Raw genomic sequence first — 57,671 nt, 5'->3', positions numbered from 1 at the left:
AGCGGTCTACGCTTCGCTCCGCGAGACGGGCACCTGACCCAGGCTGGTGCCATTCACTCTCCAGCACCGCGGCACGCTGGGTTTCATCCCCAACCTCGTGGATGAGCTGACTCCTGCCTTCGTCCGCGAGTCCCGCGGCGGCTACCAGCAGCCCCGCCGTATCATCGTGGCGGCCCATGCGCTGCCGTTCGTGGAGGATGAAGAGGGCCTCGCCCTGGCGATTCGCTTCGTCCGAACCGTGGCGGAGCGCTGGTTCGACGCCTCCTCCGCAACGGGCGACCTGTCCGAGTCCCTGACAGGCGCTCTTCGCTACAGTCGTCCCATGAGCCAGCCCCTCCGTCGCAGAGACCAGCGCCCCCCTGCCGCCTGGTGGTCCGAAGGTGAGCAGGAATGGGTGGAGGGGCCACGTGACGCGGAGGGGCGCCTCCACGGCCGGATTCGCTACTGGGACGCCAAGGGCTGCTTCATCTCCGAGTGCGAGCACGTCCAGGGGCTGCCCCACGGCCGGGCGCAGCGCTTCTATGCCGATGGCTCGCTGGCCCAGGAGTGCACCTATGTCCAGGGCCGCATCGAGGGTGTACGCACCTGCTACCGGCCGGGCTCTCCGACCGTGGTGCCTCTGCGCCCGCTCGACAACGTCGCCCCCGTCATCGCGGTCTACGAGTGTGTCTACGAGCAGGGCAACCTCATGGCGACCCGCTTCCGCGATGAGGCCGGGGACGAGGTCAACGAAAGCGGCGTCCCCATTCCGCCCCGGCCGCCCGGGGTCTCGCCACTCGCGAGCCCGATGGCTGGCGGCGAGTGGGTGGAGATGTGCCGGCGGGGCGAGAACGGCGATGAGGTGCTCGGGATGCGCCTGTGGTACCGGAACGGCCAGCTTCGAGAGGAGAAGCGCGAGGATGGGTATTGCCGTTCGTTCCACCCCTCGGGCGCGCTGAGTGCCGAGGGCCAGCGGGTCCGCAAGGGCAAGTACAAACAACAGGACGGGGTGTGGCGCCATGGTGATGCCGCCGGCGTCGTGCGCCGTGAGTCCGTCTATGACATGGGCGTCGAGCTCATTCGGACCCTGCGCAGACCGCTGGACGAGGCGGGCCCCGGTGGTGCTGGCGGCGTCATGCGGACGGGGCCGGTCGGGCAGACGGGTGACAACGCGGGCGAATACGAGTGCGGGCGCTGGGAGCTGCGCGATGGCGACGGAGCGCTGCTACGGGTCGTCGACCTCGGCGAGCCCGTGGCGGATGACGCCCTGCTCGAGGACGCCGCGCTGTCCGATGCCGCCGATGATGCGGCCCTGGGGCGCCGCGTGGAAGAGGGAGCCCTTGGAGCGGGGGCGCGTATCGCCCGGCTCCGGCTCGCCGGACGGAGCGGCCGCGTCGAGGCGCTCCTGGCGCTCTCGGGGCCGGGCCCGGCCTGGCAGCACATCACCCGTGACGGCGAAGTCATTCCGCTCATCCACTGGCGCGCGCGGCTTGGCGAGCTGGTTCTCGCGATGGCGTGGGGCGTGCCCGCGAGCGAGGCGCTCGGAGAGCTGGCCGCGAGGCTGTTCCGCGTCGGCCGACCGCGAGCCGCCCTCGACCTCGTCGACGCGGCGAGGCTCACCTCGGACGCCCCGGCGCTCCGCGAGGCGCGTATCGCCTACCTGCGCGCGCTCGGCCGTGACGATGAGGCCCTCCGGGAGCTGGAGGCCGCCCATCCCGACAGGGTGGGCCCGCGAGAGGAGGCCCTGCTCCTCGGGCTCCGGGACGCTCCTGACGACAAGGGGAGGTGGCTGGCGTACGCCGAGGCGGTTGACGGGCCACGGCCGGCCCATGCCGCGCTCATCCGTTCTGCCTGTGGAACCACGGAGGCGGGCTGGCGGGACGCGCTCCTCACGGCGCAGCGCGACGCGCTGCCCGATGAGCTCGCGGAGACCGTCACGCTGCTGAGCCGCGGCAACACCGTCGCGTCCACGGTGTGGACTCCGGCCGAGCAGTTCCTGGCCCACCATGACGCCCTCTTCCGTGCCGCGCCGCTCGCCACGGGGCTCGTCCTCGAGGATGCGACGGACGCGATGGCCCGGCTCGCCACGCTGCCCGCGCTGCGGCGCTACACCGCGCTCTCGTTCACCGACACCCTGCTCTTCGATGGAGGCGCGGCCCAGCTCGCCCGCTCGCCGCACCTCGGACAGTTGGTGCACCTTGGCTTGACGGGCACCCACCTCCATGACGAGGACCTGGCGGCCATTCTCGGCTCGCTCGCGTTCCCCCGGCTGACGAGCCTCGACATCTCGAATGACCGCGATGGACAGAGCTACGGCCTCGACGGCCTTCGAGCCCTCACCCGGGCGGCGTTCGCGGGCACCCTCGAGGACTTCACCCTGGAGCGCCGGTGGCTCGGTGTCAGCGTCGTCCCTGTCCTCGCCGCGCTGCCACGCTTGCAGTCCCTCGGGCTCGAAGGCGGGGCGCTTGGCGACACAGGCGCGCTGGCCCTGGCGGACCTGCCCCGGCGGTGGACACGGCTCGACCTGAGGTGGAACGAGCTGAGCGCGCGTGGCGCCCGCGCCCTGGCGGACTCGGACATGGCAGGCAGCCTCGAAGAGCTCGACCTGTCGCGCAACGGGCTCGGGTGCGAAGGCATCAAGGCCCTGGCGGCGGCCCCGCTGGTCCGCCTGCGCCGGCTCGACCTGGGTGACAACGGGCTCGGCGACGAAGGGGCGCTCGCCCTGGCGCGCTCACCCCACCTCGCCGCGCTCGAGTGGCTCCAGTTGGGACGGGTCACCGTCTCACCGGGGACGCGAGAGGCCCTGAGCGCGCGCTTCGGGGCTCGCGTCAGGCTCGAAGAATAGATGCGGTGAGGAGAATCCCGGGGTCGTTCCGTTGGATGGGGACAGGGCAGCGATGCCCTCCCGAATCCACGGCCCGCCACCTGGCGGGAGGAGCTTCCCTTGAATCGCAAGTCTCTGAGCCGGCGCCCCTCGCGGGCGCTCCGGATGGGCGCCATGTTGCTCTCCGCCAGCGTCACCCTGGGTACCCCGCACACCGTCGGTGCCCAGGCCACCGTTCCCGGCAGCACCACTGCCGTGGACCCGGACGCCCCGCTGCGCCCGAAGCTCAGCCCCAGCGAGCGGGAGCGCCTCGAGCTCTCCCTCCCGGACCAGGCCGCCCAGGTGACGGCGGAGCTCAACGCCGCACGCACCCGCTTCGGCCTGGGGCCCGATGACGAGCTGCGCCTGGTACAGGCCCAGTTGGACTCCTACGGCACCGCCCACTTCCGCTTCCGCCAGTTCCACCGCGGCGCGCGCGTGATGGGCCGCGGCATCGTCGCTCACCGCGACGCCTCGGGCGCGTCGGAGACGCCCTACGTCGCCTCCTACATCACCGTGGACACCACTCCGGGCATCGACTCCGCTGAAGCGCAGCGCGTCGCGGAGGGTGTCCATGGCCCGGCCTCCGAGCCGCTGAGCACGCGCCTGGAGCTCGCCATCCAGCCCGTGGTGGAGGTGCGCTACACGCCGGACGCCACGGGCGCCGTGCGCAACAGCGAGCAGATGCACCGGGACGTCACCGGCTACCGCCTCGTGTACCTCGCGCAGGTGGCACCCGAGGAGGCGGACGAGCCGGAGACGGCGCCCGCGCCCGCCCCCGTGGGTGAGCCGCCGCCGGCGTCCCCGTCACGCGCGGGCTCCGCATACCCGCTGGACGAGGAGGAACCCGACGGCACCAGCAGCCGGCTCGCGCCCGAGAGCTCGAAGCTGGCCCAGGCGCCCCTGATGGTCGTCATCGACGCGGCGACGGGGCGCGTGCTGTCCCAGCGTCAGGACATCAGCCATGCGGACGACGCCGTCGAGAGCCTCGGCCACTCGCTCCAACACGGCGACGTCACGCTCAGCACCCGCTACAACGCGGGGGCCAACCGCCACGAAATGAAGGATCCGCACCGCGCCGGCAACGAGGTGCGCAACCTGAAGAACGGCACCAGCCACAAGGCGAGCAAGACCTCGCGCTACGTGGGCTCGGACAACGAGTGGGGCGACGGCTTCGAGTTCGAGGACGGCCAGGACACCTTCAGCACACGCGGTGAGACCGCGGCGGTGGACGTGGCCTACGGCCTCGAGCGGACCTGGGACATGCTCGCCAGGGTGTTCGGCCGCAAGGGCCTGGACAACAAGGGCAGCTCCATCAACCCCCGCGTCCACTACGGGCACGAGTACACGGACGCGCACTGGAGCAACCAGCACGAGATTCCGTTCTTCGGTGACGGCAACAAGTGCTGCACCGCGGGCGAGGACAACATCGCTCCGAAGACCAGCCTGGAGATTGTCGCGCACGAGCTGGGCCACGGCGTGTGGCAGTACGAGCTCGGCGCGACCGATGAGCAGGTCGCCTCGGGCCTCAACGAGGGCCATGGTGACGTGATGGGCTCGCTGGCCGAGTTCTACACGCTCGGCCACGACGGGCTCGGCTGGCACATCCCCGACACCCACGCCGGCTGGAACTTCCGCACGCGCATGGTCAACCCCGAGGGCTACCCGGAGAAGAACGGCAGCGGCGAGGTGCGCCACGGCCTGCGCTACTTCAGCGCGTTCATCCACAAGGAGCCGGTACACGTCATCGGCACGCTCTACGGGCACGCCTTCGTGCTGCTCGCGCACGGCGCGGTGAGCAACCCCGACAGCACGCGCTACAGCGGCTACCTGCCCAACGGCATGGCCGGCATCGGCGCGGACCGGGCCGGTGAGCTCTGGTACGTGGCCACCACCGCGTACCTGCCGGAGGAGCCGGACTTCAACCAGCTGCGCTCGGCCTACCTCTCCGCCGCGAAGCAGGTGTACGGCGAGGGCAGCCGCGTGCACAACGCCGTGAAGGACGCCTTCGGCGCCGTCGCGGTGGGACAGGTTGCGACGGACTCCACGCCCCCTGTCATCTGGGACACCCACGTGTCCGCGCTGGACGAGGGCGAGGGCTCGGTGTTCGTCGTCGCCTCCGCCGGGGACGACACGGGCGTGCTGCGCACCGAGTTCCGCACCGGCACGCAGCAGCGCAACTCCGACTTCGCGCCCTTCGAGGCCTACCTCGACGTCAGCACGCTGAGCCTCGGCTCCCACCCGGTGCGCGTGAAGGCCGTGGACCGCACGCTCAAGGAAACCGACCGGGAGCTCCCCATGGTTCTGGTGGGCGCGAACCAGTTGCTGGAGAACGGGAACTTCGAGGCCGGCACGGCCGGCTGGTTCGCCACCGCGGGCGTCATCGGCAAGTCGGGCGGCGGGCGCCCCCTGCCCTTCCTCGGCGCCTACAACGCGGTCTTCAGCGCGCTCGGGCAGGTGACCCAGGTGGTGAGCATCCCCGCGGACGCCACCTCCGCCACGTGGAGCTTCCGGGTGCGCGTCGAGAGGGACGCCCAGGAGGGCGGAGTGCTCGCGGCGTCCGTCCGGGACGAGAACACGGGGACCCTCACGACCCTGGCCACCTTCGACCGCGAGGACGTGAAGTACTTCACCGCAGGCCGCCACTACCGCCGCGCACAGCTCGACCTGCTGCCCTTCCGCGGCCGCACCCTCAAGCTGGGCTTCAGCACCAACACCCTGGTGGGTGACAAGGACTACGGCCTCGACAACGTCAGCGTGACCTACACGGCCCCGGTCAAGGTCAGCGCTCCGAAGCTGGTGCTGCGCGAGGACGAGCAGACCCTGCGCTTCGACTTCGTGGGCCTCAGCGGCTATGCACCGGAGCGCATCAAGAAGGTCGAGTACCTGGTGGGCGGAGTGGTGAAGGCCACGGGCCTGCAGGGCCCTGCGTTCCCGAGCCTCATCTCGACGAAGGGCTGGCCCACGGGCTCGTCCACCGTCGTGGCGCGCATCTACGACCACGCCAACGCGCTCGTCGCGCAGTCGGCCGGTACGACGCTCACGCTCAAGGGCGTGAAGCAGGCGCTGTCCAACGGGGACTTCGAGGACGGCACGGCCTCCTGGCTCTTCAGCGGCGCGGTCTCCGTGCCGGTCAACGACGAGAACGTCGCCCGGGCCTTCCTCGGCTCGAGGCACGCCCGGCTCGGAGGCAAGGGCGTGCAGCACGAGGGCTACCTCTCGCAGATTGTCGGCCTGCCCCAGGACCTCCTGACGGCGCAGCTCAGCTTCCGCCTGGCCATCGACACCCAGGAGGACAACGCTGGCACCACCGACTCGCTCCTGGTCGAAGCGCAGGTGCTCCCGGACGGTGCATGGCAGCCCCTGCAGACCGTCACGGCCAACACCGACCTGAGCGGGGAGGAGACCTTCCGCGGCTACCAGCGGCGTACGGTGAACCTCACGACCTTCAAGGGCAAGACGGTGCGGCTGCGCTTCAAGGTCCGCGAGGACGCCGGCCTGCCGACCACCTTCCGCATCGACAACGCCAGCGTCGTGTACACGCAGCTCGGGTTCGAAGCCTGAGTCCACCCGCGCTGAGCTGAGGCACCGGACGCCGTCGCTCCCCTACGCGGAGCGGCGGCGTTCGTGCGTGGGAGTCCGGATGACCTAGAGTGTGGCCGTGCTCCCCACGCCGGCCGCGAGTCTGGTTGCCGTCTTCACCCGCCACCTCCCGGAAGGTGTCGCTCCCACCGGTCCTTCCAGCGACTGGCTCGAGGCCCGGCTCCAGGCCCGCGTCTCAGAGGCGGCGGCGGCGTGGCCGGAGCTGGAGCTGGAGCTTTCCCTGGAGGACTTCGTCGCCTTCATGGCGGAGCGGCTCCTGCCCGGTGCCCCGGTGGAGCAGGGACTGGAGGCGCTCCACGTGGGGGACCTGCTGCTCGCCTTCGCGTGCTCGCGGAAGGAGCCGCTCGCGCTGCGTCACTTCGACGAGCAGGTCCTCGCCAGGGCCGTCAGGGCCGCGGAGCGGATGGACCCGTCGCCCGCGTTCCGCGAGGAGCTCGCCCAGCAACTGCGGCAGAAGCTGTTCGTGGGAGACGCGCCGCGCATCCTGGACTACTCGGGCCGCGGCCCGCTGGTGGGCTGGGTGCGGGCCGCGGTCATCCGCGATGCGTTGAATCTCCGGGGCGCCACCCGCCAGGACGAGGGTGACGACGCGCTGCTCGACCTCCCGTCGGACCGCGCGGACCCCGAACTCGACTACCTGCGCCGCCGCCACCAGCGCGAGTTCGCCGAGTGCTTCCGGGCCGCGCTGGAGGCGCTGGACCCCCAGGACAAGACGCTCTTGCGGCTCCACTTCGCGGACGGGGTGGGGGTGGAGCAGCTCGCGCGGCACTACCAGGTGCACCGCGCCACCCTGAGCCGCAGGCTCGGCAACGCCCGGGAGGCCATGGTGAAGCACACGCTGCGGCTGCTGAAGGAGCGCTACAAGCTGACCCCTGACGAGCTGCAGAGCATCATCCGCCTGCTGCGCAGCAACCTGGAGCTGCGCATCAGCCAGCTCTTCCAGAAATGAGCGCGCGCGAGCCCATGGGCTGCCTCGATGAGAACGCGCTGCTGGACTACGCGGGCGGCCACCTGCCAGAAGCCGTGCGCGCGGACGTCGACGCGCACGTCGCCGGTTGTGCCTCCTGCCGCGAGCTGCTGGCGCAGTGGCTCAATGCCGGCGCGGGTGACGGTGACGCGGATTACACGGGCGACCCGGAGCGCACGGTGCCGCTCTCTCCCGCGCGAGCGCGCCGGGGCCGGGCCGCTGCCGCGACCTCCAAGCCCACACAGCCCTCTGGGGAGGGACGACTCGCGCAGGGCACCCGGGTGGGCCGCTACGTCGTGCTGCGGCCGCTGGGCGAGGGCGGGATGGGCGTGGTGTACACCGCGTGGGACCCGGAGCTGGACCGCACGGTGTGCCTCAAGCTGCTGCGCAGCGAGCTCGTCGCGCTCCTGGGTGACGAGGCGCAGCCCCGGCTGCAGCGCGAGGCCCAGGCGATGGCCCGGCTCGCGCACCCTCACGTGGTGGGCATCCACGACGTCGGCACGTGGGACGGGGGCCTGTTCATCGCCATGGAGTACGTGCGCGGCGGCAACCTGCGCGAGTGGCTGCGCCAGGCGCCGCGCGGCTGGCGCGAGGTGGTGGACGTCTTCGTGCAGGTGGGCCGGGGGCTCGAGGCCGCGCACGCGCACGGGCTGATTCACCGCGACATCAAGCCGGACAACCTGCTGGTGGGCGAGGACGGCCGCGCGCGCGTCACCGACTTCGGGCTGGTGCTGCAGGCCTCGGACGCGCACCCCGTGCGCCCCGAGGTTGCCGGAGCAACGGCGGGCGCGCTGGACGTCAAGCTCACCCGTCCCGGGCGCGTCATGGGGACGCCGGCGTACATGCCTCCCGAGCAGCTCGCGGGCCGCACCGTGGACGCGCTCTCGGACCAGTTCAGCTTCTGCGCGTCGCTGTTCGAGGCCCTCTTCGACGAGCGCCCCTTCACCGGGGACAGCGTGGACGAGGTCTGCCGGAACATCACGCTCGGCCACGTCGCGCCCGTGCCGGCGGGCCGGGGGCGGAAGGTCCCCGGCTGGCTGAAGTCGGCGGTGCTGAAGGGGCTGGCCCCGGAGCCGGCCCACCGTCACCCGTCGATGCACGTGCTGCTGCGGCAGCTCTCCCGGGACGCGGGGCGCAGGCGGGCCATGCTCGCCGCCGCCGGGGTGGTGGCGCTCGGGGCGGCCACCGCCTTCGCGGCGCCGCAGTACGCGCAGCACAGCCGCCTGGCCGCGTGCGACTCGCAGCAGCAGGCGCTCGACGGAGTCTGGGACGCAGCGGCCCAGGGGGCCATCCACCAGGCCTTCGCGGGCACCCGACTGCCGCACGCGCAGACGGCGTGGGACGCGGCGCGCGGCGTGGTGGGCACCTATGCGGACCAGTGGCAGGGGATGCGCCGGGAGGTGTGCCGGGCCGCGGTGGTGCACCGGCTGCCGGAGGAGACGCTCTGGCTGCAGGACCGCTGCCTCGCGCGCGGCCTGCAGGCGCTGAAGTCCGTGTCCTCGCTGTACCGCGCGGCGGACCGGGACGTGGTGTCCCGCGCGCTGAACATGGCCCATGCGCTCCCGGAGCTGGCCTCGTGTGGCGAGGTGGCGGTGCTCACCGCCTCGCCCACGCCGCCTCCCTCGGACGCCGCGCTGAGGACGAAGGTGGAGGCGGTGCGCCTGGCCCTGGTGGACCTGCGCGCGCAGCGCGAGGCCGGCCGCTTCCGCCAGGTGATGGAGCCCGTCCAGGCGCTGCGCAAGGACGTCGAGGCCCTGGGCTACCGGCCGGTGGCGGCGGAGGTGCTGCACCTGCACGGGCTGGCGCAGCACGACTCCGGGCTCGTGCGCGACGCGCTGGAGACGCTGCGGCGCGCGGCGGTGGCGGCGGAGGCGGGGCGGCACGAGCTGCTCGCGGCGAGGGCGTGGACGGACTTCGTCTTCGCGGCGGGGCGGCGGCTCAAGCGCTTCGACGAGGCGCACCTGGGCGCGGAGCTCGCGGAGGCGGCGCTCGAGCGCGTGGGCGGCGAGCCGGTGCTGGCCGCGCGGCTGCTCACCAACCGCGCGGGGCTCGAGGCCGCGCAGGGGAACACGGAGGCCGCGGTGAAGCTCAACGCCGAGGCCGTCTCCGCCTACCGCCGGTTGCTGGGCGACGACCACCCGGACACGGTGCGGGCCCTCCTCAATTGGGGCACGCTCCTCTACGGCGCGAATCGCGACGCGGAGGCGAAGGAGGTCTTCCAGAAGGCGCTCTCCGCGACGGAGCACTCGCTGGGCCCCAAGCACCCCGCGGTGGTGGCCCTCGTCACCCACCTGGGCCGCATCGCCCGCAGGCAGGGTGACGCCGCGGGAGGCAGGGCGTACTACGACCGCGCGGTGCGGCTCCTGGAGGAACTGGACGGCCCCGAGCACCCGGACCTGGCCATCCCGTTGACCAGCCGGGCCATCCTGTTCCAGGAGCTGGGCCGGTTCGACGAGGCCCGACAGGACCTGCGCCGGGTGGTGGAGCTCGCGCGCCGGGGCTCTGGCGATGACAGCCTGGAGGTCGCGGAGGCCTACGGCGACCTGTCGCTGTGTGAGCTGCGCGGCCGCGACCATACCCAGGCGGTCGAGTACGCGAAGCGCGCGCTGGGCATGGCCCGCGCGAAGCTGCCCGCGGGACATGCGGACTTCTCCTTCTACGAGTCCACGCTCGCACACGCGTTGTCGGCGAGCGGGCGGTGGGCGGAGGCGCAGCGGCTGTTCGAGTCGGCGGCCCGGACGGAGCAGGCGGCGAACGCCACGGGCTCCGATGCGCTGGCGGACATCCTCACCGGGCTGGCGCTGACGCAGGTGGAGCAGGGCAGGGCCGCCGCGGCGGAAGAGGCCGCGAGGCGGGCCCTGGCGCTGCGGGCCACCCATGGCGCGGACCCCGCCAACGTGGGCGAGACGCGCTTCGTGCTGGCCCGCGCGCTGTGGCTCAACGGGAAGCAGCGCGCCGCGCTGGACGAAGCGCGCGGCGCGGCGGCGGACTACGGGCGCTCCACCCAGCGGCGGGATTGGGATGCCGCCGACGTGGCGAGGTGGCTGGCGGCGCGCATCCCGTCGCGCTGACCTACGAGTGCCTGACGGGCGCTTCGGGCTTCCCGTCGCCGTTGATGAGGCCGCCGGCGGGCGGCTCCTTGTCGGTACCCTTGACATGCGGGTCGACGACTCCCGAGGCCAGCGCCCCCACCTGGCCCAGAATCCGCTCGAAGTTGCGGGCCACGTCCTGGACGAACTCGTCGACGGTGGGCGGGGGAGGCTTGGGCTCCGGCCGCGCCGGGCTCAGGGCCGTCTGGGGCGCGGTGGGGGCATCAGGCCCCTTGAGCGTCGTGGGTTGGAACGGGCTGCTCTGCTGCGAAATCCGATTCGACATGGCGGCTTCCCCCTCGTGACACATCAACGGCCGAGACAGGTTAACGACTCCCGGCCCGAAAAGTCGATTCAGTGCGACGTCATTTCGCCTGCCTTTGTCATCCCTTCAGGAGGCAGAGACATGATGATTCGCGGATTCAAGCCTGGTGTCGTTCCGGTGCAGTCCACCCCGTTGCAGACCCCTTCCACGGTTGCCAGTCCGGGTGCCGTCAATCCAGGGCCGCGGGGCGGGCCGCCGTCGCGCTTCACGGACTCCTTCACGCCGTCCGTTCCCGCGCCGAAGGTGGTGGTGCAGCCCGCGGACGTCCAGCCGCCCCCGGGCCTCACGCGCCCCCGCAAGCCGCAGGGCGCCGAGAAGCCCGGCGGGCTCGAGCAGGCGCCCCGCTCCACGGACACCACCCCCGTCTTCTACGACCCGAACATCACCGCCACTCCCGACGTCGAGGCGCTCATCTCGAGGCTGTCCGACGTGCGGGCGCAGAACGGCCTGGAGCCCATCACCGAGGCCCAGCTGGCCGACATCCGCGGCCTGTCGGGGAACGAGTTGCTGATGTACGAGTTCTCGGTCGGCAAGCTGGAGCAGCTCGCCGCGGGGACGATTACGTCCGCGGACTACATGTTCTCCGTCCTGGACGAGGCGGCGCGCATCTCCGGAGACGACCCGCGCCTGTTCCGCCATCTCGTCACGTTCGCCTTCGCCAGCGAGCCGCCGGGCGCGGTCAGTTTCGAGAACTTCGCCGGACGCCACGGCCACATCGCCGGCTCCTCGCTCGAGGAGACGCACTACAAGCTGTGCGGGAAGCTGATGAACGCCGACCAGGGCTACAACCCCGCCGTCCTCGACAGCCTCTATACGAAGACCAGCAACGTGTCGCACCACTTCAGCGCCTTCGTGGAGCTTGCCCAGGGCCTGGGCGGCCCCTGGGGCATCCAGAACGCCCACGGCTCCCTGGGAGACGCCGACACCAATCCAGGAGACGTCCGCAATGGCAACTTTGGCGCCATGGTGGGCTTCGCCGTGCGCTGGAACGAAATGAGCCCCACGGACCTGGTGAGCCTCATCCGCTGGGCCTACTCGGCCACGCCGGATGCGCCCGCGCCCTGGGGCACGCCCGCCACGAACGCCGACGGCGCCTCCGTGCCCTTCGGCGATGACGCCTCGCACTTCAAGCTGGCGACGTGGGTGGCGCTCTACAACGAGGCCCACCCTGGCGCGCCCATCACCGAGCGCTAGCCCTCCGACATGACGACCTCCATGCACGAAAGCCCGAGTCCGATGCTCCACGTCCGCTCCACGAAACTGCAATCCCCGACGAAATTCGCCATCGCGCTCCTGCTGGTGCTCACCGCCTGCGGGCCCGACCTGGAGCACGCGGGCACGTGGGGGCAGGGCGCGCCATCGGCGCTCACCCTGGCCTCGATGTCCACGGCTCGCGAGAGACACACGGCGACACGGCTGCCTGACGGCCGGGTGCTCGTGGTGGGAGGTCATGTCAGCAGCTACGAGGGTCCATTTCCCTCCGCCCCCGTCCCCCTCGCCAGTGCGGAGCTGTATGACCCGGCGACCGGCACCTGGACGCCCACCGGCTCGCTCGCGCAGGCCCGCTTCGACCACGCGGCAACGCTGCTTCCCGACGGCCGGGTGCTCGTGATGGGTGGGCGGGAGCTGAGCGCCGAAGGCGTCTTCGCCAGCGCGGAGCTGTATGACCCGGCCACCGGGACGTGGTCCTCCACTGGCGCGCTCGCGACGGCGCGCTACTTCCACACGGCGACGCTGTTGAGCGACGGCAGGGTGTTGGTGGTGGGAGGCATGGGCGTCGGCGTCACGGGCTCGAACATCCTCGCCAGCGCGGAACTCTATGACCCGGCCACCGGCACCTGGGCGGCCACCGGCTCGATGCCGAACACCCGCTACAGTCACCAGGTGACGTTGCTGCTCAATGGCAAGGCGCTCCTCGTCGCGGGGCGCTCCTCGACGGCCAACTACTCCTCGTGCCTGCTCTACAATCCGGCGACCGGCACCTGGGCGGCGACGGGTGCGCTCTCCCAGGCTCGCGCCTACGCCGGCCAGACGCTCCTGCCGGATGGCCGGGTGCTGGTGACAGGTGGAAGCAGTGCGAATGTCAGCCTCGCCACGGCGGTGGTGTACAACCCGGCCACGGGCACCTGGGCCGCCGCGGCCTCGATGATGAAGGCGCGCGCCTTCCACTCCGCGACGCTGCTGCCCAATGGCAGGGTGCTCCTCGCGAGCGGTGGTACCTCCCCCGGGGACGTCGAGGTGTATGACCCGGCGACCGGTGGCTCCATCACCGGCACGCTCGCCCGGGCCCGCAGCGGCGCCACGGCGACGGCGCTGCTCGATGGCCGGGTGCTCCTCGCGGGCGGCAGCAGCACGAGCGGCTCGGTCGCGACCTCCGAGGTGTTCGACCCGACCACGGGCATGTGGGCTCCGGTACCGACGCTGGCCGAGGCCCGTCAGCTCCACACGGCGACGCCGCTGGACGACGGCCAGGTGCTCATCGTCGGCGGGCTCGGCCCCGATGGCGCTCTCTCCAGTGCCGAGCTCGCGGACCCCGCCACGGGCACCGTGTCCGCCACCAGCCCGCTCGCCCAGGCCCGCGACAGTCACACGGCGACGCGGCTGAGCGACGGCAGGGTGCTCGTCACGGGCGGCAAGGACGCCAGCGGCCCGCTTGCCACCTCCGAGCTCCATGACCCGGCCACCGGGACGTGGACGACGACGGGCTCGCTCGCGCAGCCGCGCCGCCTCCACACGGCAACCCTGTTGCCTGATGGAAGGGTGCTCATCACCGGCGGCCTGGGAGCCAGCGCGCCCCTGGCGACGTGCGAGGTCTTCGACCCGGCCACCGGCACCTGGACGACGACGGGCGCACTGGCGGCGGCGCGCTCCGGCCACAGCGCGACGCTGCTGAACAACGGCAAGGTGCTCGTCGCGGGAGGCCGGAGCGCCACCGCGCCGCTGGCCACCGCCCAGCTGTATGACCCGGCGACGGGCCTCTGGAGCAACACCGGCTCGCTGACGGCGCGCGCCAACCACACGGCGACGCTGCTGAACGACGGCCGGGTGCTCGTGGTGGGTGGAGACGGCGCCACCGCGGCCCTGGTCTCAGCCCAGCTGTACGCCCCGGCCACCGGCGCGTGGACCGCGGCGGCCTCGCTGACGGGGGGCCGCTCCAGCCACACGGCGACGCTGATGCCGGATGGACAGGTGCTCGTGGTGGGCGGCAAGGTCCCCGCGGGCTTCATCTCCAGCGCCGAGCTCTTCGCGCCGGACGCGGGCACCTGGCACACCGCCGCTGCCCTCGCGACGAGCCGGGCCTGGCACACGGCGGCGCTGCTCCCCAATGGCAGGGTGCTCGTGATGGGAGGGCTCGGCCCCAGCGGCCTCCTGCGCGGCATCCAGGAGTATGACCCGACAGTCGAGACCTGGAAGCCCACCGGCGCGCTCGCGCAGGCCCGCCGCTACCACACGGCGACGCGGCTGAACGACGGCCGGGTGCTCGTGGTGGGTGGGCAGGGGCCGGCAGGAGCCCTCGCGAGCGCGGAGCTCTATGACCCGGCGACCGGCACCTGGGCTCCCACGGGCGCGCTCACCCAGGCCCGCTATGCCCATACGGCGACGCTGCTGAATGACGGCCGGGTGCTCGTGGCGGGAGGCTATGCCACGGCGGGCCTCGCCACGGCGCAGGTGTATGACCCGGCCACGGGCCTCTGGACCGCGACGGGCTCGCTCGCGCAGGTCCGGTACTGGCACAGTGCGACGCGGCTCGCCAACGGCAAGGTGCTCGTGGCGGGTGGCTACAGCGGCACCGCGGCGTTGGCCACGGCCCAGCTGTATGACCCGGCAACGGGCGCGTGGACGAACACCGGCTCACTGGCGTCCGCCCGCTACAGCCACACGGCGACGCTGCTGCCCGCCGCGTCCTTTCCCAGCACGCAGGAGCAGGTCATCGTGGTGGGCGGGCAGAGCACCACCGCCATCACCTCGGCGCTCGCGACAGTCGAGCAATACAACGCGGCCACGGGGACGTGGACCACCGTGACCGCGCTGAGGCTCGCGCAGGCCCGCTCCTTCCACATCGCGACGCGGCTGAACACCGGCAGGGTGCTCGTGGCGGGCGGGACGGGCACCGCCGCCTCCCTCGCCACGGCCGAGCTGCTCAGTCCGCTTGACAGGGTCCCCAGCGTGGACACCACGGGCGGGCTCGCGCAGGCCCGCGCGCGCTTCACGGCGACGGCATTGCCCGATGGCCGGGTGCTCGTGGCGGGAGGGATGGGCACCACCATGCTCAACAGCGCCGAGGTGTATGTCCCGTCGCTCGACACGAACGTCACCGCCAGGTGGTCCACCACCGGCACGCTCATCCAGGCCCGCCGGGCGCACACGGCGACGCTGCTGAATGACGGCAGGGTGCTCGTGGTGGGCGGCGAGAACAGCACCGCCCTCCCGTACCTCGCGACGGCCGAGCTGTACTGACGTGGACGGGCGCTAATGGACGCGCCCATGGCAGGCAGCCTCGAAGAGCTCGACCTGTCGCGCAACGGGCTCGGCGACGAAGGGGCGCTCGCCCTGGCGCGCTCACCCCACCTCGCCGCGCTCGAGTGGCTCCAGCTGGGCTCCGCGGCGGCGGTAGTGGCGAGCACGGGATGGCCGAGCGACGCCACGCCCCGCAGGGCTCGGTGGATCATCCCCCCGTCCCACCGTCTGGAACGAAGAATCCCGGCGATTGCCGTTCTGCTCCGCAACAAGGAGCAGTCGAACATGGAGTTCTTCCGAAGCCGCCGCGCCTGTCCGTGGCATGTCTGGGGACTGGCGTGTGCGCTGGTCATGAGTGCCTGGGGCTGTACGGGCCTTCCCGAGCAGGATGCGTCGTCCGACCTGGAGACCACCGCGGTGGGGCAGCCGCTGGCCTTCTCCAATCCCATGGACTTCAGCGAGCTGCGCGGCCTGCCGCCCTCGCCCGTGGCGATGGACACCACCGTGCAGGAGCTGCTGCGCATCCTGCCCTCTCCGCGCTTCGATGACGTGCGCAACGGCCTGAGCAGGTACCCCGTCGCCGCCAAGGTGCGACTGCTGACGTCCTATGCGCGGGACTACCCCGTGTTCCTCATGGGCAACAAGGTCCTGATGCCCAACCACGATGGCGTCATCGCGACCCAGACGCCCGTCGTCACCGCGGCGACGGTGAGCGAGGCCGCGTGCAACAGCTCGCACGTCTGCGCCAACCTCTACGACCCCCAGTTGCTGACGCCGCAGTTCTATTCCGCCATCGTCATCGTGGCGCCCCGTGTCGAGCTCGCGGCCCCGGTGGAGACGGGCGGAACGTCGCTCATCATCGCCACGGGGGACTACGTCTCCCATGACTTCCCGGTGATCACCACCCCGGACCCTGGCACCCGTTCGGATGCCGGGACGCCGCACTCGGTCGACTCCAACGTCCCCGCGCCGTCAGGCCGGGATGGTCGCAACGCGGGCAGCTTCATCCTCTACGCCAACGTCCTCAAGGGCGTGAAGGCCCACACCGCGGGAGAGAAGGGCGAGCCCGGCACGGCCGGCAATCCCGCCCTGCTCAACACCGATGGCGGGACAACGAACAGCGTCACCGTCACCGTCACCGGCGACAACGGTCCCAATCCCACCATCACGTGCACCGTGAACACCATCTATCGGGAGGCGCAGAAGGGTGGCAACGGCGGCGACGCGGGCACCTCGGGCGACATCGTCATCCGCTATGCCTCGTCCATCGGCCCTGGCCTGGTGAACGAGCCGAACAAGGCCTCTCCCGTCACCTCCGAGCAGTGCTTCAACGACGATGAACTGCACTGCCAGAGCCTGCGCTGCCGGTGGAACCCCGCCATCGCCCTGTGCGACATGCTGACGGAAGCGGACAACGCGCAGTGCGCCGACGGCATCGACAACGACCACAACGGCTACACGGACTGTGACGACTACGGCTGCTCCAAGAACCCCCATGTGACGGTGTGTCCCGAGGCCTCCTGGTCTCCCCTGGCGAAGGAGTCCTCCGCCGACGCGTGCAGTGACGGCGTGGACAACGATGGCGATGGGAAGGTGGACTGCGCGGACACCCAGTGCCTCGCGCGCGGCATCTGCCAGAAGGGGCGTACCGCCGACAGCGAGTTCTCCGAGGCCGCCTGCGGCGACGGCCTCGACAACGACGGGGACGCCTACAACGACTGTGACGACTACGGCTGCCAGAACTACTCGACCGTCTGCGGGTCCAAGGGCGAGGGCGGCGAGGAGAAGTGCTCCGACCTGATCGACAACGATGGGGATGGACTGGGGGACTGTGAAGACCCGGGCTGCTCCGGGACCTCCGTGTGTAACCTGGGCCCCGCGCTGGCGCTCACCACCGGCATCGAGGAGTCCACCAACGCGGCCTGCTCGAATGGCTACGACGACGACCTGGATGGCGACACGGACTGCGCGGACCGGGAGTGCCAGGTCAATCCGCTCGTCACCGTGTGCGGCGCGGAGCGCACCCTGCAGAACTGCACCGACGGCATCGACAATGACGGCGACGGCAAGGTGGACTGCGCGGACCCCGGCTGTGACGACAACCCCTACGTCAAGCTGTGCGATGCCTCGTACTACCCCTTCCTGCAGGAGAGCAACGCTGCGACGTGCAGCGACGGCGTGGACAACGATGGGGACGGCTACAAGGACTGCGCCGACTACCAGTGTGTCAACAGCCCGCTGAGCGGCACGGTGTGCGGCGTGAACGAGAACACCGCGGCCCAGTGCTCGGACGGCGTGGACAACGACGGGAACGGCGCCACCGACTGCGCAGACAGCACCTGTCGCAACAACCCGTTCTATGGCGACCTGCTGTGCAAGAAGCAGGTGCAGACGTACCACTCGGTCTCCGTCTCGGGTCCCTACAACGGGCGCTACGTGTCGCTGGCCGCCGAGCTCGTCTCGCCGAATGTCGCGGCGGGCGCGAAGGGCTTCGCGGGCAAGCGCATCTCCAGGGAGGTCACCGTCACGGTGGTGGAGGCTCCGCCAGGCACCCCTTGCGAGTTCTATGACGACTACTGCACCCCCCACACCGAGACCCGGAGCTGCTACGTGGGCAAGACGGCCAGCGCGGGCTCCGCCGGTGCGACGGCCGTCCCGGCCAAGGTGAAGATGCTGCGCGTGGCCCGCCGTGACGTGGACATGCTGCGCGCGTTGCTCGCGCCCCACGTCTGGCGCGTGTCCGAGTCGCAGGCCAACGCCCTCTTCAAGCGGGGCGACCTGCAGAAGGCCTCGTTCTACTACACGCAGAACATCATGGAATTGGGGGGCATCCTCGCTCAGGCGAACCTCGAGTGCGACGTGCCGCCCGCCGCCGACAGGTCCTTCCCGGACAAGTACCTGTACGGGGCCCTGTGCCCGCTCATGTTCCACGACGTGACGAAGCTCAGCTACCTCCAGGGCCAGCGCAACTTCTACGGGCTGACCAAGGACATTCCGTTCAACCCGCACCTTCGCTACGAGGCTCTTCGCGCGGAGTTCACCACCCTCCATGGCGTGCTGAACACCTCCGTGCAGAACTGGCTGACGCTCTCCAATGGCACGCAGTTCTCCGCGTGGATGGCGGCGCACGCGAACGAGCTGAACGACGAGGTCACCGCGCTGACGCAGGAGGCGAGCGTCGCGGATCAACGCGTCGCCGTCGCCAACGCGGCGATGAACGCCCTGCTCACGTCCATGGACAACCGGAAGGCCGCCATCTCGCTGCTGACGGAGAACATCCAGGCGACCGATACCCGCATCACGAATCACTACAACACCTCTGGCAAGGGCTTCGGAGACTTCCTGGAGGACCTGGTGAAGTCGGTGGCCTCCGCCTATGGCGGTCAGGCCCTGACCGGGCTCGCCGGCAAGGCGGCGGAGGCGTTGTGGACCGACGTGAAGAAGACCTTCAAGTCGGAGACGAGCCCGACGCCGGTCGCGGGCTCCGGTCCGCCCGCCAGCGCCAGCAACTCGTTCGTGTCCGGCCTCTGGACCGCCCTGAAGGACAGCGCCACGGACGCGGCCAAGAGCAAGCCCTTCAAGGACAAGCTGTCGAGCGGCGCCACGGCGCTCTGGGACGTCGTGGGCGGCAACCAGAAGGCCCCGGCGCGCAGCATTCTGGCGGACGAGGTGAAGAAGGAGATCCTCAGCCAGTCCCAGGTGGAGATCGCCCTGGACCTGATGGACCTCCAGGCCCAGCTCACCAAGGCCCAGGCGGAGTACCAGCTCGCGCTGATGGAGCGGGACACGGTCCTGCTGCGCCAGCGCAACGCGGTGGCGGCGCGGGACGCGCTGCAGAACATCTACGCCTTCGGCGCCGGGACGGAACTGCGGCAGTTCGACCAGATCCTCATCGGGCAGCAGGTGTATGCGACGGCGCTGCGCACGCTGGACCAGCTCACGTCCCGGTACTGGGAGCTCATCCGCATCGCGGAGTACCAGTACCTGCCGTTCGACCCGAGCACCGGTGACAGTGCCATCCCCGCGACCTTCCGGGCCAACTACGACTTCAACCTGCTCAACTACCAGACGATGCTGACCCGGCTCGTGGACCTGGACAACCTGGCGACGCACTACGGGCTGAGCAATACGCAGTACTACCGCCGCCTGCCGGGCAGCAGCTTCCACGCGATGACGGCGGACGAGCTGGCGAAGATCAAGTCGCTGGGAGACGTGGCTACGGGCTCGACGACGTTCAAGGTCGCCCGCTTCCAGGTGACGGCCGATGACCTGGCGACCCGGCCGGAACTGGCCGCGCGCAATGGCCACCGCGTGCGCAACGTGCGCATCAACGTGGTGACGACCACCGGCTCGACGGCGTCGGTGCCGGCGGTGCTGGTGCGCGACACGGTGGATGCCTACAAGCTCGGCGGCTACGTGGCCGAGTTCGAGCTGATGGAGAAGGACCGGTACACCTCCGGAGGCACGCGGCAGGTGCTGCACTACATCCCCTTCACCGCCTGCATCTCCGCTCCGCCGTCCTGTGACGTGGCCCAGGCCTCCTGCAACACGGCCTTCCAGTCCTCCTCCGCCTTCCTCGACACGTGCAGCGTCGCGCCGGGCTCGGGCGGCTCCACGCCGGCCACCAACTCCTTCTACGACCGGAGCCTGTTGGGCGAGTGGACGCTGCTGGTGGACTCGGCCAGCTTCACCGGACTGGGCACAGTGAAGGCGGTGGAGGTCCTGTTCATGGTCCCGGGCACCATCATCTGATGCGCCCGTGACCCCCGGGGCAGGCACGCGTCACGGCGTGCCCGCCCCGGTCTTTTTCAAGCCCGGGGCTTGCGCTTCTCCAGCAGGCCCATGGAGACGTCCAGCGTCCCGCCGACGGCGCGGTTGACCCACCGGACCATTCCGTACGAGCCCGACACCGCCAGGTCATGCGCTGTCTGCACGGTGCGCACGGGCGCCTCGAGCGAGGGAATCTTCTGCAAGAGCTCGAAGGGCTTCGCGGCCGTGTCCCGGTGCACCTTCTTCCGGCGACATGTACGCGTGCTTGCCCGCCGGTGAGCGGCTACTCGCGCTCGAGAAACGCGTTGGCGGCGAGCCACGCGAGGGCCTCGTCACACAGCGCCGCGACCCGCGCCGCGTCCTCGGCGCGGGCCTCGCGGGCGCCCTCCTCCGTGGCGAACGCCAGGCGCCCCGCCAGAAACTCCGCGGTCACCGCGGCCACCAGCGCGCCGCGGTCGCGCGTGCCGTCGGCGAGCTGCATCAGGGCCGCGGTGACGGGGCCGAGCGCGTGGGACTGGTGGCGGTGGTTGGTCGCGCGCCCATCGTGCGCCGCCTGCTCGCGCGCGAGCTTCGAGACCGCGGGGCGCGCGGAGACCGTCACGGCGTACCGGCCCGGTGACGCGTGCACGTGGACGAGGCCCGCGAACACCTGGCGCAGGAGGTTGAGCCCGTCGACCAGCTGGGAGCGCACGGGCTCGCGCTCGCCCGCGCCCACGCGCTCCGCCGTCGCCGCGCAGAGAGCGTCGAAGGCCAGCGGCCGACCGTCCTGCTCTGCCAGCACCACCATCGCGGTCTTGGACACCGGCTCGCGAATCGAAAAAGCCGTTCCCTGGACGTCGAAGTGCACCGGCGCGTCGCCTCGCAGGACGGACGGGCCTGCCTCGCTCACCACCTCGACGCGGGTCGACAGGTGGAAGCGCTCGATGTCGCTCGTGGCAAGCGCGCGCCGCCTCACGTTGCCCGCGTGCACGAGGAGCGTGCAGCGAAAGCGGCGGTTCCGGATGAAGTCCATGTACTGCTCGGTCGCGACGATGTCGTCGACGGTGCGCAGCTTCGAGGACGTTGCGCGCGGAAGGTTCTCGATGAACATCGACGGCAGGTCGGTGTCCGCGAGGTAGTCCAGGCCGCGCGCCCGCGCGTCCGCGATGAAGTCCCGGAAATACACCGGGTGGTTCACCTCCTCGAGATACTCGTGGAAGAGGTAGTGGTCGGGCGCTTCCCGCAGCGAGGACAGCTCCGCGCGCAGCGTCTCTGCGTAGGGCGTGGCGCTGCCCTCGAGCGCCTGGAGCACGAACGGCAGCGCCTCGCGGGCCTCGGCGATCTGCTGCACCGGGTCCGCTGTGTCGCGCACGTGGAACGTCATCAGGTCGCGAATCGTGCGCACCGTGTTCCAGCCAGGCAGCGTGTTGTAGCTCACGTACGCGACGCCCGCGGGCGCGAGCCGCGCGCTGCACACCGCCAGGATGTGCTCGCGCACGGCGGCCGGCACCCACGAGTACACCCCGTGACAGAGCACGTAGTCGAACTGCCCCATCGCGGCATCGATATCGAGAATGGACATCTCGCGGAACGACACATTGGTCAGTCCCGCGCGCTCGGCGAGCGTCCGCGCCTCGGCGATCTGCCGCCCCGAGAGGTCGACGCCGACGAACTCGCTCCCGGGCAGGTCCGCGGCCATGGGAAGGAGGTTGCCGCCGCTGGCGCAGCCGAGCTCGAGCACCCTCGCCCGTTCGACGGGCGGCGCCGCGTGGCCGAAGAGGTCCGCGATGGCGAACAGATTCTCCGGGTGCGACTGGGCGAACGGATAGCTGCCGTAGGGCACGGCATCGTACGTGGTGGCGCTCATCGGGTCGCGGACCTTCCTTCTCAGCGCAAGGGGGCGAGGTCAAAGAGCTCGAGCACGTCCAGGAGGTGGTGCGCGCAGGCGAGGACGTCGTACCGCACGCCGGCGACGGTGACGCCGTGGACCTCACCGACGTGCATCCCGACGGCGACGCCGGAGTCTGCTTCAACCAGCAGCGCACCCGAGTCGCCGCTCCGGCTCACGCGTGTGCCCTCGAGCGGCGCGACCAGAATCTCGCGACGCGAGCCGTACCACCCCGACGCGTAGTCCGTCGCGACGATGACGCCCTCGAGGCCAGCGGCGTCGCGCAACACGAGCGTGACTCGCGCGCCGACCCGGGCGTGCGCGACGCGGGGTGCGGCCTCCGGGGTGGCGACATGCGCGCTCTCCGACGAGGGCTCCGGCGCGGCGATGCAGGCGTCGAGCGAGCGCACCCGGCCGCGCGGATCGCGCTGTCCCGCGGCGAGCACCGTGGCCACGACTCGGCCGCTCTCCGCGAGACAGAGTCGTGCGCCCTCCCCTTCGAGCGACCGCACCGGCGCGGCCCCGTCCGGCTCTACCTCCGGCCCCCGGCGCGACCACGCGCGCTCCGTGGGAGGCGCGGCCATGGCGCGGAGCGCGGGCGGCGTGAGCAGGTGCGCGCAGGTCAACAGCCGGGCCTCGCCCGTCGCGCGGTCCTGGAACCACCCGCCCGCGACGCCGACCTTGAAGCTCCCCGGCTCGCAGATGCGCTCGCCGGCGGGCACCAACGGGACGGCGGGCCTCACGGCGGCTGCCGGTGGGTCAGCCCGCGGAACGCGACGCCGGCCAGGTTGCCGTTGACCGTCGTGCAGTGGTTCGCACCGGCCTTACAGGCCGCCAGCTGCGTGTTGTAGTCGACGTCGGCGGCCAGGACGCGCGCGGCCTTCGCGAGCTTGTCGCCGTCGCAGAACTCCTTGCTCTTGGTGCCGCGAATCAGCGCGGTCGGGACCGTGTGGCCGTTGGGGCCAGGAAGCGCGCCGTTGGCCGGAGTGCGCGTGCCCTTGCGCGAGCCCGTCACCTTCCCGGTGAGGTCCACGGCGCACGCGCCCGCGTTGCCGGCCGCGACACGGTACGCGTTCTCGTTGCCGTGGAGGATGACGGCCGCGCCGTTCAGCGCCCCCTCCGCGGCGTTGGAGATCGTGATGTTCGCGCCCACCGCAAGGCCGTGGTTCGGGTGCAGTACCACGCGCTCGTTGATGGGCGCGCGAACCACGCGCACCACCGCGTTGCCCACGCGCGCCGTGGTGTCGCAGCTCGTGCGCCCGAGGCGCGTCGGGATGCCGAAGTGGTCCGCGTCGAGCCTCGTGACCTCGTGCAGGCCGTCGTTCGTGCCGGCCGCCGAGCCGCCCACGACGACCCGGTCGCCGTTGGCGTACCCGTGGTTCGCCCGGCGGACGAGCGCCTCGCCGAGGCCCGCTTGATAGAGCCGGACCTCCGAGGTCCCGCGTTGCTGTGCGCTGAACGCCGTGGCGTTCGCGGCGGCCAGGGTGATGGCGTAGTAGTCCGGGCTGAGGACGGTGATCGCGAACGACTGTCCCGCCAGCGCACCGTGGCGGAACGTGACCTGCGAGCCGTTGGCCCGGTTGTGGCCCACCTCGCGCACGATGGTGCGGGTCGCGTCGTTCTTCAGCACGACCGTCGCGTTGCCGTTGGCCAGGATCCCGCCGTGGAACATCACGCCTCCCTGCGAGACCACCGGGATCGAGTAGAAGTCCGCCGAGAGCTTGGTGACGGCCGCCGGGCGCGCGCCGACACAGCCCCCGGCGAACTGCACCACGGTCCCCGTGTTGAAGCCGTGGTTCGCGTGTCCAATCAGGATGGAGTCCGGCGCCGAGCGGAATGCGATGACGGGCTGGCCGCCGGCCGTGACTGTCGCGTCCGCGGAGTCGCCACCGGCGCCGAGCCCCGGGTACACGGCGTAGAGGTCCGCGGCGAGCTTCGTGATTGGCAGCGTCCGACCGCCCAGCGGGCCGTTCGCGAACGTGACGTTGGTGTTGTTCGCGTGGCCGTGATTGGCCTGGTGGATGAGGAAGGCGTTGTGCGCGGTCTTGAGCGCAACGACCGGGGCGAGGTTGGCCGTCACCGCGGCGTCCCTGAGGAATGTGGTCGGCGACTCGACCGGTACCGTGTAGTGGTCGGCGTCGACGACGGTGATGGCGTCGGTGCGGTTGTCGAGGTAGGCCCCCGCGAACGTGCGGTTGGCTGGATTGCCGTGGCCCGCCTGGCGCACCAGGACCCGGTCCTGCGCGACCGTGATGAGCTCGACGGGCGTCACGCCCGCCGTGCCCGAGTAGAGCCGGGAGGTCCGGGTGATGCCCTCCGCTATCGCGTAGTAGTCCGCGTTGATGGCGTACACGCGATAGGTCCTGCCCGCGAGCACGCCGGTGCGAATCGTCACGGAGGAGCCGTTCGCACGGTTGTGGCCGGGCTCACGCACGATCGTGCGATGGGCGGAGTTCTTGAGCACGACCGTCGGGTTTCCGTTGGCCGTAATCCCCGCGTCGAAGAGCCAGCCCGATTCGGGCACGAACGGGATGGAGTAGTAGTCCAGCGTCAGCACGGTGATGGGCGCGTCGCGCCCGCCCAGCCAACCGACGAATGTCAGGACGTCGCCTGTCGCGCGCCCGTGGCCCGCATCCCGGATGAGGTATGAGCCCGGCGCCGTGCGGAGCGCGATACAGGCGTGCGTGTTCGCGGTCACCGTCGCGTCGACGTAGTCCTCGTTGGAAGCGAGGGCCGTGATCACTGCGTAGTGGTCGGCGTCGATCACGGTGAGCTGCAGGGTCGCGCCGTTCAGCAGGCCGTTGGCGAACGTCACGTTGTTGCCCGTGACGTAGCCGTGATTCACATGACGGATGATGAAGTTGCCGGTAAAGGTCTTGAGCGTGACGACCGGGTTGAGGTCCGCCGTGACCGTCCCGTCGTAGATCCACCGCGCACTCGCCTCGACGGGCACCGTGTAGTGGTCGGCGTCCACGATGGTGACGGCCTCCGTGCGGCCGTTCAGGATGCCACCCGCGAACGTGCGGTTGGCTGGATTGCCGTGGCCTGCCTGCCGCACCAGGATGCGCCCCGCGGCGACCGTGATGAGCTCCGCGGAGCTGGCATCCGCGATGGCGGCGGTCCCCACGTGGTTCGCCTGCACGGCGGGGCCGGCGATCGAATAGTGGTTGACGTCGAGCTTCGTGATGGCCTGGACGCCGTTGCACGCCGGCAGGCCGGAGTCGCTGATGGTGACGTTGTTCCCTGTCACCTTGCCGTGGTTGCGGTGCGAGACGACGGCCTTGTTCGCCGCCGCGGAGTACAGAACGACCTGCGTCCCGCACTGGCAGGCCTCGAGGCCGACGTCCACCGCCCCGCGGGTGAAGCCCACCGTGTAGTGGTCCTCGTCGAGCACCGCGGCGACGTTCCGCGGGACGCCGAAGGCGTTGTTGAGGTTGTTCCAGGGCCCCGACGCGTCGACGAACGAGATCCTCGCGCCGTTGATGACGTGATGGAGGCGCTGCCGGACCATCGTCTGATTGGCGGCCGTGGTGATGACGGAGACTGGCGTGCCGCCGACGCTGACCTTGGTGACCGCAGTGGCCTGGACCGGCACCGGTAGGCGGTCGACCGCGTAGTGGTCGGCGTCGAGCTTGCGAATGCGCTGCGCGGCGGGCAGGCCGGCCCGACCGAGCTGGACCGTCGCGCCGTCGACCTGGCCGTGGTTCGGGTGCCAGACGATTTCGTGGTCCGGCGCCGTCTCGAGGATTGTCGCGGCCTTGGTCGCGACACGCGCGGCGCCGCCGATGAGTGCCGCGGCGCCGCCAGCGGCGATGTGATAGTGGTCCGCGTCGAGCTTGGTGATGGCATGCGAAGAGCCGTCGACCAGGCCGCCGGGGGCCTCGCCGAAGCTCACGACGTCGTTGGTGGCGAGCCCGTGCGCGGTGTGCAGCACCACGATCCGGTTCGCGGCGACGGCGACGATCTTCACGGGCTCGTTGTTGAACGCCGAGTTCTGCACGGCGTCCGGTACGCCGCGCGCGACGGTGGTGGGTGGGTTCGCGGCGTTATCCACCGGGTTGCCTACGACGGCCGCGGCGGGCACGAGCCCGAGCGCGCCCGGTCCGCAGAGCACCTGATGCGGCACCGGCAACCGCGGGGCCGTGAGCGCGACCTGCCGGGCCAGCCGCTGCGCTTCGTCGACCAGGACGTCGAGCACCGCGATCCGGTCGAGGAGTGAGTTCAGCAGCGCGGTCAGCGCCGGGATCTTGGTCAGCCACGCGGCGGCGAGGATGGGGCCAAAGGTGTACGCGTTCCGCACGGCCAGCGGCACGCCGCGCGCCACCGCGTACGGCGTATACGCGTTCTGCGCGGCGACGGAGTAGTTGTTGCCGGCGTTGGCGGCCGCGCGGAAGCCGATGGCCTCGCACTCATAGTCGCGCAAGGCCTCCGTGTATGCCGCGGAGTCGAGCAGCTCGAGGTACCGGGAGCGGGCCTGTCGCGCGGCGATGTCCTGCACGGAGCCCGGCGGGTGGGGCGCGCCCTGGAGGCGCGTGGCGAGGATGCTGGCGCGGTGATTGGCGTAGTGATTGGCCACGTCGCCCGTACGCGTCGCGGTGTTCAACCGGTGGTGGTAGCCGCGCCGGGCGTAGAGGTTGACGGCCAGCCGCCCAGGGTGACCGTACATGTTGAAGCTGTGGTACTGATGGACGTTGTCCGCGTTGTCGACACCGTACGTGTAGACGATTGCCGGCGGCATCCCGTTGAACAGCGGCGCGGGCTTCGGAATCGCGAAGAACGCCGCGGCGGCCTCCTGCCCTTGCATGTGGGTCTGCGCTCCGTGGTGCGACGCCAGGAGCGCGACGACCTTCCCGTCGAGGTCGCCCTCGCGGCACGACGGGATGTACGAGCACATCGCGTCGCCCGTCAGCACGACATAGCGCTCGTCGGGGAACAGCTCGGGCCGGGCGCCAGCGGCATCCAGCGCGCGGCGCTGTCCCACGGGCGGCGCGCGGTCATCGTCCTGGACGCGGGCCAGCACCGCCAGCCCCGAGTTGTTCTTCCAGTCGGTACCGACCGTCGCGCCATCGCACTTGACGATGAAGCCCCAGCTGTACTCCTCGAAGCGCATATGGGCGTGGTCCCACATGCGCCTGTGGCTCAGGCGGTTGGAAATCTTGGCGCGCCGGGTCCCCATGGCCTCACCGACCTTCGAGGGATACACCCAGGGCAGGTCGCACGCGGGCTCGAAGGTGACGGGGAGCTCGAAGTGGTCCTCGTCCCAGTGCGAGAGCACCACCGTGGGGTTGCCGCCCATGCAGGCAATCCGGGCGGGGTTCGGCGGGCGCTCGGGCGTCCACTTCGAGCGCCCGAGGTCGTGGTAGAGAAACGGCCGGCCGTCCGGCGAGAACAGCGCGTTCAGCCCGCCCTGCCCCACCGGCAGCGCGGCGACGTAGCCGACGACGGCGTTCGTGCTGCCGATCTGCGGCTCGACCGCGCCCGGCCGCTCGGCGAACTTCTCGAGCAGCGCGCCGTGGACCTTCGGGTCGAGCAGGTCGTCGAAATGCAGGATGTAGCAGCGCCGCGCGGGGTCGTCGGGCGCATAGAAGTCGTCGTACCACGCGGGGAGCGACGGCGAGTCGACCTCTTCGACGACGACGAGCAGTCGATACCAGGTGTCCTCGACGAGGGCCTTGCCGTGCTTGAGCGGCTTCAGGTCCACGGAGACGCTGTCGTCGCCCCAGACGCAGGGAAGCCCGGTCAGCTGGATTCGCGGCGCGGGGTAGTCGCCGTGCTGCTCCCAGAACTCCGCGGGGTCGACGTCCGCGTAGAGGTGGAACCACGGCATCGGGACGCATTCGAAGACGACGTCCGTCGTCGTCATGTCCGGGCCGGGCTCGAACTTCGTCAAGAAGGCGTAGAGCGGGTAGTACTGCAGCTTGCCGCGCCCCTTGACGGGGCTCTGCGGGGGCGGGTCCTTCCTGAGAGGACAGGGCGCGACCACGACCGGTGGCCCCTCGGTGAACGACTCCTTGATTTCTTCGACGAGCGGGTGCGGCTCTCGCTCCCCTCCGAAGGGAATCGCCCGCGGCGCCCGGAGCCTCTTGCGAGGTGGCTGCTTCTTCTCCAAAGCCGCATCGTCGCTCGGGCGCTTGAGCGACTTCTGCCGGTCGAGGATGGACACCGGGTCCTGGGTCGCTCGAAGCCGCTTCGCTCGCGGCGGAGCGCCATCACCGCCATCGGGGTTTCGTCCGGCCATCCGTCACGCTCCTGGCAGCGCAGCCGTTAGGAGTTGCTCGAGGGCACGCATCTTCTCCTCCGAAGAGAAGCGCGCGGACAGCAGGCCGTCGGGCGCGTCGAGCCGATGCCGCGTCACGAAGTCGGCGCCCAGCGCCCACGCGACGGCGGCATACATGCAGACCTGCTGCGGCGACGTGAAGCCGAGGCGCTCGGCGTCCTGCGACGCGCGCGCGACGAACAGGGCAAGCTCCTCGGGTGTTGCCGCCGCCGCCGTCGGGAACGCGCGGCGCAGCAGCTCGCCGACGCGCGCGTCCACGTTGTCGAGCGCAGCCTGTTCGAGCACAGCCATCTGAGAGCGGCGAATGACGAACATCGAGAGGTGCGCGCTCCTGCCCGCAGGTGACGCCCGGCGGCTCGCGACTACACCACGTGAGGGAAGAAATGGACACCGCGAATCTCGGGTTGCCCTTTTTCGCGGGTCTCCCGCTCGAGGTGTCCTTGGCAGGGCCCGACCCGCTCGCCGCCCCGATGCAGAACCTCACGCGTGGGACGGCGCCACGCACTTCGTGCGTCTCGCCTGTCCGCCTGCCGGAAACAACCGCAACGCAGTTTCCACTGTCTCACAGTCTCGAAATAACGGAGAGCACGGAGCAACCGGGCGTATGCGCCGAGGAGTATGAGCGCCCCTCCGCCAGTCGGCTGGCGAGACGGAGGCGTTCCATGCACGGTCGTACACAGCGAGTCCTACTGAGGAAGTGGCTCGGCGTTTCCACCCTGTGGCTGACGGCAGCCTGCGGTCCCGGCACCGTATCCGAGTCACCCGAGCCGGAAGCCCGGAGCGCGGCGCTCTTCGCGGGCGAGCCGCTCGTGAGTGCGGCGAGCGGCCGGTGTCTCGACGTGCAGGCGGAGAGCCGCACGCCTGGAGCAGGGCTGCAGCTCTACGGCTGCCACGGCCGCATCAACCAGGCCTTCACCTTCACCGCCGCGGGCGAGCTGCGTACCTACGACAACGCGCTGTGCGTGGACACGGCCTCGGGTCAGACGGCCCAGGGGACACGCGCGGTCATCGCCACGTGCACCGGCCTGCCGGCGCAGAAGTGGACGCTCAACGCGAACGGCGCCGTGGTCCACACGGCGAGCGGCCTGTGCCTGGATGTGGAGGGCGCGAAGACCGCGGACGGGACGCCGGTCATCGTCTGGGACTGCAATGGACAGACGAACCAGAAGTGGTCCCGGCCCGCGGCCCCGGACACGCAGGCGCCCACGCCGCCTGGCAACCTGGTGACGAGCAACCTCACCTGCAACTCGGTGACGCTGAGCTGGACGGGCTCGACGGACAACGTCGGCGTCGCCTTCTACGACATCTACCACGACGGGCAGCAGATGAAGTCCGTGGACGGCAGCGCGCGCTCGACGTCGCTCACCGTGGTTCCGGGTGCCACCTGGGGCCTGTACGTGAACGCGCGCGACGCCGCGGGCAATGTCTCACAGGCGAGCCCCACGCTGCCGTTGACGCCGCCGCAGTGCCAGGCGGACACCACGCCCCCGACGGCACCGACGCAGCTGACGGGCACCGCGTCTGGAACGAGCGTGACGCTGAGCTGGACGGGCTCGACGGACAATGTGGGTGTCACCGGCTACGACGTGCTCCGCAATGGCACCAAGGTGGGAACCGCGACGGGCACCACCTACGCGGACAGCGGGCTCGCGGCGAGCACGGCCTATACCTATACAGTCGTCGCCCGTGACGCCCAGGGCAATGTGTCCACTCCGAGCAACGCGCTCTCACTCACCACGGGCGCGGCCTGTGCGAACCCCATCTGCTCGGTGACGCAGGTCACCACGGACACGGACATCCCGTGGGGACTGGTTCCGCTCGCGGACGGGACGGTGCTCTACAGCCGCCGGGATGCGCAGGACATCGTGCGCTTGAATCCCGTGACGGGCGCGAAGACGACGCTCGGCACGGTGCCCAACGTGCAGAGCACGGACGGGGAAGGCGGCCTGCTCGGGCTCGCCGTCTCGCCGTCTTTCGCCACGGACCGCTGGCTGTACATCATGCACACGTCGCCCACGGACAACCGCATCGTGCGCATCCAGGTCACCGCGGGCTTCACGCTCGACCTCGCGAGCGAGCAGGTGCTGGTGCAGGGATTGCTGCGCAACAAGTTCCACAACGGCGGCCGCCTGCGCTGGGGCCCGGACGGCAAGCTGTATGCAAGCACCGGTGATGCGCAGAACGGAGCCAACTCCCAGAACACCTCGAACCTCGCGGGCAAGGTGCTGCGCCTCAACCCGGACGGCACCATTCCCAGCGACAATCCGTTCGGAAACCTCGTCTGGAGCTATGGCCACCGCAATCCGCAGGGGCTGGCCTTCGACTCGGCCGGCCGGCTCTGGGAGCAGGAGTTCGGAAACTCGGTGATGGATGAGACCAACCTCATCGTGAAGGGCGGCAACTACGGCTGGCCCGACTGCGAGGGCACGGTGTCTCAGAGCGGTAGCGGCTGCGCGACGGCGGGCTACCTCGCGCCCAAGCAGACGTATTCCACGGCCGAGGGCTCGTGCAGTGGCATCGCCATCGTGCGGGATGTGCTCTACGTGGCGTGCCAGCGCGGCACGCGGCTGTACCGGGAAGTCATCTCCGGCACGAGCCTCACCAACGTGACGCCGTACTTCGTCGGAACGTATGGGCGGCTGCGCACCGTCGAGCCGTCCGTGGATGGCAACCTCTGGCTCACCACGAGCAACGTGGGAGACAAGGACAGCATCCCCAACAACAGCAACGAGACGCTCTACCGCGTGTTGCTCGGCAACTAAGGCGTATGCGCCTGGCTGAGCACTGGCGCTTCTCCGGCCCGCTCCGGTCCTGGCTCGAGCGGCAGACGGACCTCGAATTCGCTGCCCTTGCCCAACCCGTCGCTGCGGGCGGTGATGGTGCCGCCGTGGAGCTCGACCAGGCTGCGCACCAGTGGCAGCCCGAGCCCCAGGCCCCCCTGGGACATGGCGCGCGCCGTTTCGACCTGCGAGAAGGCCTCGAAGATGCGAAGCAGTTGCTCGGGTTCGAGCCCCATCCCCTCGTCGCGGACGCGCACGACCGCCTCGTTGCCGTCCTGTTCGAGCGAGAGGCGGATGTCGCCGGGAGGCGGCGTGTACTTGAGCGCGTTGGTCAGGAGGTTGATGAGGATCTGTTCATACCGGATGGGGTCCACCCGTGCGACCAGGGGCTTCGCGGGCAAGTCGAGCCGCAGGCTCCGCTCGCGGACGTCTGCACGGAGCTGCAGGCTCCGCACGACCTCGGCGGTGAGCGCCGTGAGCTCCGTCGGCTCGGGCTGGAGCGTGAGCTTTCCGCGAGCGATGCGGGACATCTCCAGCAGGTCATCGATCTGCCGGGAGATGATGTCGGTCTGTCTGTTGATGAGGCCGCTCATCCGCTCCTGAGCAGCATCCTGGGCGCGGCGCTGGAGGGTCGCCACCGCCGCCTTGATGGCGGAGAGCGGGTTGCGCACCTCGTGGCCCAGGAGCGCCATGAAGTCGCCCTTGCGTTTATCAGCCTCCGCCAGCTCGGCGAGCAGCTGTTGCACCTGGTACTGCCGGCGCCGCGCGCGCAAGGCGGAGCGCAGCGCGGCCAGCAGCACCGCGGAGTTCGTGGGTCGCTCGATCAGCGTCAGGTTGGCGTGAGGCACGAGGGCGGTAAAGAGCGCCTCCGTCATGCTGTCCTCCGCGAAGGTGAGCAGAACCAACGGCATATCGGACCACGGCGGCTGAGCCTTGACCCAGGCCACCAGCCGCTCGATGGCCGCGGGCGTCAGCGCTTCCTCCGCAACGAGGATTGCGCCGGCCCCCTCGCCCATGCACCGGAAGAGGGCCTCCGTGTCGGTACACGCCGCTGCCGAGATGCCCTCACCTTGCAGCAGGCGGGTGGCGAGCGCCGCGTCCTGGCCGGTGGGAGTGAGGAGCAACACCCGCTCTTCGCGGGCATCAGCCATGGACTGTCTCGCCATCGCCGAAGCCGTCGAGGAGCCGCGCCTCTTCGCCCATCCAGGTCAGGTGGCCGCTGAGAATGCCTTGGAAGGCGGAGAGACTCTCGCCCACGACGATGCCGTGCTCGCTGGAGAGCCGGAGCTCGCGAATGGTGCGCTCGTGGGGACCGGTGCGCTTCTTCACCACCGAGAGCGCCTTGCGAACCCTCCCCTTCACCTCGAAATAGCGCAGCAGCACCACCGTGTCCGCCAGGTAGCTCAGGTCCACGGGCGACTGGACGTCATCCCCGAGGAGGCCGTGCTGCCCCATCACCAGGATGGTCACGATTTCGTGGTGGTTGAGCATCACCAGCAGCTCGTGGAGATGGAGCGCGAGGAAGCGCTCCGCGGGCATGCTGGCGAGGTAGCCGTTGAGGCTGTCGAGGACCACCACCCGGGCCCGTTGCTCGACCGCCTCTTTCTGAGCCAGACGCGCGAACTCGCCCGGTCCCATCTCCGCCGGATCGAGCGACCCGAGCCGGATGGTGCCCTCCGCGAGGTGACGCTCCGGATCCAGGCCCAGGCCGCGCATGCGGAGGGTCCACGTGGCGGGCGTCTCGTCGAAGAGGTAGACGACTGCCCGCTCGCCACGCTCCGCGGCGGCCAGCGCCCAGCTCGCAGCCAGCGTGCTCTTGCCCACGCCGGAGGGGCCGAGCAACATGGTTCCGGTTCCCGTGGAGACGCCGCCGCCCAGGAGCTCGTCGAGTCCCTCGACCCCACTGGCGAAGGCGCGCGGCTCGTACTCCACCCGGCTCTCCGCCGCGACGATGCGAGGGTAGACTTCGATGCCGCCGGTGGAGATCCGGTATTCATGGGCGCCGGCGCGGAAGTCGATCGCCCGCATCTTCTTGACGAGCAGCCGCCGACGCTGGCCACCGAATTCGATGGTCAGGTTCTCAAGGGTGAGCACACCGTGGACGATGCTCTCGATGGGGGTCTCGCCTGGCTGGAACCGGTAGTCGAGCATCAGCGCGGTGCAGTTGCGATCGGCGAGGGCGCGCTTGAGCGCCAGGACCTGCCGGCGGAACCGTAGCGAATCCCTGGAAAGCAGCCGCACCTCCGAGAGCGAGTCGAAGCAGATGCGGTCGGGTCGCGCCGCGTCGATCCGGTCGAGGATGGCCTGCGTCGTCTCCGCCAGCTCCAGCTCCGACGGATGGAAGAGCGTATAGGGCGGGCCGAAGCGCAGGTGCTCCTCCGCGGCCTGCAGGTCGAACAGTTCAATCCCGTCGAGCGACCAGCCATGGGAGCCAGCGATGGCCCGCAGCTCGTTCGCCGTTTCGGAGACCGTGATGTAGAGGCAGCGCTCGCCCGCAGCCTCGCCCGCCAGGAGGAACTGCAGGGCAAGCGTGGTCTTCCCGGCGCCTGGATCTCCCTCCAGGAGATACATCCGTCCGCGGGGCAAGCCGCCTCCGAGGATGGTGTCGAGTCCGTCGATGCCCGTGGGGACCCGGGGCTGGGGCATTGGCGCGACCAGAGACGGACCTCCCGCGAGAGTCTCGTTTTGATTTAGGAAGTGTCACAGGCCGGCGCCAGCCCCGCTGGCGGTCGGGGGCACGGCAAGCAAGCGGCCATCAGCCAGGACCCCGGCCAGACGCCGCGCCAGGCTCCAGCACCGCCAGCAGCAGCAACGGTCCGAAGCCGATGACGCGCAGGCCGAGCACGAGTTCGAGGCCCTTCAACGCCTCGGGACTGGACAGCTCCATGAAGTCCAGGAACTGCCGCCACCAGGGGCGGGGCGGCTCCAGAGGCTCGCGACGACGTCGGGGGGCAGCGTGCCGGATACTCGCTTCACGGGGGGCTCCCCGTGCCCTGAGCCAGCCCGGAAGCGCCGGAGCGCGTCGTGCGAGAAGGCCCCGCGACGTGAGCCCTGGCGCGCGGAGTGCGCGGCACGACACCGACCAGGGCCTGCTCAGATTCCGGGTACCCGGTGAGCGGTATAGGCAGCGTCCTGAAGATACTTGTTGGCATCGGAGATGATGACGCCTGTCTTGCTGCCATCCGGGTTTGTCCATTCCGGCGTCGCTTCCAGGACGGACGGGATGCCATCTCCATCCCCGTCGCCCAGGTAGACGGCGACGTGTCCGTACTTCACCAGGAGATCGCCAACCTGGATGCTCGACTTGGAGACTTTTGGAATGCCATCCTTCATCGCGGTGGAGGACGTCCAGCTGAAAGGCACGCCTGCATACTGAAACATGTTGTACACCAGCCCCGAGCAGTCGAACCCCCTGGCGCCAGCGGGCTGGTAGTAGTTGCCTTGGCCGCTGCCGCAGCTTGAACCGTAATGCCATATTCCCGTGGAGGGGGCAGCGCCGAATCGATACTGTCCCGCACAGGCTCCCGTGTAGACGGAGTCCAGTGCCGCGAGGCCGTAGGAGAGCGCCATGCGGACCTTCACGGAAGGCGAAGTCGTCACCTTGCAATGCTGCATGTAGTACGGGATGCCATTGGCCGGGATGCCCGCCACGAGCGCGCCGTTGAGGTAGTACCTGAACTCGTCGTTGGGCACGATTGCCACGTGGACGAGTCCGCCAACCTTCCACTCTCCAGGGCTGGCGGTGTAGGCCTCACTGGATTGCAGTCCGACCCCCGGGCGGTAGTTCTGCACCGTGGCCGTATAGGTGTAGCCCGTTCCATTGAGCAGGTTGTTGGTGACCTGATACACGCCACCGTACGCGTTCACCTTGTTCCAGCAGGCCCCGGTGTGCGGCTCAGTTCGATAAAACGTATAGTCAGCTCGAGCGGGCGACGTAAGCGCGAAGAGCGATACTGCGGCCGAGACGCCTGCCAGCTTCGCGAAGGTACGGGATGAGCGCATTTCGATACATCCTCTCGTTTGTCAACGTGGGTGGGACGACCTTCGAAACACGTATATCCTGTTCAAAAACTGCATTAACCGTACAGTCTGAATTATTTGAATGTCAAGTTCATGCTCCGGGAGCGCCCGAGCGCGTCGGGACAGGCCTACCGCCAGGAACGAGCAGTTCCTCCGGCCGCCGGTGCCGGACGCGCGCTTCACGGAGTGGCTCGTCATGGAAGCCCACGCGCGTCCAGAAGCGGTGGGCGTCGGGGTTCGGCTCGGACACGCCGAGCCTCAGCAGCCGGGCGCCCTCGCGGCGCAGCCAGTCCTCGTACCCACGCAGGACGGCCTCGCCGCGTCCCTTCCCGCGAACCTCCGGCGCCAGCAGCATCAGGCCCAGGTACCACTCGCCCGGGGCCGGGAAGTCGCTCACGCCCTCGAGGACGCCCACCAGTCTCCGCCCGGAGTCCCGCAGCGCCACCAGGTGGCGTCGCTCCGGGCCCAGCCCGGGAGGCCGCTCCAGTGGCATCCGCCTCGCCTCGTCCTCCCGTGCCGGCCGTCCGAAGCAGCGCTGGAAGAAGTCCTCGCAGCACTCCAGCAGCGGCTGGAACAGGTCCACGTCGGCGTCGCTCACGCGGTCGGCGGTGAGGTCCATGGCCTGGAAGAGGGGCTCATGGACCCGCTGCTACAGCAGCACGCCGCGCGCCTTGATGTCCAGGTTGCGTATAGGAGGGACGGGAGCCCTGTTAAGGGAGAGGGCTGGAGCCGAGGAGCCGAAGAAGGCGGCTGACGGGGGCCCCAGGCTGTACGCCAAGCCGGTGGGGAGGCCGTGCAGCCCCCTCTGGACACATGCCGGCCCAGGCGGCCCATCCAGCAAGGGGCAGCAGAGGCGTGGGCTTCTGGGGCAGCGCGACTGCTTGTGGCTCACCACCCCGCGGCCTGGGGGCCCTCGCGCTGGGGTCCGCATTGCACTCGCCGTGGGCAGTCCCAGGGACTCCAGAATGGCGCGTGCCCCACCGGGTGCCGTCACGTACGCCAACACCCTCAAGCCTGCCTCCACATCTCACGCACGCGAACACGTCGAAGTCGAACGGCGGCAATTGTGGCGTTCCCACTGGGAACGTGACAAGCGCGCTCAGAACCGCGTGCAATGCCTCCGGGAACCGTAGGCCGGGCGAGAGGAGGGTCACGCACACGAGCCGCGCCGCCCCTGGCAGCGGATAGGATGCTCGCAGGCGGAGAGGATGTCTCCGCCATGGAGCCGCGCCCGTGTCCCTTCCGCCCCAGAACTACGTCGTCATCCTGGATGAAGAGCGCCTTCGTCGATTCATCGAATGGCTTCCCGAGCTGCAGGCCGACGAGACCTACTACGTCTGCCTGTTCGCTCGGAACAAGTACGCCGCCGAGGGGCAGAAGCTCTCGAGCGACAAGGGACAGCTCAAGCGTTTCACCTCCACGAAGGCTCAGCTCGTCGACAAGATTCGCCAGACCGAGTGCGCGGTAGGGGCCTACAAGGACCGTAGAAACCCCGTCCCCCAGGAAGCACTCGCGCTGTACATCAATCCGAACCCGCGGAGCTTCGAGCGAGCGGCGAAGAACACGCTCATCGAGTTGGCGAAGCTCATCACCGAGCCGTACAAGGGCTACAATCCACACCAGGTCACGTTGTCCGAGATACAGAAGGCCTGTTCACGAAAGGTCTATCTGGATCTCGACTTCGACCACGTGGAGCCAGACGAGGTGCTCGCCCAGGTGCGGGGAAGGCTCAACCTCGACTGCCTCACGGTGCTCAAGACACGTGGCGGCTTCCACCTGCTGGTCGAGCTGGCGAAGGTCGAAGAGCACTACGTCAAGAGCTGGTACAAGCACCTCACGGCCCTTCCCGGATGTGACGTGCGCGGGGACACGCTCATGCCAGTCCCTGGGTGCACGCAGGGCGGGTTCAACCCTCATTTCCTGCCCTTGGATTTGGACGCGGCCCGCCAGCCGCCTTCAAGCGATGGGGCATGAATCCGTAGCGGCATCACGAGCTCGCGAAGCTCGTGGTTTCGCCAGTTTGGCGGGGCGCGGGACATCGGAGCCTCGACGGGCGTCCCTCCCCGGTCCCCGGCGCTGTCGAATCCAGTTCCCATTTTTGGGCCGCCGGTCGGTCACTCATGGGTCAGGCCCGTTGGCCTGCCTGTCGAGTCCCACCGCACTCCGAGCCGCCCCATGCCCGCCGCCCTGCGCCCTCTCGCCCTCGCCGCCGTCCTCCTTGCCGCCTGCACCGGCGAACCCACCCCCGAGCCCGCGACTCCCGGGGAGCCCGCACCGACACCGGCACCCACGGCCTGGCAGCCCGTGGCAGACCTGCGCGCCGACGTGGACCGGGACGGCGTGGTGGAGCTCGGCGAGGCCGGGGACGATGCCGATGAGGAGATGTGGACGGCGACGCGCGGTGCGCTGTTCCTCGCGAACCTGGACGACGACGGAGGGCGCTGCGCACCCGCGACGCTGCCCGCGGACGTGAGCGACGCGCAGCTCGCGGCCTGCCACGACGCGTCGGACGATGTCGTCAACGGGAGCCAGGATGCGCTGGACCTCGCGCCCCTGCGGACGGTGGCGCTCCCGGATGCGCCGGAGGACGCCTTCGCCACCGTGCAGGTGGTGGGCACAGGCGCCGCCTACACGCGGCTGTTCCTGCGCGGGTCCGGCACCTGGCGCGCGCTCGCCCCGGATGCCCGGGTGGAGGCAGGGCTGCTGCGCGCGGGGCTGGAGCTCGCGCTCGAGGGACGGGACGTGGTGCGTGACTCCTCGGCGTGGGACGGCAGCGCGGACGTCGTCCTCACGCTCGGGCGCGACGGGGCTCCGGGCGAGGTGCTCGCGGAAGACCGGGTCCGCCTGAAGGTGGCGCCCGTGCTGACGCTCAGCGCCTTGCAGCCGGTGGAGGCGCTGCACGTGTCGGACCCCGGCGCGGCCGGTGGTGCGGACGAGGCCGCCTTCTTCGCGCGCCTCGAGCAGCTGCGCGAGGCAGCGGGCATCAGCGCTCCGCTCCTGCGCCACCCGAGCCGAGACCGCTGGGTGCAGGACTTCTTCGAGGACGCATATATGGCGGTCCCCGCCGCGGGCGGCCGTCAGCACGTGATGCGGGTGAACCTACGCTCCGCCGAGGTGTACGCGCCCGCCGACCCGCTCGCGCCGCTGCGCTCCGCGGGCCGGGTGGTGTACGCGCTGCGCGGGCCCGACGTCGCGGCGCTGCAGCAGTTCCAGCTCGAGGGCGCGACGAGCTCGCGCACGTACAACGCGATGGGCAACACGGAGACGGTGCCGCCGTACGCGGGCTACCCGCTCGGCAGGCACCTGCGTGGCAGCGCCACGGGAGGCGCGCCGGACGCGTCCTTCACGCGGATGCTGGAGGCGCAGGGCATGCAACCGCCCGTGTACGTGGACACGTCCTGGCTGCAGGTGGGCCATGTGGACGAGACGCTCGCCCTGCTGCCGAGTGCCACAGCGCCGCGGGGCTGGGTGCTCCTGGCGGCAGACCCCGCGGGCGCGCGCGCCATGTTCGAGGACCTTCAGGCGCGCGGCCACGGCGAGACACGCCTCTTCATGGGCAAGGCGTGGCGGGTGAACCGCCAGGACGTGCCAGCGGAGACGACGGTGACACAGGTGCTCGCGCGCACGGACGTGCTCGACGCCTCCGCACGGGCGGCCACCGGAATGGAGGGGCAGCTCGCCGTGCTGCGCCGCGAGCTCGTACTGACGGACGCGGAGCTCGTGCGCGCGCCCTTCCTCTTCCAGCCGCTCGGCGGCAAGGTGACGGCGTTCCAGCCCGCGAGCGCGAACCTCGTGGTGCTCTCGCGCACGGACGTCGCGGTGGCCGACCCACACGGGCCCGTGGTGGACGGCGTGGACGTGTTCAAGGCGCACCTGGAGGCGCAGCTCGCACCCCACGGGCTGCGCGTGCACTGGGTGGACGACTGGAACCTCTTCCACCGGCTCACCGGCAACGTGCACTGCGGCACCAACGCGACGCGCGCGGTACCGGAGTCCGCGTGGTGGAACACCGCGGAGGCGAGCCGCCAGGCATTGCGCGGGTCGCGCGCCCCGTCCGCCACTCGCACGGACGGCCCGTCCCACTGACGTCGCTGCCGCTGGCTCGCGTGGCGCGTGGACCTGGTCAGAGCACGGCCATGACCGCCTTGATCGTCAGTCCCAACAGCGCCAGTGACGACAGCACGAAGAGCGCGAAGCGCAGCTCGATCTTGTTGATGAGTGCCTGCACCAGGCTGTGCACCACGCGCAGGCCCACGTAGCTCCAGGCCAGCATCAGGTTGAGGCCCGTTCCTTCGCCCAGCAGCGCCAGCGCCAGCGTGATGGCATAGAAGATGGTCGGCTGCTCCATCAGGTGGTTGTAGTTGTCGGCCTTCCAGCGCACCTCGGCCGGCAGCTGGCTCATCTGCTCGCCGCGCGGCGCATACCGGTCGGGTTTCATGCGGGCCTTGAACATGGCCGGCAAGCGAGTGGCATACATCCAGGCCCACATGACCATGGACCAGGACACGAGCGCGACGACGGGAGCGAGAATGGGGCTGTGCATGGCTCCTTCCCTGCCCCATGCAGCGGTACGACGCAACTCATGGGCGGATTCCGACCCATCCCGCGCTGATTTGTCACACGGGTGCGCTCGCTGATACAGCCGTCTCCGCAGTCACGCAGAGGGGGATACACATTGATGAAGTCGCGTTGCGCGTCCGTACTCGTCGTACTGGGCCTCGTGGCGTGCGGAGACTCCGCCGACACACCCGGGCCCACGCCGGCAGAATCGGGGGACGCCGCCGCGCCCTCGCCCACCCTCATGCGTCCGGAGGTCAGCGCGGAGGACCTCGCGGCCATTCGCGCACAGGAAGACCTGCGCTCGGCACGCGCGCTCGCGGAGGTGGAGCGCCGCTTCGCCTCGCGGACGCCGGGCCTGTCCTTCCGCGTCCGCCGTGTCCGCACCAGCGCCCTGGGCGACACCCATGTCTGGATTCAGCAGGTCTTCCAGGGCACGCCCGTGATGGGGCGTGAGCTGGGCGTCATCGTCTTCGTGGACGACACCCTCCAGGTGCTCGGCGAGCCCGACTCCTTCGAGGGCGTCGCGCCCGCGCGGATGAAGGCCACCGAGGGCCTGAAGCGGGCCAGGGCCCACGTCGCGAGCAAGGGGCTCACGGTGGGGGACACGGGCGACGTCGTCCTGGAGCCCGTCCTGGAGCGCCGCCTCCGCCCGGGCGCCTCCGGGGAGAACGCCGCGGACTACGAGACGGTGGTGGTGGGGTTCGAGCGAGGCACCCGGGTGAAGGTGACGTCCGAGTTCTCCGCGGACGCGCCCCGCGAGCTGTTCGTGCGCGAGCGCGACGGCGCCGTGGTGGAGCGGGCCTTCCCGCCCTCCGCCATGGCGAAGGGGACGCTGCGCAGCGCGTTCGCGGGCACCGTGACGATGGGCACGTACTCGCCAGCCCGGAGCGTCTACTACCTCCAGAGTGAGCGTGGCGACTCCATCTCCGCCGCCACCCAGGCGGATGGCTCGAGGTGGTTCGACTACAAGAGCTCGGTCAACACCTGGGGTGACAACCAGCTCTACGCCCTCCAGGGCCCCAATACCGTGAATGGGCAGACCGCGGCGGCGGACGCGTTCATCTCCGTCTACGGCACCACCCGGATGTTCGCCGACGTGTACGGCCGCAATGGCTGGGACGGCCAGGGCGGGCCCATCCACGCCTACGTGCACTCCCCGGAAGGCAATGCCCACCCCGCGGGCAATGGCGTCGTCATCCTCGGCTACACCTCCGTCAAGGGCGGGCTGTCGAGCGTCCCGCTGACCGACATCGAGACGGTGGCCCACGAGGTCAGCCACATGACCTTCGCGCTGGACACCGGCGTGGTGACCGGTCCCACCGGCGAGTTGGGCGGCCTGGATGAAGGGTCGGCGGACATCTTCGGCCTGGTCGCCGGCTTCTACCTGCCGGAGGCGATTGCCCTCCTGGGGACTCCGTGCACCACGGTGAGCTGCAGCAGCAGTGGGGTCCGCAAGCCCATCACCGTGCGGGGCGACTGGATTTATGGGAACTGGGGAGACTCCCGCTACGGCCGCTCGTTCATCGACCCGTTCCTGTACCCCGCCTGGGCGCCAGGCATCGAGAGCGCGGCCTCCCACTATGCGGCGGGGCCGCTGGAGCGGATGTTCTACTTCCTCAGCGTCGGCGTGCTCCCCGCGGGCCAGGCGCCGGTCCCCGGCCTGTTGCAGCCGCAGCGGGCGAGCGCCTTCCTCCCCCAGGGGCTCACCGGCCTCGGCATCACCACGGCGAACTGGCTCTGGTACAACACGCTCAGCGGCGTCTACTTCTCGCGCATCACCAACTACGCCACGACGCGCGAGATGATGCTCGAGGCGACGATGACGCTGTACGGGCGCGTGCCGCACACCCCCGAGTACAAGGCGGTGGAGGATGCCTGGGCGGCCGTGAATGTCGGCCCGCCCGCGGACCGCACGCCTCCCACCGTGGCCATCACCACCAAGCAGAAGAGCAGCACGGAAGCCCTCGTCACCGTCGACGTGTCCGACGAGAACGGCCTCGTCGAGGGAATGGTGGTCATCTCCTCCGGCCTCATCAATGGACCGACGATGGCGCAGCCCTGCACCAGCCACTGCGTCTTCATCCTCGACCCGGCCTGGTACGGGACGAGCGCCTCGCACTACGTGAATGTCACCGCGAAGGACACTCGCGGGAACGAGGTGGCCAAGAAGGTGTACTTCGCGCTGGATGCCACCGGGCCGAGCGTCACCATCACCTCGAACAAGGCGACGACCTGGTCGCCCATCGCGCCCCAGCAGGACTGGAAGTACAGCGCCAGCGACACCTCGGGCCTCCAGTCGGCGAAGGTGTTCGTGGACGGCGTGGCGGTGGTGGATGAGTTCTGGAGCGACCCGCTCATGTCCAGCTTCACGCTCGACAACGTGGTGGTGGATGTCTCCAGCCGCGCGGAGGGCCGGTACCCGGTGCGGTTCGAGACGGCCGACCCCTTCGGCAACACCCGGGTGAACGACTACTCGCTCGCGGTGGACCACACGGCTCCAGAGGTCTGCACGCAGACGGTGACGGTGGACCCGGCGAACAACGGCAAGGTCTACCTGACGCTCACCGGGCGCGACGCGGTCGCCGGGCTGTCGAACCTCGCCATCCACCACACGACGGGCGGGCTGCTGCGCGGGGACACGACCGATGTGGGGCCCGGCGTCCAGCGCACGCTGAGCCACACCGCCACGCTCGCGCCGGGGACCTACCTCTTCTTCGGCGTCTGCATGGACCAGAGCTCCAACGTCGTGCGGACGCCGTACCAGACCGTCACGCTGGTGGGCTCGTGCAACTCCATGGCCACCGCGGGCGGCGCGCAGGTGGATGAGCGCACGTTCCAGATGGGCAAGGCGGCGGGGACGGTGAGCCTCAGCTACCACACCTACTCCGTGCACGACCGCATCAAGGTCTACTCGGGCACGACCCTGGCGGCCGACACCGGCTGCATGGCCACGGGCGACCCGTCCATCCTCAGGACGCTGACGTTCTCCTACTCGGGGACGTCGGGGCAGTTGAAGGTGCGCGTCGAGCCCAACTGCAACCCCGTCACGGCCCAGCCCACCACGGAGTGGGCGTACTCGCTGAGCTGCCCCTGATGCGGCATCCAGGCGCGGGCCTGCCTGCTGCTCGCGGGCCCGCGCCGGAATCGCAACCCGGTGGTGGATGCTCCAAATGTCATGTATGCACCGTGAACTGGGCCGCTCCCGTGTCGGTCCCGGCCCTCGGGGCTCCCGGCAAGCCGGCCCGGGATGCGTCTCCCTTAAGCTGAAGCGGGCGCGGAGCCGGAGGAGGAGGCCTGTCCCTTAAGGACGCTGCACGCTCTCTCCACTGGCCCGGCTGACACTCGTCAGCAGCCCTTCTCGGTCCCTGCTGTACCAACGCCCCTCAACAGGGCCCCCACTCCTCCTATACCCACACCCATACACTTTCAGCACAGGGTGCACATTTCACATGACAATCATTTACTAATCCTACCGGGCAAGACAAGAAAGAGCGTGGGATGTTGGAAGGGCCTCCTGCATTGAAGCAAGGCAGTCCCGCCGAGACGCCCTCCCCGCTTCTCTCCGCAGGGGCCCTCGATTACGGTTGGCCACGCATGTAGTTGACTATCATGGATTGATTGAGCGGTGAGCGGTTTCTCGCCCCCAAATGAATTACTCAAGTAGCGAGAAGAGACGATGTAACGCAGGCAGGAATCCACTTCGGTCCTTTGCAGCATTCCTGAGGAAATTCGCGTCCTCCTCATTGAGTCTTTTCGATACCTGACGAGGCAGTCGCTGACAAAGCTCAGAAATGGCCGCTAAAGGGTATGCGACTATCGCGTGATCCGGATCGAACAGGTAAAGAGACGTTGTGTCTGATGCATAAGCCTCGACGGCTCTGCGTATGCCAATGTCGACTATCTTTTCAAGATGCTCAGGGGCAACGGGATCATAGAATTTTCCATTCTTGTAGTTTGCCTCTTCTCGCCGGTCCATCATCCACTGCGTGGGAGAAACGAGCGCAATTGTTTGCGATAGCAATAGGTGGCGACCCAGGTGAGTCCCAAATAGGTTAACCACAACCTTGTGTGTAACCCCGCTCTCTTTTTTGCAGGGTGTCCCTGGAGTAGTACTTAGTGAAAATGGAGTGGATTTTTGGTAGTAAAGGCATAACCCCGCAAGCGCAAGCATTGCTCGAAATGAATAGAATGAAGAGTAGTAGAGCTTGACTGTTGACCACGAATAAAAACCAGCCTGAATGCCATGAAGCGCATCGAGAAATGACACACAGGAAGAATACGTATAGCTCAGCGCATCCTGCTCCAGACATGCCTTCAGATTTGCTGCATCCGCGGGAGTTACGATGTATCCATTCAGAAATTGACTTGGGGGACCCAACGCAATTTGGGTGTTTATATAGTTCTGTGCATTATGCATCGACGTGTTTAGGAACTAGAATTCAAAAACGGTTGGCTGCCCACTGTCTGGCTTGAATGCTTCGGTCAGTCGCTCGTATACCCTTTTAGGGGCATCTTTACCGCCGAGCCCTTTGACTTCCGACTGCAGAATGAGATTGGCAGGATTGAGCTTCATAGAGTCCTGCATTAATTCTGTTTTGAATGATTTTCTTATGTTGCAATAGGGGACCATTTTCAGTCTAAGGAAGTCAATGGCGCCTACGAAACCAGCCGCATACAGGAATACGTTATCCCGATCCTCCCAGTGCTTAGTGTACAAAGACTGAAGCGCATTGAAGAAATTGATGACGATTAGCTTTTGTAACTCGAACTCCGTGATCCCGACTTGCGCAAGGCCGCCCTTCTCTTCCACCAGTGGCTTTAGAGCGCCTACTGCCGTTGAGAGGGCAATTCCTCCTCTCCGCCGAGGGGAGCCTGGGAACTTGATGCCTTCAAAGTACGGAGATGACTTTTCTTCATTCAAATATGATGCAATATCTCTTGCCCGAACAGAGGCGGCGTCAACCATGTTCTCATTGGCAATACCGTACAGGTCATACACAAGACTCCGCGGAACTGGCTTCTGTTCGGTATTGATTGAAAGGAAGATGTTTGCGCATTCCTTTGTATCCAGATACTCGTAGATTGCGACGGGAAGCTCAAGTTGGGCTATCTCAGGATTCTCCTGTATGGCCTCCTTGATGCCCGCTAGTCGATGTTGCCCGTCGATGAGTTGTGCTGACCGAGGGACGTCTTCGAAGTCGATGGTTCCGTTGTTCTTGACAAGGGGGTTTTCCTTGTTCGTCCAATTTAGAACAAGTGCGCTTGGGTAGTCGCCTACGTTGACAGTAAACTCCTTGATGCTTGATATTCTGTCTGGGTTTAGAAGCCTTTGCACTGCGCCTGGTTCGTTGTCCTTCCCACGAACTGCGACATATGCGATCTGTGCAAGTCTTCCTGCGTTGATTTTGGCCAAAATGAAGGCGTGCTGCTTCTGGTTGACTTCTAGGTAGGGGATCATTATTTCAAATTGTCAATGAGGTTGGGTGTTGAGTGGGGTCACTGTGTATTCTTGTCTCTGCGGGGTCCCAAGGCTATTGGCGGCATGGCACAAGGATATCGTTGCTCGGTCATTTGCCAAGAAGTATGTTGCCCTCCGATGAGGCGATGCCCGCGGGATGAGGTGTTCCTTTCCTGTGCGCAGTTGCGGTCGCCGAAGGATAGCGCAATCTACCCGCCCAACTGGCACTCAGAACGACACCCGTCTGCTTGCATAAGATTCACAGGGACGCCGAGTCGTTCGGTAAGGGGCACTCGATGGAAGAGAATTGTAGCATGTTCCGATAGGGCAGCTTCCTAGCAGACGGCTCCTCGGGCGGAGGAGTTTCCGGTCGTCCTAGCCAACTAGCCAAGCCGGCTCTAAACTCGCGACAGCACACGCCTTTTTATACGAGGCGGTGAGGGACCGCCTCGCAGCACCACTGGCGGAGGCAGCGCGATGGGGCGCGGCCTGCCCCCTTACGTGGAGCGGGACGCACGGCAAGTACCAGGGGTACGGCGGGTTGGCGCATTGGCCTTCCGTGCGCCGCAGTCAAGTTTGCGAGAATTCTTCGACTTGCTCTTTCTTTTGGGCAAGTTGAGTTGCTCGCTAGTGTCTGCGGCACCGCCTAGTTCCTTTAGTCTTCGCATATCCTTGAGCAGTTGATCAGACGAGCACCTCTTGAACTTACCGCTGGCTCGGTCCTTGAGCATCAGACCGAGAACGGCGAGGTCGTCCCCATCGCGGTGGCCCGCACCACGATTGTCGAGGGCAAGCCCCTCAAGAAGAACGAGAAGATCCACAGTCAGCTTCAGCGCGAGTTCAAGGAAGGCGACAAGGTTCGCACCAGCTTCGACGTGCAGAAGCAGAAGAAGACGAGCAACGTGGCGAAGTCCATCGACAAGTCCGAGAACACCAACAAGTAGGCGGCCCGGGGCGCGTGCCTCGGGCATCCCCGCGGACATATCGCGGGGACTCCTCCCCGCCGATGGAGTCCCCAGAGCGGTGGGTGACCTGCCGGAGGGAGGTTCTCCTCCCGGGCGCGACGCGCGGGCGGTGTGCACATCGCCTGCCCGCCTGCGTCCTGTCGCCTCGCCCATCCCCTGCACATGGTTGGCAGAGCCCAGCGAGAGGAGAGCGAGAGCCCATGCCCCTACCCCAACACGTGGACGATGCCACGACCCGGTTCGAGGACGCCCAGCGGCGCATCGAGGAGGCGCGCGCCAAGCCCCCGCGCGTGGAGAACCTGCACGCGTGGATGAACGCGCTCAGCGACTACGCCCTGGTGCTCTCCGCGCTGCACGAGTACACCAACGAGTCCATCCACGAGAAGCTGCACGTGCTCTTTGCCCACGCGAAGCTGCAGAAGCCCGCCCCCGGCATTCCCACCGACGACACCATTCCCGGCGGCCCCATCCGCGAAGGCCCCTGACGCCCCGCCCGGCCCTCCAACGCTCCGGCGGCCCGGCATCGTGGGTGCCTGGCCGGCCTCCCGGACAGGCGGATGAGGACCCGGAGCCATGGCCAGCACGCCCCCCCCTCCAGAGCAGCGACCCCACGATGCTCGCGTGACACAAGCATGCGACGCCCATGACGGGGCGACGCCCTCACGTGTGCAGCGCGCTGCACGGCCCATGCACGCAAGGCGCTGACGACACTCGGAGCGCGGAGGGCACGTGGCTTGCTCTACCAGCCCGAGGGGGCTGGCCGGGTCTCCCGCGTGGGAGCAGTCTCATGAAGAGGCGTGCCGTCGCGTTCACCGTGCTCTGGCTGTGGTTGCTGTCTCCTGGCGTCGTCCGGGCGGAGGGCCTCGCATTCGACTTCCATGAGGCCTCGCGGTCCGCGCGGTTGCTGGACCGGCACGCTCCGTGGGCCCATGCGCGGGCGGGAGGAGACCGCCTCCGTGCGTTCTCACCGGCGAGTGTCACCGTCACCAACGAGGACCTCGATATCCCCACGCACACCTGAGGACTGTGCCGAGGAAGAGGCCCTGAAGGGCTCCCACTCGCGTGCGGCCTTGCGCGACGCGCGCCGCAAGGTGGCCCATGGAGCGCCGCGAGGCATGCGGAACCTGACGCTGGGGCTCGCGCCCAAGGTGGGGTTCGTCAACGACAGGGCCGTCTTCGGGCTGGGCGGCCACATCTAGAAATTCGAGCAGTTCGAGCAGTTCGACCCGTCCATGCCCAGATTCTCTGCATCATTTCTTCCCTCGTCGGCTCTTCAGGTCTGCGGGCTCCCATGCGGAATTTCACCGTTGTGGGTTCCCGCATCAAGGAGGAGCAAAACGATGTCGAAAACTGTCTGTATCGGACTCATCTCCGTCGTGGCGTTGGTGGTGCTGTGGGCGCCTGCGGCTCAGGCTCAGACGTGGACGTGTGGCGACTTGTTGGAGGACTGCTTGTTCTGGGCCAACCAGGATACGGATAACCGTATGCGGGATCTAAGAAGGGACCAGTGCTACGCGGACTATGAGGCCTGCGAGTACTCGCCTGTGTGTGGTGACGGCATATGCCAGTCTTGGGAGGACTACGACGGGACCTGCTCCATGGACTGCGGCGCGGGCATTCGCTCGAATGAACCGGGCACGGTGGAGCGCAACTACTCGTCCTCCGTGCTGAGCACCGACTCTGATTGACGCTGCCCCGTCTTCGCGGCGCGTCCCAGGCTCTCGTCTCTCATCTGCCATGCCGGTGGGTATGGCGGGCCGGCCACCGCACTCTTCACCTGTTCCGAGCTGGAATCTGTTCTATGTGTCCTCCGCCTCTCGCGGAGGACCGCTCGACATGCCGCTCGCTTCACCTTTGCGCCGCCACCTCGCCGTGCTCACGCAGTGCCTCGCGGTCTGCGGCCTCGGTGCCGCCTGCGCCTCCACTCCGCCTGCGCCAGGGCAGGCCGGCGCGCCCGGCAAGGCGCCTCCCCCCGTCGAGGCCCGCATCGACGCACGGGCCATCATCGCGGACTCGCGGAAGATTGCCTCGCGGGATGGCGTGGAGGAGCTGCTCGAGATTCCGGTGGGAGGGACGAAGCAGTGGATTTCGGTCCGGGGGCGAGACCGGCGCAATCCCATCCTGCTGATGATTCACGGCGGGCCTGCCTCCCCCGAGCTTCCGACGAGCTGGGCCTTCCAGGGCGGCTGGGAGGACTTCTTCACCGTGGTGCAGTGGGACCAGCGCGGCAGCGGCAAGACGTACAACGCCAACGACCCGGCCCTCATCGCCCCCACGCTCTCCCTCGACCGCATCACCGAGGACGCCGCGGAAGTCGTCCAGTACCTGCGGCGCCGCTACGGCAAGGAGAAGGTCTTCGTCCTCGGTCACTCCTGGGGGAGCCTCGTGGGTCTGCAGCTCGCCCACCGCCATCCCGAGCTGCTGTTCGCCTACGTGGGAATGGGGCAGGTCATCAGCGGCCAGGAGAACGAGCGCGCCAGCTACGCCCTCACGCTCGCCGCGGCCGAGGCCGCCCACAACGAGGCCGCCCTCCAGGAGCTGAAGGCGATTGCGCCCTACCCGGAGAAGGACGGGACGCTGCCCCTCGAGAAGATCAGCATCGAGCGCAAGTGGTCCAACGTGTTCGGCGGCCTGGTGCATGGCCGCGACGACATCGGCCACTACATGAACCTGGCCGAGCTCTCACCCGACTACTCCGCGGCGGACGTGGCGGCAATGGACCTGGGCTCCCAGCTCTCGCTCCCGCACCTGCTGCCGGAGCTGGGGAAGTTCGACTACACGCAGGTCACCCGCTTCGGCTGTCCGCTCGTCATCTTCGCGGGGCGGCACGACACGACCACGCCCTCGCAGTTCACGGCCCACTGGCTCACAGGGGTGAGCGCGCCGAGCAAGCGCCTCGTCTGGTTCGAGAACTCCGCCCACATGATGATGGTGGAGGAGCCCGGGCGCATGCTCCTCCACCTCGTGCAGGACGTGCTGCCGCTGGCGGCGAGCGGCACGGCGCAGGCTCCCGCCGACGCGTCCCCGCCGAGTCCCACGCCGCCCGGCACGGCGCCCTCCTCGCGCTGACGCATGCAGGGAGTAGGGCTCACCGGTGTGCAACCAGGGGACCTGGGAGTCCGAAACCGGGAATTGCGGCCCGAAATGCGACAGCGCGGACGGGGCGACGTTTTCCCCTCGAAAGACGAAAGACCACGGCATGGCGGCTCCCGGTCGAGCGGCCATGCCGGGGCGTGCCTCCCCATGAGCGGGGAGGCTGGCCTGCGTCTTGGGGCCGAGGGGACTGAGCAGATGAGAAGGGCTGTCCGGATAGCACCCAGACACTCCATTGAAAGACGCACCCCGGCCTGAACCCAGACACCCCCACCGTGACGGGTCATGTCCGAGCCCTGGCGGGCTTCGTCGCGGCGTTCCACACCTCAAGGAGCATTCGTGTTCAAGCGTTACCTCCCCACTGCCACCGCCTTCGCGGCCGCCGCCCTCCTCTCCACCGGCTGCGGTCCCGTGGAGTCAGAGGACTCTCTCGACAGCACGGACGAGCTGGGCACCCGCAGCGACGCCCTGACAGGCGCGCAGTTCTGGCATGACCTCCGCGCGTACAGCGGAACGTCTGGCCAGTGCAACAGCGGGGTCAACATCTCGGAAGGCAAGGCCCTGGGCCAGTGGACGACGCGCATGCGCATCGACACGGACTCGCGCTCGGGCGGGTGCTACCAGAAGTTCGGCATCGTCGACCCGTCCGGCGAGCTGTCGGGGCTGGTCCTCTCCGTCGACTTCCATGGTCAGGCGAACACCACGGGTGACGGGCAGTGCGACTCCCCGGGCATCTACCAGGTCCCGGTGGGCACCTCGCTGACGTGGTCCCCCTCCTGGGGCATCGACACCGGCGGCAACCCGGGTGGCTGCGTGCAGGCGTTCAGCATGTCCGGGCGCTCGGACGTCGCCCTGGACGTGAAGTTCGAGGACGACGGCTTCAACGGGCAGTGTGACAATGCGGGCACGCACACGGTGACGTCGGCCGCGCCCAAGTCCATCGTGTTCGACATGGATGACCGCGGCGGTGGCTGCTTCCAGAGCTTCCGGCTCCGGCTGATGGCCTGCGGCGACGCCGTCTGTGACCCGGGCGAGACGTGCGACGCCGACTGCATCATCTGCGGCGATGGCATCTGCAACGGCTCGGAGACCGTGTCCTCCTGCCTCACGGACTGCGACCCGTGCGGCAACGGCTACTGCGCCCCGAATGACCCGTACACCTGTCCCCAGGACTGCGAGACGTGCGGCGACGGCATCTGCAGCCTCTCGGAGCGGTTCACGTGCCCCGAGGACTGTGGCGGCGGGAGCTGCGGGATGCGCATCTGCCCCGACGAGCCGCTCTAACACTACTGCGTTAGGGGTATGCGGGGGAGCGAGCGACTGAGGGGTGCGCGTCCTTGGCTACCATTGCGGTGTGCGCCCGGCGTCCTACTCATGAAGTAGGTATGGACTCCTTCATGAATGCCGCTGCCGAGCAGCGGCTTGAGAGGTACTTCCAGCGAATCGGCGACGTGCTCGGCGAGGAGAGCCGGCGTGGCTCGTTCACCCTCTATGCCATGGGCCTGCTGGGAGACGGGGAGCGCAAGAGCGTCGAGCCCATCGCCGCCCGCGCATGCCCGGACCCCGGACGGGTGGATGCCAGGCACCAACGACTGTTGCACTTCGCCGTAGACTCGAAGTGGAGCGACCGGGACGGGCGGCGGGCGGCGGCGCAATATGCGCTGGGGGCGATGACCTCGCGCGAGCCGGTGGAAGTCTGGATTGTGGACGACCCGGGCTTCCCCACGACAGCTTCATCACCGTACGGCTCGCCATGGCGCGGGTGAGTGCCACCTGGCTGCCGCGCTGCCCCACCTGCCACCGCTCCAACCACCGACGCGCCTCACACAGCCTGCCCGGCTTCCCGTTCACCCCTCGGGCCCCTGACGCAGTAGTGCTCGTTTACCCGGAAGGCCGCAGCGGTGGGTCCGCTACAGCGAGGACCTACCGCACCACCGGAGTCTGTGAAGCGCGGCACTCGTACATGGGTTCCCCAGGAACCTGGGAGGCCCCGTCCTCTCCGCCCGCCCTTCTGGGGGTGGAAACCACCGCGCGAGGGAAATCCAGAGCTCAGTGGGACGGAGGTCGGGAAGTCGGAGCACTCCGTAGTACCGACGACGCTGGCGAACCAACACCCTAGCCTTCTTCACGGGGAACTCCTTGGGCCTCCCCTGGCCGGGAGGTTTCGGTGGTTGGGTTCACCGAGGAGCTTCCCCGCTCCTTGCTGGCTCTGCGAATACTCGGAGCCGGCCTGCTACACACCTATAGGAACATTTCCGACAGTCACGGGGCCGCTCCGATCCGCTCGAGGACGGATCCTTGACTTCGGCTCCCGAGCGGTGCTATTGCATTTGTAACACAGTACTCACAAACTGTCGGACGGTCGACGACGACACGGAAGCGAGATCTTCCTTGGCGAGGGGGTAATGGTGTCGCGAGCCATCGACATGCTTCGAGAGGCGGCGAAGGTCGTTCCTGCCGTTCGCTACGCGCTCGGCGTCGCAGGGGTGATGGCTTGCTGCGCGCTCGAGACCGCTCAAGCGCAGACGACCTGCACCGACACCCCGGAGGGGCGCGTGTGTACCGTCCAGCAACCGATCATCAGTGGCGCCCTCGTGGACGTTCAGAGGCAGAGGGATCTAGGCCTTGTCACCGTGGGCGGAGGCTGCAGCGGAACGCTGGTCAACCGGTTCTGGGTGCTCACGGCTGATCACTGCGTCACGTCGACGGGCACCGTGAACGGACCCTCCGCCAGTCTCGCCGCGCTTCCCATTACCGCCGCGTGGTCGACCCGGATAGTGATCCCAACCCGGCTCGTCCGGAACTGGGGACCCACCGGGCTGGACGTGGCGCTCGTTTTTCTCGGCGCAGGCGACTTCGGCCCTGCCAACATCCAGCTCTTCTTCGTGAACGATGTCGACACCTCCCTAACCCTCACGAAGTTCGGCCGCGGCATCTTCGCCTACGCGAGCGCCGGCCCTCCTCCGGTTGGGGCCCAGCAGGATGGGCGCTTCCGGAGCGCCGTGTTCACGCCGAGCACCGCGAGCGCCACGGCCTACACCCTGCCCGCCAACGCCGCCGGCCAGGTGGGCAACGGAGGCGACAGCGGAGGCCCGGACTTCGTGACCGCGCCAAACGGCGTACTGCTCGGGATCGCCGGCGTGCAGTCCACCTGCGCCTGGACCTCGCGGGTACCCGGCATGCCCGACCCACCTTTTTGGACCTGGGTTACGGCCATTGCCAGCTGCACGAGCGCCGCCATCAGCACGGCCCGGTTCGACATCGTGCAGATCATCCAGGAGGGGAGCACTCCCTGCGCCGGCGTGTCCGCGGCGTGCGCGGTCCTCGAGACGACCAGCCTGACCCTGATGCTCCACTAGGCACCTGTCCACTCACGGAGGGGAATGAGTATGCATGTACATGACGTTCGAAGGATCGGCGCCGCCAGCGTGCTGGTTTTGCTGGTGGCATGGGCGCCTCTAGCTTTCGCTCAAGCAGAGCAGTACAGCAATTGGGGGTCGGTGCAGGAACTCGAGGCCGGCTGGGGGCAAGACACGATGTCGGTGCGCCACAGCGCTCCCATGGTCAACCCGGGCGGCTGCTCCATCACCAACGCCGGCTACGCGACGAATCCCGCCGACACGGGCCACAGCTTGTTCCACACGCTGCTCCTGAGCGCCTTCCTGAACCGAAAGGAAGTTTCAATCCTCGTCTCGGGATGTGTCTACGGCAAGCCTCGCATCATAGCCGTGAAAATCCACTGACATCCTACCCCTTCAGGGGCCTCGCCCTCGACCCGCGTCCCGACCGCTGAGGTGCGATCGCACGATGCGATGAGGCGCCCAGCGTTGTCCTCCCGCAGGCAGCGTGGCAGCGAGCGTGGAGTTCTCTTGCCCCTCTACGGGCCAACGTGCACGCATGCGGGCGCTACGAACCGCAGTGAGCCCGAGCCCGCCAATTACTTCCTGGGTTCCCTGCCGGAGCGCAGGACGAAAAAGCAACTCATCTGCCTGGTGATGCAGCGCTGGAGAACCGAGCGCGTCTACGAGGACCTCAAGGGCGAGCTGGGCCTGGACCATTACGAAGGCCGCCGCTTCCCCGGTTGGCATCACCATGTCTCCGTAGCGCTGTGCTGCTACGCGTTCATCATTGCCGAACGCGCGCGGCGTTTCCCCCTTCGGCCCGAGGGGCGGCTGAAGCCCACACGCAGCCGCTCCCAGCCTGAGCGACACTTCCACGACAGCTTCATCACCGTACGGCTCGCCATGGCGCGCGTGATTGCCACCTGGCTGCCTCGCTGTCCCACCTGCCACCGCTCCAACCACCGACGCGCCTCACGCAGCCTGCTCGGTCTCCCCGTTCACCCCTCGGGCCCCTGACGCAGTAGTGCTAATCGCTGTTCATCATGACGGGGCGGCCCACGCCGCCCCGGTGCTTCTTCAGGCTCAGCCGCCGAGCTGGACGGCCTGCCGCACCCAGGTGTCGGCTTCCACGGCCTCGACCAGGAAGTCGGCCACGTCGGCCCGGGAGATGGAGGACGGCACCTTCTCGATGGCCGTCTTCTTCACGTACCGCTTTCGGGCCGGCCCGTTGGTGAGCCGGCCGGGCCGCGCGATGACCCAGTCGAGCCCGCTGTCCCGCACGAGGCGCTCCTGGCGTTCGTGGTCCTCGAAAGGCGCCTTCAACAGGAAGGAGATGACCAGCTTGTCGACGATGAAGTTGGCGAGCCGCCGGCTCTCCCCCGTCCCCAGCGCGCTCAGGACCGACAGCCTGCGGATACCCTGCGCCTTCATCGCCTCGATGACGTAGGCCGTGCCCTGGGAGAAGTAGTTCGGGTTCTCCTTGAAGCCCTTGAGCGACGTGGACGAAGCGGTGACGATGACCGCGTCCTGCCCGCGAACCGCCTCGTCCACGGAGGACCGCTGGTGGAAGTCACCCTTCAGCCGGGTGAGCTTCGGGTGCTCGAGCACCAGCTTCTCCGGGCTCCGGGCGAAGGCCGTGACGGAATGCCCGCGCTCCAGCGCCGTCCGCACCGCCAGCGCGCCTGTCCCCTGCGATGCACCGATGACCACGATTCGCATGTCGGCAGCCCTCCCGCTGCCTTGCGACCGTAGTGCCGGGGCTTCCCCGCCTGCAAACGCCGGCTGATGAGGAGACGCCTGGAGAACACCGGACCCGATGGACTGGCGGCAGGAGGGACGGGCCCGCGCCGCCTCACTGGACGTCGGAGTCCGGAGGCGCGTGCTGAAACGAGCGCTGCGCCTCCACCGTCGCCCCCCTGACGGCCCTGAGCGCGGGAAGCCGGTCCGGCGCGGCGCTTCCCAGCACCACGCCGGACTCCTCGAGCACCTGGTCGACTTCGAGGCCGGCCGCCCGGAGCCGGGCGACCACATCCTCGAAGCGGTCCGGAGGTGACGCCTCAATCAGGACGGAGACCGGGGTTTTCGATGGCAAGGCCGAGCTCCGTTCCTGAAGAGGCAGGTGCCGTGGAGCGCCACGGGGCGGTGCGGCTCAAGGTGCCTGGACGAGCCCCAGACCGACGTCACTCGCGTTGAGCGGCAGGCGTTTCACCGCGCGTGCCATGGCCTGCCACAGCGCCAGGCCATTCTTGTTCGTCGCCTGGGCGAACAACGCGGCGATGCCCGCGACGTGCGGCGTGGCCATGCTCGTCCCCGAGAGCCGCCGGTAGAAGGGAGGCAGCGGAACCGACGAGTAGACGTCGACACCGGGGGCCGCGATGTTCACCTCGCCCCCGTTCGGGTTCACCGCCCCGCACGAGAACCAGGCCACCTGGAGCGCTGAATCGAGCGCCGCGACGGCCACGATGGAGGGGCAGTTCGCCGGGTGTCCCACGGGACGGATGACCGAGGGACGCCGGCTCTCGTTGCCCGCCGCGGCGATGATGAGCGTGCCGCGTAGCAGCGCGCGCCGGGCAACGCCTTCGTAGACCTGGCTGTAGGTATCTCCGGGCCGGGTCCCTGCCCCCAGGGACATGGATATGAGCTGGGCGCCCTGCGCCACGGCCCAGTTGATGCCCGCGAGGATGCCTCCATCCGCGCCACTTCCCTCGTTGCTCAGCACCTTGCCGACGAGGATGTCGGCCTCATACGCGACTCCGTAGCGGGGGACCTTCGTCGCGGGTCGGAACCCGCAGGAGACGCCGACACAGTGCGTGCCGTGGCCCTGCCCGTCCGCGACCAGTTGTCCCTGGATGAAGGAGGCGGTGAGGAAGTTCCGGCCGCCGAAGTCCCGGTGGGGACCGAAGCCGGTGTCCAGCACGGCCACCTTCACGCCCCGCCCCGTCATCCGCGAGGCGGCGACGCCCGTCGCCTGCAGGCCCCAGGTCGCCTCACTCTCGTTCCAGCCCCGCGGCTGCGGGGCAATGCTCTCCCTCACCGAGAGGCCCCCGTCCGCCAGCAACCGGTCCACGAGCTCGACGACGGAGTCCCTGTAGCCCCGAAGGTACGCCGCGGTGACGTCCTGGGACGCGGCCTCCGCGAGGGGCATCCCCATTGGCGGTTGCCCTTCCAGGGCGAACGCGCCGCCCTGCTGCACCGGAGTCAGCGCACCGGACGACAAGGCCGTCTCCGACCAGAGCGGCATGGGCAGGGACGTGCCGAAGCCGTTCGAGCCCGGCTCGACGCCGATGGCACGGACGACCCGCTCCGGCTCGACCGCCAGGAAGGGCATGCCCCCCTTCTCGTCCGCCACGGACAGGGACCTGAGCTGGTCAGGGTCCATCTGCACGACGGCGGCCCCGATGTCCGAGAAGATGACGTTCTCCGTGTGGACATCCGGCTGGTCCTCGGGCCGGTCTCCCCTCACGACTGTCGCCTTGACGCCCACGGCCTTCTGGAGCGAGCGCATCCCCTGCTCCGTCGTCCCCTCCGGAAGGAGGACGATGTAGCGCCCCGTATATTCCGTGTCCTCGGGGCCCGGCACCGTGCCCCCGTTACCGTTCCGCTTGCCAAATATCGTCATGACTCCCCCACCGCGCGCATCGACATCGATGCGGCCGGCGCTTCCGGCGCGGGAGGCGATACACCCAACGCGGCGGCGTCTGGATTTGATTCTGGGGACGGACGGCGTCCAGCCGTGCGCTGGTGAATCCTTGCTGGCCCGACCGTCACGTGACAGGCATTGCCCCTGACCGCGAAGGATGGGCTGGCAGCCGCGCCACTCGCGGCCTCGGGGCTCCTGACTGTCTGGCGGAAGCAGTGTAGCCACTGCCTCGCCCCTGACCGAGGAGCCAGCGCTCCCCTGGGGAGGGGCGGGCCGGAAGCGTCTTTCGTCTCTTCGCGGAGGCGCTTAAGCAGGGGAGCACCATGCGCCTGCTCCTCATCCTCTGCGTTCTCGTGGTCCCGGGACTCGCCGCCAGCCAGGAGTCGCGTGCCGCGGCTCCAGACGCGGGGATGGGGCAATACCTCGAGCACTTCCTCGCCCAGCCGCCGGGCCCTGATGACGTGTTGCCCTTCGGTGCGAGCATGACGCGACCGGAGCAGCTCAGCGGGGAGCTGCCGAAGTACACGCCAGAGGCGCTCGCCGCGCGCGTCGAGGGCAGGTTCGTGCTCCAGTGCACCATCCGGCTCACCGGAGAGGTGACCGACTGCCTGAATCTCAAGCCATTGCGTCACATGGACAAGGCCATCATGGACGCGGTGAAGACCTGGCGCTTCAAGCCCGCCACCTTGAAGGGACACCCGGTCGCGGTGCGCTACACCTTCGCTGGCAAGTACACGCTGCCAGCGAAGAAGCGCTGAAGCCCTTCACGCAGAGACATCCCCGTGCTCAGCAGCCGTAGAGGTTCCTCTGACCGCGGAGGATGGGCTGGCAGCCGCGCCACTCGCGGCCTCGGGCTCCCTACCCCGGCGGAGGAGTCACGGGGCGACGCAGGTGGTGGGCAGGATGCTCACGGCGCCGGCGTAACGGTCGGCCACGGCGAGGTCCATCCTGCCGTCACCATTCACATCCACGGGTGTGAATTCCGAGATGTGGCCAGCCAGCAGGTCCATCCGCTCGCCGAAGGTACCGTCTCCCTGGCCCATCAGGGTGGTGATGACGTCGCGTCCATCGTCCGCCGTGAAGAGGAGGTCGGCCCGGCCATCGCCGTTGAGGTCGGCCACGGAGAGGTTGTCCGGCGAATAGCCCACGGGGTACTGCGCCTTGACCACGAAGGTGCCATCCCCCTGGCCCAGCAGCACCCGCAGCACGCTGTCCTGCAGGCGTGTCCCGGCCACCAGGTCCATTCTGCCATCCGCGTCGAGGTCCGCCGCCACCAGCTTGAACACCCCCGGCGTCGGGGTCCTCTTCGCGCTGGAGAAGGCGCCGTTCCCCGTGCCCATCAGCACGCGGACGCTCTTGTCGAGGTCGTCGGCCGCCGCGATGTCCAGCAAGCCATCGTTGTTGAAGTCCGCCACCGCCACGGCGTTGGCGGTGTGGCCTGCATCCAGGTACTTCAAGTCGGTGAAGGTCCGGTCCCCGCGGCCGAGCTGCAGTTGCGCCCCACCGGCGTTCGCCGCGATGAGGTCCAGCTTGCCGTCGCCGCTGACGTCCTCCAGCAGCACCCGGTACGGCCACAGGTAGAAGCCCAGCGGTGCGTCGAAGACGCCATCCCCGTG

General features: G+C 68.9%; 37 protein-coding genes and 2 pseudogenes (1 of these 39 only partly in view). 22 read left to right on the top strand and 17 right to left on the bottom strand.

All coding sequences use genetic code 11. The features are described 5' to 3' along the window. Nucleotides 1–46: 46 nt before the first annotated feature. The 4 genes from G4D86_RS46350 to G4D86_RS46335 all read left to right on the top strand — a co-directional run bounded on the left by G4D86_RS46350 (nt 47) and on the right by G4D86_RS46335 (nt 10,483). Nucleotides 47–2,824: a hypothetical protein gene (locus G4D86_RS46350; RefSeq protein WP_164001827.1), complete on the top strand. Its 2,778-nt coding sequence runs from the start codon at nt 47–49 to the stop codon at nt 2,822–2,824. A gap of 99 nt (nt 2,825–2,923) precedes the next feature. Then, nucleotides 2,924–6,406 (top strand): M4 family metallopeptidase, encoded by a 3,483-nt coding sequence (locus G4D86_RS46345; RefSeq protein ID WP_164001825.1) that lies wholly within the window; start codon nt 2,924–2,926, stop codon nt 6,404–6,406. A 97-nt stretch (nt 6,407–6,503) separates the two neighbouring features. Beyond that, the gene (locus tag G4D86_RS46340) at nt 6,504–7,394 is read left to right on the top strand and encodes a sigma-70 family RNA polymerase sigma factor (RefSeq protein ID WP_164001824.1); all 891 of its coding nucleotides are present in this window, start codon (nt 6,504–6,506) and stop codon (nt 7,392–7,394) included. A gap of 14 nt (nt 7,395–7,408) precedes the next feature. Further along, nucleotides 7,409–10,483: a serine/threonine-protein kinase gene (locus tag G4D86_RS46335; RefSeq protein ID WP_164001822.1), complete on the top strand. Its 3,075-nt coding sequence runs from the start codon at nt 7,409–7,411 to the stop codon at nt 10,481–10,483. 1 nt (nt 10,484) lies between these two features. Here the strand turns inward: G4D86_RS46335 and G4D86_RS46330 are convergent, their stop codons facing one another. Further along, nucleotides 10,485–10,787 carry a hypothetical protein gene (locus tag G4D86_RS46330; protein ID WP_164001820.1) on the bottom strand — a complete coding sequence of 101 codons (303 nt, stop codon included), beginning with the start codon at nt 10,785–10,787 and terminating at the stop codon, nt 10,485–10,487. A 120-nt stretch (nt 10,788–10,907) separates the two neighbouring features. Here G4D86_RS46330 and G4D86_RS46325 point away from each other — a divergent pair, with 120 nt between their 5' ends. The 3 genes from G4D86_RS46325 to G4D86_RS46315 are packed head-to-tail and all read left to right on the top strand — an operon-like array spanning nt 10,908 to nt 20,036. After that, nucleotides 10,908–12,020: a hypothetical protein gene (locus G4D86_RS46325; protein WP_164001818.1), complete on the top strand. Its 1,113-nt coding sequence runs from the start codon at nt 10,908–10,910 to the stop codon at nt 12,018–12,020. A gap of 42 nt (nt 12,021–12,062) precedes the next feature. After that, nucleotides 12,063–15,284, top strand: a complete 3,222-nt coding sequence (locus G4D86_RS46320; RefSeq protein ID WP_164001816.1) for a Kelch repeat-containing protein — start codon at nt 12,063–12,065, stop codon at nt 15,282–15,284. A gap of 27 nt (nt 15,285–15,311) precedes the next feature. Continuing rightward, nucleotides 15,312–20,036 carry a leucine-rich repeat domain-containing protein gene (locus G4D86_RS46315; RefSeq protein ID WP_164001814.1) on the top strand — a complete coding sequence of 1,575 codons (4,725 nt, stop codon included), beginning with the start codon at nt 15,312–15,314 and terminating at the stop codon, nt 20,034–20,036. Nucleotides 20,037–20,092: 56 nt separating this feature from the next. Here G4D86_RS46315 and G4D86_RS46310 read toward each other — a convergent pair whose 3' ends face one another. From G4D86_RS46310 to G4D86_RS46290, 5 genes are all read right to left on the bottom strand, one after another. Next, nucleotides 20,093–20,293 (bottom strand): hypothetical protein, encoded by a 201-nt coding sequence (locus G4D86_RS46310; RefSeq protein ID WP_164001811.1) that lies wholly within the window; start codon nt 20,291–20,293, stop codon nt 20,093–20,095. A gap of 44 nt (nt 20,294–20,337) precedes the next feature. Further along, the gene (locus G4D86_RS46305; protein WP_164001809.1) at nt 20,338–21,900 is read right to left on the bottom strand and encodes a methyltransferase regulatory domain-containing protein; all 1,563 of its coding nucleotides are present in this window, start codon (nt 21,898–21,900) and stop codon (nt 20,338–20,340) included. Nucleotides 21,901–21,920: 20 nt separating this feature from the next. Further along, nucleotides 21,921–22,664 carry a hypothetical protein gene (locus tag G4D86_RS46300; RefSeq protein ID WP_164001807.1) on the bottom strand — a complete coding sequence of 248 codons (744 nt, stop codon included), beginning with the start codon at nt 22,662–22,664 and terminating at the stop codon, nt 21,921–21,923. Continuing rightward, the gene (locus G4D86_RS46295; RefSeq protein ID WP_164001805.1) at nt 22,661–28,084 is read right to left on the bottom strand and encodes a hypothetical protein; all 5,424 of its coding nucleotides are present in this window, start codon (nt 28,082–28,084) and stop codon (nt 22,661–22,663) included. Before G4D86_RS46295 ends, G4D86_RS46300 begins: the two co-directional genes overlap by 4 nt. A 78-nt stretch (nt 28,085–28,162) precedes the next feature. Next, the gene (locus G4D86_RS46290) at nt 28,163–28,513 is read right to left on the bottom strand and encodes a hypothetical protein (RefSeq protein ID WP_164001803.1); all 351 of its coding nucleotides are present in this window, start codon (nt 28,511–28,513) and stop codon (nt 28,163–28,165) included. Between the two features lie 347 nt (nt 28,514–28,860). Between G4D86_RS46290 and G4D86_RS46285 the strand changes: the two genes are divergently transcribed. Then, nucleotides 28,861–30,960 (top strand): lectin, encoded by a 2,100-nt coding sequence (locus G4D86_RS46285; RefSeq protein ID WP_164001802.1) that lies wholly within the window; start codon nt 28,861–28,863, stop codon nt 30,958–30,960. Here G4D86_RS46285 and G4D86_RS46280 read toward each other — a convergent pair. The 5 genes from G4D86_RS46280 to G4D86_RS46265 all read right to left on the bottom strand — a co-directional run bounded on the left by G4D86_RS46280 (nt 30,957) and on the right by G4D86_RS46265 (nt 35,617). Further along, nucleotides 30,957–32,129 carry a sensor histidine kinase gene (locus tag G4D86_RS46280; protein WP_164001800.1) on the bottom strand — a complete coding sequence of 391 codons (1,173 nt, stop codon included), beginning with the start codon at nt 32,127–32,129 and terminating at the stop codon, nt 30,957–30,959. The genes G4D86_RS46285 and G4D86_RS46280 overlap by 4 nt on opposite strands. Further along, nucleotides 32,122–33,624, bottom strand: a complete 1,503-nt coding sequence (locus G4D86_RS46275) for an ATPase domain-containing protein (RefSeq protein WP_164001798.1) — start codon at nt 33,622–33,624, stop codon at nt 32,122–32,124. The genes G4D86_RS46280 and G4D86_RS46275 overlap by 8 nt, the downstream gene beginning before the upstream one ends. Before the next feature lie 109 nt (nt 33,625–33,733). Continuing rightward, complete coding sequence (locus tag G4D86_RS54055) at nt 33,734–33,865, bottom strand: hypothetical protein (protein WP_275899231.1); 132 nt, start codon at nt 33,863–33,865, stop codon at nt 33,734–33,736. 206 nt (nt 33,866–34,071) lie between these two features. Then, nucleotides 34,072–34,980, bottom strand: a complete 909-nt coding sequence (locus G4D86_RS46270; protein WP_164001796.1) for an NlpC/P60 family protein — start codon at nt 34,978–34,980, stop codon at nt 34,072–34,074. Nucleotides 34,981–35,089: 109 nt separating this feature from the next. Then, a complete protein-coding gene (locus G4D86_RS46265; protein WP_164001793.1) occupies nt 35,090–35,617 on the bottom strand; it encodes a GNAT family N-acetyltransferase in 528 nt (175 codons plus the stop codon). 614 nt (nt 35,618–36,231) lie between these two features. Here G4D86_RS46265 and G4D86_RS46260 point away from each other — a divergent pair. Both G4D86_RS46260 and G4D86_RS46255 read left to right on the top strand, forming a co-directional pair. Then, nucleotides 36,232–36,972 (top strand): hypothetical protein, encoded by a 741-nt coding sequence (locus G4D86_RS46260; RefSeq protein WP_164001791.1) that lies wholly within the window; start codon nt 36,232–36,234, stop codon nt 36,970–36,972. Nucleotides 36,973–37,173: 201 nt separating this feature from the next. After that, complete coding sequence (locus G4D86_RS46255; RefSeq protein WP_164001789.1) at nt 37,174–39,084, top strand: protein-arginine deiminase family protein; 1,911 nt, start codon at nt 37,174–37,176, stop codon at nt 39,082–39,084. Nucleotides 39,085–39,121: 37 nt separating this feature from the next. On the opposite strand, the gene G4D86_RS46250 is transcribed toward G4D86_RS46255, so the two are convergent. Continuing rightward, the gene (locus G4D86_RS46250; RefSeq protein ID WP_164001787.1) at nt 39,122–39,541 is read right to left on the bottom strand and encodes an MAPEG family protein; all 420 of its coding nucleotides are present in this window, start codon (nt 39,539–39,541) and stop codon (nt 39,122–39,124) included. Between the two features lie 135 nt (nt 39,542–39,676). On the opposite strand from G4D86_RS46250, the gene G4D86_RS46245 reads away from it, so the two are divergent. Further along, nucleotides 39,677–42,652: a M4 family metallopeptidase gene (locus tag G4D86_RS46245; protein WP_164001785.1), complete on the top strand. Its 2,976-nt coding sequence runs from the start codon at nt 39,677–39,679 to the stop codon at nt 42,650–42,652. A gap of 1,338 nt (nt 42,653–43,990) precedes the next feature. Here the strand turns inward: G4D86_RS46245 and G4D86_RS46240 are convergent. After that, on the bottom strand, nt 43,991–45,016 hold the full coding sequence (locus G4D86_RS46240) for a DNA sulfur modification protein DndB (RefSeq protein WP_164001783.1): 1,026 nt from the start codon (nt 45,014–45,016) through the stop codon (nt 43,991–43,993). A 764-nt stretch (nt 45,017–45,780) separates the two neighbouring features. On the opposite strand from G4D86_RS46240, the gene G4D86_RS46235 reads away from it, so the two are divergent. The 10 genes and pseudogenes from G4D86_RS46235 to G4D86_RS54425 form a co-directional block, all read left to right on the top strand. Then, nucleotides 45,781–45,960, top strand: coding sequence for a hypothetical protein (locus tag G4D86_RS46235; RefSeq protein WP_164001781.1), 180 nt, complete (start codon nt 45,781–45,783; stop codon nt 45,958–45,960). A 221-nt stretch (nt 45,961–46,181) separates the two neighbouring features. Next, the gene (locus G4D86_RS46230; RefSeq protein ID WP_164001779.1) at nt 46,182–46,466 is read left to right on the top strand and encodes a hypothetical protein; all 285 of its coding nucleotides are present in this window, start codon (nt 46,182–46,184) and stop codon (nt 46,464–46,466) included. A 302-nt stretch (nt 46,467–46,768) separates the two neighbouring features. Next, nucleotides 46,769–47,002 (top strand): hypothetical protein, encoded by a 234-nt coding sequence (locus G4D86_RS46225; RefSeq protein WP_164001777.1) that lies wholly within the window; start codon nt 46,769–46,771, stop codon nt 47,000–47,002. Nucleotides 47,003–47,051: 49 nt separating this feature from the next. Next, nucleotides 47,052–47,180 carry a hypothetical protein gene (locus G4D86_RS54050; RefSeq protein WP_275899230.1) on the top strand — a complete coding sequence of 43 codons (129 nt, stop codon included), beginning with the start codon at nt 47,052–47,054 and terminating at the stop codon, nt 47,178–47,180. A 637-nt stretch (nt 47,181–47,817) separates the two neighbouring features. Beyond that, nucleotides 47,818–49,050, top strand: coding sequence for an alpha/beta fold hydrolase (locus G4D86_RS46220; protein ID WP_164001775.1), 1,233 nt, complete (start codon nt 47,818–47,820; stop codon nt 49,048–49,050). Nucleotides 49,051–49,413: 363 nt separating this feature from the next. Beyond that, nucleotides 49,414–50,358 carry a hypothetical protein gene (locus G4D86_RS46215; RefSeq protein WP_164001773.1) on the top strand — a complete coding sequence of 315 codons (945 nt, stop codon included), beginning with the start codon at nt 49,414–49,416 and terminating at the stop codon, nt 50,356–50,358. Nucleotides 50,359–50,471: 113 nt separating this feature from the next. Then, a pseudogene (locus G4D86_RS46210) lies at nt 50,472–50,795 on the top strand (transposase); the annotation flags it as partial. 684 nt (nt 50,796–51,479) lie between these two features. After that, complete coding sequence (locus tag G4D86_RS46205) at nt 51,480–52,433, top strand: trypsin-like serine peptidase (protein ID WP_164001771.1); 954 nt, start codon at nt 51,480–51,482, stop codon at nt 52,431–52,433. 30 nt (nt 52,434–52,463) lie between these two features. Beyond that, entirely contained in the window at nt 52,464–52,817 is a 354-nt protein-coding gene (locus tag G4D86_RS46200; protein ID WP_164001769.1) for a hypothetical protein, read from the top strand. A gap of 177 nt (nt 52,818–52,994) precedes the next feature. Then, a pseudogene (locus tag G4D86_RS54425) lies at nt 52,995–53,278 on the top strand (IS701 family transposase); the annotation flags it as partial. 220 nt (nt 53,279–53,498) lie between these two features. Here the strand turns inward: G4D86_RS54425 and G4D86_RS46190 are convergent. The 3 genes from G4D86_RS46190 to G4D86_RS46180 all read right to left on the bottom strand — a co-directional run bounded on the left by G4D86_RS46190 (nt 53,499) and on the right by G4D86_RS46180 (nt 56,034). Further along, the gene (locus G4D86_RS46190) at nt 53,499–54,134 is read right to left on the bottom strand and encodes an NAD(P)-dependent oxidoreductase (protein ID WP_164001767.1); all 636 of its coding nucleotides are present in this window, start codon (nt 54,132–54,134) and stop codon (nt 53,499–53,501) included. 133 nt (nt 54,135–54,267) lie between these two features. Next, a complete protein-coding gene (locus G4D86_RS46185; RefSeq protein WP_164001765.1) occupies nt 54,268–54,507 on the bottom strand; it encodes a hypothetical protein in 240 nt (79 codons plus the stop codon). 57 nt (nt 54,508–54,564) lie between these two features. Next, nucleotides 54,565–56,034 carry a S8 family serine peptidase gene (locus tag G4D86_RS46180; RefSeq protein WP_205520370.1) on the bottom strand — a complete coding sequence of 490 codons (1,470 nt, stop codon included), beginning with the start codon at nt 56,032–56,034 and terminating at the stop codon, nt 54,565–54,567. Between the two features lie 344 nt (nt 56,035–56,378). Between G4D86_RS46180 and G4D86_RS46175 the strand changes: the two genes are divergently transcribed. Continuing rightward, nucleotides 56,379–56,813, top strand: coding sequence for an energy transducer TonB (locus G4D86_RS46175; protein ID WP_164001763.1), 435 nt, complete (start codon nt 56,379–56,381; stop codon nt 56,811–56,813). 117 nt (nt 56,814–56,930) lie between these two features. Here G4D86_RS46175 and G4D86_RS46170 read toward each other — a convergent pair whose 3' ends face one another. Continuing rightward, nucleotides 56,931–57,671, bottom strand: partial view of an FG-GAP-like repeat-containing protein gene (locus tag G4D86_RS46170; protein WP_164001761.1) — the 3' end only. It continues 2,418 nt past the right edge of the window; only the last 741 of its 3,159 coding nucleotides appear in the window; the start codon falls outside the window, past its right edge; its stop codon occupies nt 56,931–56,933.

The organism is Pyxidicoccus caerfyrddinensis (assembly GCF_010894405.1).
Taxonomy (GTDB): Bacteria; Myxococcota; Myxococcia; order Myxococcales; family Myxococcaceae; genus Myxococcus; species Myxococcus caerfyrddinensis.
This window is presented reverse-complemented; position numbering and strand designations above follow the sequence as displayed.

Excerpts from the sequence above, each read along its gene's own strand:
- G4D86_RS46335 (WP_164001822.1), top strand. The coding sequence starts at position 7,409 with ATGGGCTGCCTCGATGAGAACGCGCTGCTGGACTACGCGGGCGGCCAC.
- G4D86_RS46330 (WP_164001820.1), bottom strand. The coding sequence starts at position 10,787 with ATGTCGAATCGGATTTCGCAGCAGAGCAGCCCGTTCCAACCCACGACG.
- G4D86_RS46325 (WP_164001818.1), top strand. The coding sequence starts at position 10,908 with ATGATGATTCGCGGATTCAAGCCTGGTGTCGTTCCGGTGCAGTCCACC.
- G4D86_RS46320 (WP_164001816.1), top strand. The coding sequence starts at position 12,063 with ATGCTCCACGTCCGCTCCACGAAACTGCAATCCCCGACGAAATTCGCC.
- G4D86_RS46315 (WP_164001814.1), top strand. The coding sequence starts at position 15,312 with ATGGCAGGCAGCCTCGAAGAGCTCGACCTGTCGCGCAACGGGCTCGGC.
- G4D86_RS46305 (WP_164001809.1), bottom strand. The coding sequence starts at position 21,900 with ATGAGCGCCACCACGTACGATGCCGTGCCCTACGGCAGCTATCCGTTC.
- G4D86_RS46290 (WP_164001803.1), bottom strand. The coding sequence starts at position 28,513 with ATGTTCGTCATTCGCCGCTCTCAGATGGCTGTGCTCGAACAGGCTGCG.
- G4D86_RS46285 (WP_164001802.1), top strand. The coding sequence starts at position 28,861 with ATGCACGGTCGTACACAGCGAGTCCTACTGAGGAAGTGGCTCGGCGTT.
- G4D86_RS46280 (WP_164001800.1), bottom strand. The coding sequence starts at position 32,129 with ATGGCTGATGCCCGCGAAGAGCGGGTGTTGCTCCTCACTCCCACCGGC.
- G4D86_RS46275 (WP_164001798.1), bottom strand. The coding sequence starts at position 33,624 with ATGCCCCAGCCCCGGGTCCCCACGGGCATCGACGGACTCGACACCATC.
- G4D86_RS54055 (WP_275899231.1), bottom strand. The coding sequence starts at position 33,865 with ATGGAGCTGTCCAGTCCCGAGGCGTTGAAGGGCCTCGAACTCGTGCTC.
- G4D86_RS46270 (WP_164001796.1), bottom strand. The coding sequence starts at position 34,980 with ATGCGCTCATCCCGTACCTTCGCGAAGCTGGCAGGCGTCTCGGCCGCA.
- G4D86_RS46265 (WP_164001793.1), bottom strand. The coding sequence starts at position 35,617 with ATGGACCTCACCGCCGACCGCGTGAGCGACGCCGACGTGGACCTGTTC.
- G4D86_RS46255 (WP_164001789.1), top strand. The coding sequence starts at position 37,174 with ATGCCCGCCGCCCTGCGCCCTCTCGCCCTCGCCGCCGTCCTCCTTGCC.
- G4D86_RS46250 (WP_164001787.1), bottom strand. The coding sequence starts at position 39,541 with ATGCACAGCCCCATTCTCGCTCCCGTCGTCGCGCTCGTGTCCTGGTCC.
- G4D86_RS46245 (WP_164001785.1), top strand. The coding sequence starts at position 39,677 with ATGAAGTCGCGTTGCGCGTCCGTACTCGTCGTACTGGGCCTCGTGGCG.
- G4D86_RS46240 (WP_164001783.1), bottom strand. The coding sequence starts at position 45,016 with ATGATCCCCTACCTAGAAGTCAACCAGAAGCAGCACGCCTTCATTTTG.
- G4D86_RS46230 (WP_164001779.1), top strand. The coding sequence starts at position 46,182 with ATGCCCCTACCCCAACACGTGGACGATGCCACGACCCGGTTCGAGGAC.
- G4D86_RS46225 (WP_164001777.1), top strand. The coding sequence starts at position 46,769 with ATGAAGAGGCGTGCCGTCGCGTTCACCGTGCTCTGGCTGTGGTTGCTG.
- G4D86_RS46220 (WP_164001775.1), top strand. The coding sequence starts at position 47,818 with ATGCCGCTCGCTTCACCTTTGCGCCGCCACCTCGCCGTGCTCACGCAG.
- G4D86_RS46205 (WP_164001771.1), top strand. The coding sequence starts at position 51,480 with ATGGTGTCGCGAGCCATCGACATGCTTCGAGAGGCGGCGAAGGTCGTT.
- G4D86_RS46200 (WP_164001769.1), top strand. The coding sequence starts at position 52,464 with ATGCATGTACATGACGTTCGAAGGATCGGCGCCGCCAGCGTGCTGGTT.
- G4D86_RS46190 (WP_164001767.1), bottom strand. The coding sequence starts at position 54,134 with ATGCGAATCGTGGTCATCGGTGCATCGCAGGGGACAGGCGCGCTGGCG.
- G4D86_RS46180 (WP_205520370.1), bottom strand. The coding sequence starts at position 56,034 with ATGACGATATTTGGCAAGCGGAACGGTAACGGGGGCACGGTGCCGGGC.
- G4D86_RS46175 (WP_164001763.1), top strand. The coding sequence starts at position 56,379 with ATGCGCCTGCTCCTCATCCTCTGCGTTCTCGTGGTCCCGGGACTCGCC.